The sequence below is a fragment of the Klenkia brasiliensis genome (assembly GCF_900100695.1).
Lineage (GTDB): Bacteria > Actinomycetota > Actinomycetes > Mycobacteriales > Geodermatophilaceae > Klenkia > Klenkia brasiliensis.
Map to the genome: position 1 here is coordinate 1 of NZ_FNCF01000007.1, position 53,441 is coordinate 53,441.

Here is a 53,441-nt window from a genome sequence, read left to right on the forward strand (position 1 = left end):
CTGCGGGAGATGAACTCCCGCTTGGCCCCGCGGACCACCCGGGAGGAGCCGGCCAGGCGGGTGCCGATGGCCAGGTCGGAGTGGCCGCTGATCAGGGGGGCGACCAGGGGCAGCAGGGCGTTGAGGTCGGTGGACAGGTCGACGTCCATGTAGACCAGGACGGCGGCGTCGCTGGCGGCCCAGGCGCGGTTGAGGGCGCGGCCGCGGCCGGGTTCGGTCTCGATGCGGACGACGACGCCGGGCAGCTCGGTGGCCAGCCGGGCGGCGATGGCGGGGGTGGCGTCGGTGGAGGCGTTCTCGGCGATGGTGATGCGGGAGCTGAAGGGCAGCGTGGCCAGGTGGGCGTGCAGGCGGCGGACGCACTGCTCGAGGTCGGCCTCCTCGTCGTGCACGGGGACGACGACGTCGAGCACCGGGGCAGCGGTGCGGGGGTCACCGGAGGGCGCCATCAGCGGGGGCATGGGCGCACAGTCGGCCGGGACCCTGACGGTGGGCACAGAGGTACCTGCACGCCTGCTGTGGGAATCGGGGACGGCGGTGCGTGCCTTGGGAACGGTCATGAGAGCTGTCGGAGTGACCGAGTTCGGCGGGCCCGAGGCCCTGCACCTGCTCGACGTGCCCGAGGTGCACGCCGGCCCGGGGGAGGTGCGGCTGCGGGTCACCGCCGCCGCGGTGAACCCGACCGACACCTTCGCCCGCAACGGCACCTACGCCCAGCGCGAGGGGGCGCCGCAGGAGATGCCGTGGATCCCCGGCATGGACGTCGCCGGCGTGGTGGACGAGGTCGGCGAGGGCACCGACACCCCGCTCTCGGTGGGCGACCGGGTGATGGCGGTCGTCGTCCCGGTGGGTGCGCACGGCGGGTACCGGGAGCAGGTCGTGCTGCCCGCCGGCTCCGTCGTCCCGGTGCCGGCCGGTGCGGACGACGCCGCGGCTGCGTCCCTGCCGATGAACGGGCTCACCGCCCGGCTGGCCCTGGACCGGATGGGCCTGACGCCCGGCCAGGTCATCGCGGTGACCGGCGCGGCGGGTGCCTTCGGCGGGTACGTGGTGCAGCTGGCCAAGGTCGACGGGCTGGTCGTGGTGGCCGACGCCGCCGAGGCCGACCGCGAGCTGGTCCGCTCGCTGGGCGCCGACGTGGTGCTCGACCGCGGTGCCGGGTTCGCCGACGCCGTGCTGGACCGGTACCCGGGCGGGGTCGACGGCCTGGCCGACGGGTCCCTGCAGGGGGCCGAGGTCGCCCGCGCGGTGCGCGACGGCGGCGTGGTGTCGACCGTGCGCGGGTACCGCGGGGAGGACGACGCGCTGGCCCGCGGCGTCCGCTTCGAGCCGGTGATGGTGCGCCAGTACGCGGAGAACACCGCGGCGCTGGACGAGCTGCGCCGGCTGGCCGAGACCGGGCAGGTCACCCTCCGGGTCGCCGACGTGGTGCCTGCGGCCGAGGCTGCCGCGGTGCACGCCCGGCTGGAGGCCGGCGGCGTGCGCGGGCGGCTGGTGCTGCAGTTCTGAGGTGACCCGCGCGGTGGGCGGTCAGGCCTCCACGACCTGGTCGCGCAGGCCCTCGACCGCCCGCCGCAGCTCCCTCAGGTAGCCCTCGCCGACCCCGACGGCGGCCATCGCCGACAGCAGGTGCGCGCAGACCCGGTCGTAGGCCACGTCGTCGATGCCCAGGCCGGCGTGCGCGGTGCGCAGGTCGAACCGGCTGGTGCCGCCGTCCAGCGCGCTCCCGAGGAACTCGGCCTGGTGGCGGCGCAGCCGGGCCATGTCGACGCCCTCGAACCAGGTGGCCAGGCTCGGGTCGGCGAGGACGAGGTCGTAGAAGCGGTCGACGGCGGTGGCGAGCAGGGTCCTGTCGCCGGCGGTCCCGGTCACGCACACCTCCACGGTCGGGTGGGTCGCGCGCAGGATATCGGTCGAGGCCGTTCCGTGGTCTGACCCACCGTGGTCGCCCGCTTCCGGACCGTGCAGGCCCGGTTCACCCGATCGGGTACGGGTGCGCGCCGTTGTCCACAGGCCGCGCCGGCGGGGTTCTCCCGCCGCCGTCGCGCTCGTAGTTTGCGCTGGTCGGAGACCAGGTCGAACGGGGGAACGCGTGTCCGTGCTGCCCGCTGCGGCGACCGCGCTGGACCTCGTCGACGCCGAGGTCCGCGAGCTGGTCCGCCGGCGCGGTCTGGACCCCGCGGTCGACCCGGCCCCGGTGCGGGCGCTGGCCCGCGAGGTGGTGGCCGACTACGCCGAGCGGTCGGCGTCCTCGTCGCTGCCCCCGCTGGCCGACCCCGAGGGCGTGCTGCGCGACGTGCTGGACCGGGTGGCCGGGTTCGGGCCGCTGCAGCGGTGGCTTGACGACCCCGAGGTCGAGGAGATCTGGGTCAACGAGCCCGGCCGGGTCTTCGTCGCCCGCCGCGGCCGCAGCGAGCTGACCACCACCGTGCTGGGGCCGGGCCAGCTGGCCGACCTGGTGGAACGGATGCTGCGCACCTCGGGTCGACGTGTCGACATGTCGACCCCGTTCGTCGACGCCACGCTGCCCGACGGCTCGCGGCTGCACGTCGTCATCCCCGACATCACCCGCCGGCACATGGCGGTCAACATCCGCAAGTTCGTGCTGCAGGCGCACAGCCTCGACGAGCTGGTCGCGCTGGGCACCCTCCCCCCGCAGGTCGCCCGGTTCCTGGAGGGCGCGGTCGCCGCAGGGCTCAACATCCTGGTCAGCGGTGGCACCCAGGCGGGCAAGACCACGCTGCTGAACTGCCTGTGCGCGGCGATCCCGGCGCGGGAGCGGGTCATCACCGCCGAGGAGGTCTTCGAGCTGCGGGTCCCGCTGCCCGACGTGGTGTCCATGCAGACCCGCCAGGCCAACCTCGAGGGCGCCGGGGAGATCCCGCTGCGCCGGCTGGTCAAGGAGGCGCTGCGCATGCGGCCCTCCCGTCTGGTCGTCGGCGAGGTCCGGCAGGAGGAGTGCCTGGACCTGCTGATCGCCCTCAACAGCGGGCTGCCGGGCATGTGCACCCTGCACGCCAACAGCGCCCGCGAGGCCGTGGTCAAGATGTGCACGCTGCCGCTGCTCGCCGGGGAGAACATCGGGCACGCCTTCGTCGTCCCCACCGTGGCCAGCAGCGTCGACCTGGTCGTGCACGTCGGCACCGACCCCTCCGGCCAGCGCCGGGTGCGCGAGGTCGTGGCGCTCCCCGGCCGGGCCGAGGGGGCGGTCATCGAGACCGCCGACGTGTTCACCACCCGGGAGGGCCGGCTCGTCCGCGCCGAGGGCTACCCCCCGCACCCCGAGCGGTTCGCCGCCGCCGGCTTCGACCTGCCGGCGCTGCTGGGGGAGCGGCGGTGACCGTCCCCGGTGCCCTGCTGGGCCTGGCGCTGGGTGTCGGGCTGCTGCTGGTCTGGCGCAGCGGCCCCCGCGCACCGCAGCGACGGACCGGCCCGCGGCGCCCCGGCCGCCGGCGGCAGCTGCTGGCCGCCGCCGGCCTCACCGGCATCAACCCCGCCCAGCTCACCGCGCTGCAGGTGGGCCTCGGAGTGCTCACCGCCGTCACCGTGCTGGTCACGACCAGCACGGTGACCATCTCCCTGGCCTTCGGGGTCTTCGGCGCGGCCACCCCGCACCTGCTGGTGCGCCGGCTGGCCGGCAAGCGCCGGGCCGACCTGCGCGCGGTGTGGCCGGAGGTGGTCGACAACCTGGCCTCCGCCGTGCGGGCCGGGCTGTCGCTGCCCGAGTCCCTGGCGGCGCTGGCCACCCGTGGGCCCGACGTGCTGCGTCCGCCCTTCGCCCGGTTCGCCGCCGAGCACCGCGCCACCGGTCGCTTCGCCGACGCCCTCGACCGGCTCAAGGACGACCTGGCCGACCCGGTCGGCGACCGCATCGTGGAGACCCTCCGGGTGGCCCGCGAGGTCGGCGGCAGCGACCTGGGCCGGGTGCTGCGCACGCTGGCCACCTTCCTGCGCGAGGACGCCCGCGCCCGCGCCGAGCTGGAGACCCGGCAGGGCTGGATCGTGCAGGCCGCCCGGCTGGCCGTCGCCGCGCCCTGGGTGGTGCTGCTCCTGCTGGCCACCCAGCGGCAGACGCTCGAGGCCTACGACAGCCCGGTGGGCACGGCGATCCTGCTCGGCGGCGGCGCGGTGTGCCTGGGCGCCTACCGGCTCATGCTGCGCATCGGCCGGCTGCCCGAGGACCTGCGGGTGCTCGCGTGAGCCCGGGTGTGGTCGGGGTCCTGCTGGGCCTGGCCGCCTCGACCGGGCTGGTGCTCGTGCTGCGCTACGCCCCGCCGTCCCGGCCGGTGCGGCTGGTCGACCGGCTCGCGCCCTACGTCGCCGACACCCCGGCGCCCTCCCGCCTGCTCGGCACCGCCACCGAGCCCGGTCTGCTGACGGCCGCCCGCCGGGTGTTCGGGCCGGCGCTGACCGACGGCGCCCGCTTCGTGGACCGGCTGGCCGGTGGGCGGGTCGCCGTCCGGCGCCGGCTGGACGCCCTCGGCGCCGAGACCACCGTCGAGGACTTCCGCGTCGAGCAGGTCGTGTGGGGCGGGCTCGGGCTGCTCGCCGGCGGGCTGGCCACCGTCGTGGTGTCCGCGTTGTCCGGCGGGCTGGTCCTGCTCAGCGCCGTCCTGGTCTGCCTGGGCGGCCTGCTGACCGGCGTCCTCGGCCGCGACTGGTGGCTGACTCAGCAGGTGCGCCGCCGCGAGGAGCTGCTGCTGGCCGAGTTCCCGGTCGTCGCCGAGCTGCTGGCCCTGGCCGTCACGGCCGGCGAGGGCCCGGTGGCGGCCCTCGCCCGGGTCACCCGGCTGTCGGGCGGGGAGCTGGCCCGCGAGCTCGGCGGGGCCCTCGGCCGCGCCCGCGCCGGGGTGCCGCTGGTGGCCGCGCTGCAGGAGGTCGCCGACCGCACCTCGGTCGACGCGCTGGCCCGCTTCGTCGACGGCGTCGTGGTCGCCATCGAGCGCGGCACGCCGCTCGCGGAGGTGCTGCGCGCCCAGGCCGCCGACGTCCGGGAGGCCGGCAAGCGCCGGCTGCTGGAGTCCGGCGGCGCCAAGGAGATCCAGATGATGGTGCCGGTCGTGTTCCTCGTGCTGCCGGTGACCGTGCTGTTCGCCACGGTGCCGAACCGGGCAGTAGGGGCGGTTCCGGTCCGGTAGCGTCCGGCCTCCACGATGAACACGGGGGACGCATGAGCGAGGGCATGGCCGACCGCTTCCGGGCGCGGCAGGACGAAGCGCAGCAGGGACTGCCCAGCGGTCCGCCGGCGGGCCCGCAGGCGGCCGACGGCGCACCCGTCGACCACGCCGCCGAGCAGACGCAGCTGCTGCGGGACATCGCCAGCAACGTCGCCACGCTGCGCAGCATCGCGGTGTTCTTCACGGTGCTGTGGGGCATCGGCGCGCTCATCGTGCTGATCTCGGTGTTCGCCCGCTGACCCACGCAACGACGAACGACGCCCCCGCCCGGCTGTAGCCGAGCGGGGGCGTTGTCGTGCTGGGACTAGCGGTCGACCGCGATGGTGACGTGCGGCGGCAGCGGGTCCGCGGCGGTGTGCGTGCCGGCCTCCTGGGACAGCACGCCGTACAGGTACAGCTCGCGAGCGCCCTCGTGCAGGGGACCCTGGAACGAATGCGTCCACACGCTCTGACCGCGGCCGGCACCGGAGCCGCCGGCGCCCCTCGTGTCGTACTGGTTGCCGAGATCGTCCCGCAGGAATAACACCGCATAGTCGGGGCCGGGCATCGTCGACGGCTGCAGGGCAACGACGCTGATCCGGTCGTCGTAGCCCACGACCGCGATGATCAGCATCTGCCCGACGCCAGCTATGTCGACGGCGTCCACTGGGGCTGCGATGCGTCGAGCCGACGTGGTGGTCCGCAGCCACCGCTCGACTTCATCGCCCAGGCCGGGCTGGGGGTCGTCCATTGGGCGACGGTAGCGCCCGAGACGGGCCTGTGGGGCCCGCCCACGGATCAGCCGCCGGCCTGGGGATGGGGTGCGGCCGTCAGCTGTCGGCCGCGTGGTTGCCGGGCAGGTCGGTCACCAGCGGTACGCCGTCGGCGGACAGCGGCGCCTCGAGCGGGGTGACCGCCTCCCGGGCGCGCAGCGCGGCCAGGATCGGGGCTGCGACGGCCACGAACGTGGCCACGGCGGTCGTCAGGCCGCCGGCGGCGACGACCCAGGACTGCACCTGGTCGGCGGTGACCCAGCCGACCAGGGTCAGGATCGCGCCGATCGCGGCCACCAGGCCCGAGACGGCGGCTGCGGCCTGGGCGGCGCGCAGCACCGGCTGGGGCCGGTCGGCGGGGACGGCGGGGGTGCTCTCGGTCATCGGGTCTCCTCTCGTGCGCCGGGCCGGGTCAGCTCGGCGATCAGTGCGTCTTTCGCGGCCTCGCGGGCCTGCCCGGCGGCCTCGCGGGCCTGCCCGGCGGCTTCCCGGGCGTGGGATGCGGCCAGGTCGCTGCGCGCCTGCGCGACGTCGGCGCGCAGGCCCTCCACCTCGGTGCTGAGCTCGCTGATCCGGTGCTCCAGCGGGGCCACCAGCGCCATCGCGGCGGCCGTGATGACCTGGGTCGCGTCGGCGGTGGCCTTGTCCGACTCGGCCTTGAGCTTGCGGCGGGCGGCGACGGCCTGGATCGCGGCGACGATGACCGCGCCGATGCCGCCGCCGATCAGCAGTTCGGAGAGGCCGCTCACCGGCCCACCTCCCGCATGGCTCGCAGGGTCGAGCGGACGAACCGCCAGATCTGGGACGCGCGCACCCAGCAGGCCACGCCGAACCCAGCGATGATCGCCGCGGGCAGCTGCCGGCCGGGGGTGTCCAGGCCGTCCCATACCCCGATGCCGTAGATGACGGTCCCGGCGCCGACGGCGACCAGGCCGACCATCTCGACCAGCAGGCCGGTGTCGTGCCGCAGCCGGGCCGCGGCGGGCACCCAGCGGTCCAGCTGGCGCCACCAGGTCCACCACGCCCCGGTCAGGGCCACCCAGCAGCCGCCGACCAGCAGCCACGCCCAGACGCGGACCATGACCGGTCCCAGTAGCGCCTCGGTCGAGCCGGGGGTGGGCGCGCCCACCAGCAGCGGCGCGCCGACCACGAGCCCGAAGCCGAGCACCAGCAGCTCGAACGGGTGCCGGCCGTTCTCGATCCGGTGCGCTATCAGCGGGTCCACGTCAGCTGACCGGCCCCGTGGCGGGGTTGCCGTCGCGGGCCCGGCGGTCGCGGACGTCCTCGATCGCCTCGGCCAGCTTGGCGTAGTCGATCTGCACCACGACCTTGCCGGGGTCGACGGTGGCCGCGGTGCGCTCGGCGGCGGTCTTGATCAGCGCGTAGGTCGCGCCGTCGGGGTGGTCGTCCTGCACGGACCCGGTGAGCTTGACGACCTCCTTGCGGACCGACATCACCTGGCCCACGAAGTCGTCGGTGGGGCTGCCGTGGTGGGTCCGGTAGTCATGCGGGGTGCGGAAGTCGCGGACGAACTGCAGCAGTTCGCGCTGCTCGGCGTCGGACAGGGCCATCAGGAACTCCTCCACGGGGGTGATCGCGGCCGCCTGCCGACGGAAGGCGGCCATGTCGACGGTTCGGCCCGGCGCGTAGCCGGGGTCCCACTTGCCGGTGACCGACGTCTCCTGGTGGGCGCGGACGATCTCGACCGACCCGCGGCCGAGCAGGTTCCCCAGCGCGCGGGTCAGGGCGAGGGCCACCAGCAGCTGGCCGGCGAGCATCGGCGCCGACCCGGCGTAGTCGATCTCGTGGCCCCAGGTCTGCGGGTTGAACAGCTTGAGGGCCGGCACCGGCCCAGACGCGCGGGACGCCCCGGCGTGGTTGGCCGGGTGTGCGGCGTTCACGTGCAGCCGCGGCACCTCGACGGTGCACGCCGGGCCGGCGGTGTTGCACAGCGGGCCGTCCAGGCCGGGCCGGCCGTCCCGGAGCACGGTCTGGGTGGGGAACGGCCGCGCCAGAGACGACGGCGACGCGGTGTGGTGCATGGTGCCGAAGCTGTAGTTCGCGGTGGTGCCGTTGCCCCGCTTCTCCCACCCGGGCTCCCAGGTGACCACCAGGCCGGGCAGCAGCCGGCGGCACTCGGCGACCAGCTCGAGGGTGAACTGGACCGCGTCACGCCTGCCCACGGAGCACCTCCAGGTCGGCCTCGGCCGCCGCGATCTGCTCGGCGAACAGGTCGTGGTCGACCCCGGCCCACGGGTCGAAGTCGTCCCGCAGGTAGGGCGCGTCGGGGTCGGCGTCCAGCTCGCCGACGACCCGCAGCAGGGCGGGGTCCTCGGGGTGCCGCTGCACCCAGACCCGGACGTCGTCGGCGTTGGTCTCAGGGTCGTCGTCGGCGGCCGCCACGGCGGACAGGTGGGCCACGACGTGCTCGCGCTCTGCCTGCAGGGCGCTTTCGTCGTCGGCGGGGACATCGCGCACGTAGCGCACGGGCACCTCCGGGCAGGGGTGATGACCCGCAGCCCGGGCGGGCGCGGGGTGTCGAGGCGACGGCCTCAGCGGTGCGGCAGCGCCGCGGCGACGATCGGCTGCAGGCGCTCGGCGATGACCTGGTGGCCCTCGTCGCTGGGGTGGAGCCCGTCGGCGCCGAGCAGCGAGGGCCGGCCGGCCAACCAGCCGCTGGGGTCGACCCAGACCGCGCCGGCGGCGGCCGCGGCGGCCCGGACGGCGCGGGTCAGCGCAGCCTGGGCCGGGGTGGGGGTGCTGGTGGCCCACTGCGGGCCGACGACGACGAGGGCGGACCCGGGTGCGGCGCGCCGGATCGTCGCGTAGGTGACGGTGGCGGCCATCGCCACCGAGGCCACCGGCATCGGGGTGTCGTTGATGCCGCCGAACACAACGGTGACCGCGGCCGTCGGCTCGGGCCAGGTGGTAGCGGCGTAGGGGTAGGTCGACACCTGCCCGGCGACGTACCCGGACCCGGGGACGGCGTCGTTGGCGACGTCCATCCCCAAGGCCCGGGCCACGAGGGTGGCCCAGTTGGCCTCCCCGACGCCGTCGCGCAGGTAGCCGGCGGCGAAGCTGTCGCCGTAGACGGCCAGCAGCTGCCGGTCGGGCTCGACGGCGGCCGCGGCGGGCTCGGGGACGGCGAGCTGCAGCGGGTGCACGCCGACCAGCGGCATGAAGGCGCACATGAGCAGGGCCAGCAGGCGGCTCACGCCACGCGGTAGTCGCCGGCGACCAGCAGCTGCGACCCGTTCTCGACGCCGAACTTCCCCGACACCTGGGGCACGCCGGCCCCCGCCGCGGTGCCCATCGACATGTCGGCGTACCGCTGGTCGGCGGCGGTGGGGGTCTTGCGGACGACCAGCCGGCCGCGGCTGCCGCCGGTGGCCAGGATGTACACGTAGGCGTCGATCGTCTCGGCGCCGCCGTTCCCGTGGAAGAACTGGCCGGGCAGCCGCTGGCCGAGCCGGGTGGGGGCCGCCGGCAGCGGCAGCGTGACGTCCAGCGAGCCGCTGGGGATGTTCAGCCCGGTGCCGAAGTCCAGCTGAAGGGACTGGATGTTCATCTGCTCGCCGCGGGCCAGGTAGTCGCACCGGAACTGCCCGTTCGTGCCGGGGAGCACCTGGGTCGACCCCTGGAACAGCTGGGGGGTCATCACCGCGGCGTCGGGCATGATCCAGCGGCGCTCGTCGACGATGTTGCTGATCGACGTCGACGAGGAGCCGGCCAGGGTCCAGGAGAACAGCGGGGTGTCCCACACCCCGGCCTCGACCTGGGTCAGCGCGGGGGCGACGGGGCTGGCGGCCGGGGTGCCGATCAGGATCAGCGGGTACGCCTTGAGCGCGGCCGGGTCGCGGCGGATCACCAGCCGGTCGATCCGGGCGTTGGTGTTCGTGTTCAGGCCGTAGGCAGCCGTGCCGGGCGTCGGCTGGGTGCCCGACGCGCCGGACACCCACTGGCTCTCGGTGCGCTCGTACAGCACGCCGCGGGCGTGCACCCGTCCCTGCGCCATCTGCACGGTGATGACCGAGCCGGCGACGGCGAAGGACAGCGCGCAGGCGCCGTTGCCGAAGCCGATCGCCGGCACGCCGATGACCCCGGACGGCGACCAGGCCGGGGCCTGCCGCAGGAAACGCTCCAGGGGCCAGGGCTGGCCGTCGACGGGGGTGTAGAGGTCAGGCACGGGTTACTTCCTCCGCTCGAGCAGGGACAGTCGGGTGCCGACGCGCGCGGCGACGGCGCGGCTGGCGGGGGTGGGCTTGACGGTGGCGTCGGGGCCGCCGACGGCTGGGGTGATGGCCTCGGCGCCGTCCTCGTCGACGTCGAGGCGGATCTGGCGGACGACGTCGACGACCGTGCCGACCGGGTCGCCGAAGCCGGGCACGGCGACGTAGACCGTGACGGTGTCCCCGGGGTAGGGGCCCCAGTCGACGCCGTAGCGGACGTCGCCGGTGTCGGCGAGGGCGAAGGCCACCGACTGCATGCCCTGGCCGCCGGCGACGCCGTCGGCTGCGGACTTGAGCAGTTCGGCGGTGTCGGTGGTGTCGCGGCGGTCGATGTAGCGCCACCGCCGCAGCAGCCAGGCCAGATCCTCGGCGTCGGTGGTCGTCACCACCCGCTGCAGCCGCAGCTTCAGGTCCCCGCCGCCAGCGGTCACGGCGTCGGTCACGTCGGGCCGGCCGCGGCGGAAGGTGACCCCGGTGAGGTTGCCCAGCTCCACGGTGAAGTCGACCGACGCCGCCAGGTTGCGCGGCGCGATGACGTCCAGCCGTAGGCCGTCCACCGTGCTGGTCAGCCGGGGCGCGATGTTGGCCCCCGATCGCACCGACATCGTGGCCAGGGCGTCCAGCAGGCCGTCGTAGCGGAACGACCAGGGCTGCGCGGCCCCGATCCCAGGGTCGGGACCGAGGTACAGCCGGGGTATCCGGTAGTCGGCCTGGGCGCTGGACCCGGCCTGCTCGCGGACCAGCCGCAGCATCCCCGCCGACGGCGTCTCGGTCGCCGTCCAGTAGTCCACCGTCGACTGCGCGTCCGGCTGCCGGGTCGGGTCCGGCCAGACGATCCGGTCGGCCAGCCGCGTCTCGTCGCCCTCGACCATCAGTTTGATCAGCGCCCGCTCGCTGCCGGCGTCCCACAGCAGCTGCTGCTCCACCACCGGACCGGTCAGGAGGTCCACGCCATCCCGGCGGGCCACGACCCCGCACCCGGGGCCGGTGTCGTTCCACCGCTGCGGGGTGAAGGGGAACATGACGATGCCGGTGGACACGTCCAGGTGCTTGAGCAGCAGCGTCAGCGACGAGAACGGCAGCTCGTCGCCCAGCGCCAGCGCGGTGTCGCGCGACCACACAGACCAGTCGGCCACCTCAGATCCCCCCGAACTTGGGTCGGTAGGCGTACTGGACGTTCGCCCCGGCGCCGGCGTCGCCGAGCAGCACGGACACCCGGTTGCGGCGGCCGTCGGTGAGCGCCCAGGCGCGGGGCTCGCCGATGACGGTGCTCATCAGCCGGGTGCCGTCGCCCCGCCGGAAGGACTGGAACCCGCGGCGGGTGTCCAGCACGACGGTTCCGCCGTCGGGGATGGCCACCGAGGACTGCCACACCCGGGTGGCCCCGGGCCGGGGGTCGACCGTGACGCCGTCGGGCAGCAGCAGCTCCCGGCGCAGCAGCAGCCCGTTGCCGGGGCCGGTGACGGTCCAGACGCCGCGCACTTCGTCGTCGGCCAGCTGGACGTCGACGTCCTGCTGGCCCTGGATCGACGACGACGACAGCGCGCGGGGCATCGGCAGGGTGGGGGACAGGAATACCGAGGGCGCGGCGAGGCCGAAGCCGATCGTGACCTGGTCGCCGTACCACCAGGGGTCACCGGCCCAGACCTTGAGCAGCGCCCGCCACCAGCGCCCGGGCGCCGAGGTCCCCTTGTCCTCGTTGCCGGCCAGGCCGTCCACGATGCGGCAGGTGAGCTCGCGGCCGGTGCCGTCTGGGCGCTGCACCCGCAGCACCCCGTCGCCAGCCTTGGGCCGGGTGACGTGCACCAGGTTCTGCACCCGCGCCCTCAGCTGGTCCTCGCTGTCGGCCCGCACCAGCAGCCCCAGGGCCATGTCGGCCTCGTCGGCGGTGATGGCGTCCAGCCGGGCGCCGTCGATCCCGGCCTGCCGGGAGGTGGCCAGCCGGTAGGCCGGCGACCGCAGCCCGCGGGTGCCCTCGGCGAGCACCCGCAGGCCCACGCCCTCGTCGGTCAGGTCCAGGAACCCGCCGTCCGGGCCGGTGAAGGTGATCCGGTCGGGCATCAGCCGACCCCGGCCAGGAAGTCGTCGTCGGCCAGAGCGTTGATCGCGGCCCGGGCCATCCGACGCGGGTCGTCGGCGGTGGTGATGTTGAGGACCGTGCCGCCGCCGCCGCGGCCGCTGGACGCGCCGGTGTTGGGGATGACCGTGCCCGACCCCTGCGGCTGGAACAGCTCCGGCCGGACCTCACCCACCACGTAGGTCCCCCCGCCCCGCACCGCGCCGCCGGTGGCGCGGGTGCCGTCGATGCCGTCGAACACCGACAGCGGCACGTCCTCGGTCCGGGCGGTGATGAACCGCTGCCGGATGGTCACCGTGGCCACCTGGCCGTCGAGGTCGTCCAGGGAGTTGCGGACGGCCACGATGCGGCCCGACGCCTCGTCCCGCACGTAGGTGTAGGTGGTGACCGACGTCGGGACCCGGCCGTAGGTGTTGATCAGGCCGTCGACGGTCTGCTGGTTGAAGCCGAGGGCCACCATGTTGTCCCGGATGGAGCCGATCTGGGTGCGGAACGCCTCCTCCCCGGCCTGGGTAGATCCGGTCTGGCGGGCCGTCGCCTCGGCGAACGCTGATGCGGCCTCGATCTGGTCGATCAGCGCGGACTCGTTGTCCCGCCCGGCCTGGGTGTTGCGGTCCAGGGACAGGGCGTTGGCGTCCCCGGCCTCCCGCAGCTCGTTGACCCGGGCCACGTTGTCGGCCATCGCGTCCCGCAGTGCGATGTCGGCCTCAGCCAGCGACGTCGCCGAGCCGTTCTGCGCCTCCAGCGCCTCGGTCAGCCGGGACACCGCCTGCTCGGCGTAGTCGATGACCTCCGTCGCCTGCGCGGCCGTCTCGGCCAGCGCGCTGCCGGACTCCGCGGCGTCGCTCTGGGCGATGTCGACGTCGGTCAGCGCGCCGGCGTAGCCGGGCAGCAGCGCGGTCACGTCCTCGGCGGTGTAGCCCGCGTCCTCGGCGGCCTGCTGGAACATCCGCACGACCTCGGCGGCCTCGGCGCTCTGCCCGTTGGCGACCATCGACGACAGCGCGGAGTCCAGGCCCGCGATCTGCTCCTCAGAGTCAGAGAAGTCGATCGAGAACAACCCCGACAGGTCCCGGTAGAACGAGGACGACTCGAGGTTGCCCTGGTTGTTGATGTTGTTCAGCGCGGTCACGAACCCGTCGAGGCCGCCCATGTCGGCGAACGCGCCCTGGCTGGACCCGGTCCGGCCGAGGTTGGTCAGCGAGGTCTGCAGCCGGTCGACGTCCACCGTGATGTCGGTGCCGGTGACCTCCTGGAACCCCTCCTTCACCAGGTCGAGCAGTGCCGGCAGCGCGGCCAGGGCCACGCCGACGGTGCCGAACCGGCCGAACTCCGACAGCCGGCCGGCGAGCCGACCCACCCCGGACTCCTGGGACGCCAGCCGCCCCAGCACCGAGTTGAGCACCAGGCCGCCGGCGCCGGCGGCCGCCAGCCCGGTCGCGGTGTCGGTGACCGGGGCGGGCAGGCCCTGGAAGAACTGGATGACCCCGGCGCCGGTGTTCAGGACGTCGGTCAGCGCCGGGACGACGGTCTGCCCGAACGCCTGGCCGAAGTCGGCGGCGGCGTCCTGCAGCGCGTCCAGCGCCAGCTCGTACTCGCGGGCCTGGTCGAGGGCCTCCTGGGTGTAGATCTGCCCGGCGTTGACGCCCTCGAAGTAGCCCTGGAGCCCGGACCGGCCCTGCTCGAGCAGCGGGATGAGCTCCTGGAACCCCTTGCCGAAGGCGGCGTTCCCCAGCAGGACCCGCTGCTGGGGGTCCTCGGTGCGCGCGTAGGCGTCGGCGACGTTCAGCAGCGTCTCGGTCAGCGACACCGTGCCGTCGTCGGCGTAGGCCACGGCGACGCCGTACTGCTCGAGCTTGGACGCGTCGACCCGGGCCAGCCGGCCGAGCGCGGTCCCGGCCTTGTCGCTGCTGATCTGCAGGTCGTCGAACACCGCGACGTAGCGCGACGCCTCCTCGGCGCCGGCACCGGAGATCCGCTGGAAGTTGCGGACCTCGCCGGCCAGGTCGACGTAGGCGTTGACCGCCTCGCCGGCCTTGGCCACCAGTACCCCGAACCCGACGGTGGCGCCGACGGCGATACCGGTGCGCAGCAGGTCACCGGTGATCCCGACCCGGTCACCGAGGGCCTGCAGCCGGGACGTGCCGCGGCGGGCCCCGTCCTCCACCGCGTCGCCAGCGGCCGCCCCGGCCCGGGCGGTGCTGGCCAGCGCGGTGTCGGACTTGGCCGCCGCGGTCTGCAGCTGCGTCTGCGACTGCACGCCGGCCTGTCCGACCCGCTGGACGTCGGAGACGACCGCCTCCCCGCCCCGGGACTCCAGGACGAAGGCCAGCAGCTCAGTCAGGGCCATGTGCACCCCCTCGCCGGTCGAACGTGCCCGCCTCGGCGGCGTCGATGATCATGCGGAGGTCGCGCCAGGACTGGCGGCGGGTCACGTCCGGGGGCATCCCGAAGCGGGCGAGCATCAGGAGGACGACGTCGTCCCCTGCTCGCCCGCTTCCGGAGGGGGGTCGATCACCGGCACGCCGTCGACGTACTCGGCGGGCCGGTCGTCCTCCCGGTCGGCGTCCTGCATCACCAAGTGCTCGAGCACCTGGGCGACGGTGAGGCCGTCGGCCCACGACTGCGCCGCCTTGCGGTCGACGGTGCGGGCCTTGACCTCGACGAGCACCGCCGACGCCTGCACAGCCGACTGCAGCGGCTGCAGCCGGTGCCAGGGGACGCCGGTGGCCTCCTCGATGCGGCGGGACTCGGCCAGCGTCAGGTCGTCGGTGGACAGGTCGGTGCCGTCGACCCGGATCCGCAGGACCCGCAGTGGGGGCACCTCAGCCCTGCTTGACGATCGAGGACGCCGCCGACCAGGACGACGAGACGGTGACCGCCGTGCCGACGCCGCCGGCGATGGTCAGGTCCGGGAGGATCTGGCCGTACCAGTACACGGTCGGGGTGTTGACGTTCGGGTACAGGTAGAACCGGCGCGGCAGCCCGTCCACCGCGGCCTTGTAGGTGGAGTCGGCCGCGTCGTCGAAGAACCCCTCGAACGTGCCGGTGGCGTCCGGGGTGTCGGCCACGTACTGCTTGGTCGTGTCCCCCAGCGCGGTCACGTCCTGCTTGGACGACGTCTGGTTGATCGACCACTTCGCCTGGGCCACCATCGGCTCGGCCTGCCCGGTGGTGGTCTGGGCCAGGTAGATGCGGCCCATGCGGCCGGCGACACGTGCCACGTCAGTTCTCCTTCTGGATCTCGCGCAGCAGCCGGTCGGCGCTGCGGTGGAACGTCCGGTCGGCGACCACAGCCCGGGCTTGGGCCGCGGCGTCCTGCCGGAGGTCTGGGTGGGCCATCGACCAGGCGATGACGTCGGCCAGCTCGGCCGGGGTGGTGAAGGTCGGCAGCATCGGCAGCAGCTCGTCGCCCTCGGGGCGAGGCTCGCGGGCGAAGAACACACCCGCCGCGGCCAGCTCCACCTCGCGGGGGCCCATCGCCCACCCGGCCACCAGGTCGGGCCGGGTGGCCTCTCGCCGGTAGGCGTTCAGCGACATGCCCGCCGAGGCGTACAGCGCCGCGGTCAACTGGGGCGGGCAGCACTCGTCGAGGTCGTGCACGACGCGCTCCCGCAGCGGCGAGCCCTCCGCCAGCCCGGCCCACTGGCCGGCCAGGGTCAGCGTCACCCCGGACCAGTCGACGGCCTCCAGCAGTGCGATCCGGTCGGGGAACCCGGTGCCGACGAACGTGACGTCAGCGGCGAGCTCGGGGACCGGCGTCCCGGGCCGGTGGACGGCGGGCCGGTAGGCGTGCGGCTGGAAGTAGCTCGGCGCGACCGCCTGGAACGCCCCCAGGTGGGTCGGGTCGTTGACCACGTTGAGGTCGGCGTGGCCGGCCCGGGCCAGCTGCCGGTCGTCCTCGTAGGGCGACTCGGTGTGCAGCAGCACCACCCGCACCCCGCCGGCGCGCAGGGCGTCCAGCACGTCGACCGGGACGTAGGCGCCGTGCACGACCAGCGCGACGTCGGGTCGGGTCCGCCACGCCTTGGCCAGCAGACCCTCGGCGGCCAGCCGCACCGCGCCCTCGGCGTCGGCTACCGGCTGGCCGTCGATGCGGGCGGCGTCGTAGAAGGTCAGCCGGCGGGCCAGGTCGTAGGTGACGACCTGCGCACCGCACGCCAGCAGACCCTCGCCCCAGCCGCGGTAGACGTCGGACACCGAGAACTCGGGGCCGGGGTGCACCAGCAGCACCCTCACCGGCGCTGCACCCGGCAGTAGATGTCGCCGTGCACCTCGTCGTGGATGATCTCGGGGTCGTACCAGCCGTGCGCCAGGGCGTCGGCCAGCGCCGCCCGGGTGACGTTCTGGTAGTGCTCCCCGGGCTGCAGCGGGCCACCGTCGTGGTGGGAGTGCGGCGCCCGGGGCTCGGCGGCCGCGGTCACCAGCAGCGTGCCGCCCTGCCGCAGCCACCCGGCAGCGGCCTCGAGCACGCCCGGCACGTCGTCGGTGTGCTCGAGCACCTCGGCGCACACGACCAGGTCCACCTTGTCGTCGGGCGCCCAGTCGCGGCAGTCCGCGACGACGTCGACGCCGGGGCCGGGGTGCAGGTCGATCACCGTGTAGTCGGCGGCCGGCCACAGCCCGCGCGGGGTGCCGTTGATGTTGCGGCCCCCCAGGTCGATCACGGTGTCGACGTCGGTCAGGGTGGCGGCCTGCTCGGTCAGCCAGCCCATCGCCTCTGCGTGCATCAGGAACCCAGTCCTCTCGGTGTGCTCACCGTCGCCTGCGCGACGAACAGGTTGAGCCGGTCGTCCCACCCGAACTGCCATGCCGGGTCCAGCCAGCGCGACGGCAGCTCGTCGGAGATCGCGGCCACGACGTCCTCCTGCCGGGCCTGGCCGGTGGCCGGGTCCGAGTAGGGGGCGTAGATGATCAGCCGGTAGGTCAGGGCGTCCGGCCGCATGTCCGAAGCGGTGACGGTCACCGTGACCTGGCCCGCCGGCACCGACGTCGGCTCGTAGTCCATGACGACGACCTTCTGGCCGGGCACATGCGCGGCCGCGATCGCCTTGACGTCGGCCACCAGGGCCGCCTTGCCGGCGGTCAGCGCGTTGCTCACCGCAGCACCGCCCGGATCCCGTCGGCGACCTCGTCGAGGATGATCCGGCCGACCTCGGTCCGGGCCCGCAGCTGCCCGCGCTCGAACGGGTGCTTTCCGGTGGTGCCCGGGTGGATGACGAACCGCCGGAACCCGATGCCCGGGACCGACACGCCCTTGGCCTTCCCCGCCCGGCCGCGCCGCTTCTTCTCGGTGGCCGTCAGCCGGCCGCCGCGCAGCCGGTAGGACACCCGCGAGGACGTCGCGTCGCGCGGCTCGTAGTGCGCCGAGGTGTCGCGCTCGACCAGGTGCAGCGGGCCCTGCGCGGAGATCTTCGCGGCCGACCCGGCCAGCATCCGGAACCCGGCACCGACCCGCTTCGGCTTGCCGTTCATCTTCAGCCGCCCGGACGGCACGGCGCCGTTGATCTCCTCGCGGATGATCGTGGTCGCCCGCAGCGCACCCGCCCGGACACCGCGGGTCTGGCCCTCGCGGACGGCCGGGCCGAGCTGGGCGGCCTTGGCGGCGAACTGCGCTGCGGTGCTCATGCGAACCCGCCGCGGTCCAGCAGGAACGGCGCCCAGATCGTGCGGACGGCGTTGGGCAGGTCGTCGAAGTCGGTCACCGCACCCACGTCGCTGTCGCCGTAGGTGTCGGTGCCGTAGGACTCCAGTGACCACCGGTGCCGCACCAGCAGCCGCACGCCCTCCTCGATCGACGCCGGCACGGCCGAGTAGCCAGAGGTGTAGACCACCACCACGTCGCCGCTGGGGACCGTGGCCGGCAGACCCGTCACCAGCCCGAAGCGCCGGCCGATCCGCAGCCCCGAGACGACCGCGCCGTTGATGGTCGCCACGGCCGTCACCGGCGGCTGCCGCAGGACGAGCTCCCCGCGCTGGTTGCAGGCCGTCTCGGTGACCGTTGAGGCGGTCAGCGGCCCGACGGCGTCGGCCGCCTGCTCGTACGCCGCGTTGATCAGCTGCTGCAGGCGAGCGTCGCGGGAGTTGTCGTTGGCGTCCAGGCCGACCAGCACCCGGGCGTCGGCCACGGACAGCGCCACCGGATCACCGCCTCCCGGTCAGACCGCGACGGGGACGCCGGCGGGGACCTCGTCGGCCTCCACCGGGGCCCCGTCGGCCGGCTCGTCGGAGGCGTCGGCCGGGGCCTCGACGGTGCGTTGGGGGGCCGGCTGCGCCTTGGTTGTCCGCTTGCCGGGGCGGCTGCGGCCGGGCGGGGTCGGGGTGGTGCCCTCGCGCTCGGCGGTGCCGTTGACCTCGCCGGCGTCGATGGCCTCGGCACGGGCCCACATCGCCAGCCGCAGGTACCCGCGGTCGGGGACGACGGTGGCCTCGGCCTGCCGCTCGAAGTCCTCGGCGAGCTCGATCCACGTCCAGCCGCGCTGGGTGCGCACCGTGCGGTAGTTGGCCTGCACGTCGTCGTCGATCAGGTTGCGGTCACGTCCGGTGTCGGACACGGGTACCTCCAGCTGCTGGGTGGGGAAGGGTTGGGTCCGCAGCGCGCCCGGGACTCGCGCTGCGGGTGGTGCACCGGCTCTGCTCGACCCGAGCCCTGCGGGCGACCCACCTGCCGGTTGGGCAGGCTGGGCGGCGGGGCAGGACACGGGCCCCGGGTGCCGGCCTTGCGGGGCGGCACGGTGGCCGCCGGACCTCGAGGGGTCAGTCCTTCGGGACGACCGGGCCGGTGTTCGGGGTCAGGCCGTCCACCGCGGCCGGGCCGGCGTTGGCGTCGGCGGCCTCGACGGCCTTGACCGCCTCGGCGACGACGGCCTGGTCCCCGATCAGGGCCTGCTGCGGGTCCCGGCGCGCGGACTCCACGGCGCGGGCCTGGGCCAGCGCCAGCCCGGACGGGCCGGTGGTCTCGTCGGGGTCGACGGTCTTGGCCCACTCGGACAGGTGGTCCCAGCCGCCGACCGGGTCGTCGTCGTGCCGGGCCGTGAAGTCGTCGGCGAGCTTGCGCATCGCCTGCTTGGGGGTGATGTCGGCGGCCTTGGCCGCGTCGCGGGCGATCTGCAGGTAGTTGTCCTGCGTGGCCTGCGGGATGAAGAACGTCGGGTCGACCTTCTCCACCTTGGTGGTGCTGGTCGGGCTGTCGGTGGTGGCCATGTCGTCCTCCTGGACGTCGGATGCCGGGGTGGTGCAGGGGGAGGTGGTGGTGCTGAGCGGGGGGCCTCGGGTCCCTTCCCCGGACCGTCGGCCCCCCGCTCAGGCTCAGAAGGTGGGCGTGACCAGGCCGTTGCCGGCGGTGGTGTCCAGGCCGCCGAACTTGGCGAAGGCCTGGGGGTAGCGCCCGGCGGTGAACGCCGCGTAGCCGTAGACGGCCAGCTTCACCGTGAGGTTCTGGCCCAGGGTCTGGTCGAACCGCAGCTGGCGGGGCATGCCGTCGCCGTCCTCCCACAGCAGGGCGTGGGCGGTGTCGGCGACCAGCACCTGGTCCTCGGAGTTCGTGCCGACCGTGGTCGGCACGTTGGCGTCCGTGGTGGTCGGCAGGCCCTGCAGCGCGCCCACGTAGATCGTGGTGCGGATGTCGTCGGCCGAGCCGTCGCCGCCGTAGGCGCCGGGGTTCTGGTTGACCCCCAGCGCGTTGAACGGCCCGGCGACGCCGGGCACGACCAGCGGGCGGCCGGTCGAGTCCGCCTGCGCGGTCAGCCAGCCCCAGCGGCGAGGGTTCATCGCGATCAGGCGCGGGGCGATGCCCGAGCCCGAGGCCGCGACGCCGGCGATCGCGCCGGCCAGCTTGGAGTTGAAGCTGGCCGCGGTGACCGGGTTGCCGAACGCCGAGCCCTGGCCGATGCCGGCGGTCTGCAGCATGCCGAGCATCTGGCCCGAGGCGCCGGACCCGTTGAGAACCTGCCGGTCGAGCTCGGCGTGGTAGGCCCCGGCGAGGTCGAGGTACACGATCTCGTCGATGCCGGGGGCACCGCGCTCCAGCGACTGGCGGGAGATGTCCTGCTGGCCGCCGATGGTGACGATCGGGACGTTGAGGTTCGCCCACACCTCGTCGGTGTTCTGCAGGGCGGTGTTCTCCGTGGCCTGCGACGCTGCGGCCGCACCGGTGGTGCCGCGGGGCACGATCACCGTCATGCCCTGCGCGGGCAGCGGCAGGTGGGTCATCGCGTTGGCGACCGGCCGGCCGGAGCGGATGACCCGTGCGGCGAGCTCGACCAGGTACTGCGGGATCACCAGGCCGGCGAACCCGCCGGTGGCCACCGCGCGGGTCTGCTGCGCCTCCCGCTCGGTCAGCACCTCCTGGCCGTGGCGCTCGAGGCGCTCGCGGGCGCCGGCGTCGCCGTACTGCATCCGGAACGCGTCGACGAAGAACGATGCCTCCCCGCGGGCGTCCTTCTCCCGCGAGTAGGTGCGCTCCTCGCGCAGCACCTCGGCGCCGCCCTGCGGCCGCTCGGTGCCCCGCTGGTTGGCCGGCACCAGGCTGCGGCGCATGTCCGCAGCCCGCTCCTCGCGGCGGACCTCGTCGAGCGCCTCGCGCTCCTGGGCCTGCAGCTGGTCCAGCTCGGCGTCGATGCCGACGATCGCGGCGCGGGCGTCGCGCAGCTGGGTGGCCTGCTCGGCGTTCGGGTCGCCCCCGTTGAGGGCGGCGCGGACGGTGTTCACGGTGGCCTCGTGGGTGCCACGCTTGTCCAGGGCGGCCTTGATGGCGGCCCGGATCTGCTCCAGGTTCACAGCGATCTCCTCGATCAGTCGTGAGGGGGTCGCCCGCGGCATCAGGAGATCGGCCAGGCCAGGCCCCGGGTGGGGCGCAGCGCAGCGCGGTCGCGCAACGTGCAGGGCAAGGACCGGGCCGCCACGGTGGCGGTCCGGGGTCTGGGGGCGGCTGGGGTCAGCCGGAGAACCGCGCGGCCAGCGGGTGCTGGCGGGCGGTGGCGTCGATCGCGTCGAGCTCGGCGGCGGTCATCGGCACGCCGGCGGCCGCGGTGAGCGCGGACCGGCGTGCGGTCAGGGCGGCCTCGGCGCGGGCAAGGTCGTCGGGGCCGAGGCTGTCGAGGCCGGCCAGGATCTCGGCCGAGCGCAGCGACCCGAACGTGTTCGGGTTCGCGCCGTAGTTGACCACCGAGACGTCGCCGCGCTCCAGGTCGAGCTCGGTGATCCGGTAGGACATGTAGTCCGGGGACCACTGGCCGCGGGTGATTCGGAAGGCGAACGACATCTCGTCGAGGTCGCCGCGGCGCAGGCCCGAGGCCATGTCCCGCACCTGGCTGTTGCCCTGGTCCAGGTCGGCGTCGACGTGCAGGCCGGTGTCGTCGGCGGCCAGCCGCAGCGTGCCCGACTTGGTGCGGGCCAGGGTCATGCCCTTGTGGTTGAGCAGGAACACGACGTCGGGGTCCCGGGACAGCGTGGCGTCGAACGCCTCGCGGGCGATCTCCTCGGTGTAGGGCCCGAACATGTCCCACATCTCGTACGCCGTCTCGGTGATCGAGGCGTAGCCGTCGAACCCCAGCACGGCGGCGTCGTCGGCGCCCGGCTCGCGCACGTTCACCCCGTGCAGCGCCGCGCGCACCCGGGCCGGGGACCCGGCGGCCGAGGTCGACCGGCGGTCGCGGGGGCGGTCGACGGTCTGGGCGGTGCCGGCGGCGCGGGCCTGCGCCGCGGCGGCCGAGGACGGCAGGGTGTCGGGGTCCATCACTTCTCCTTCTGGTCGGCCGGCTCGCTGGCCGCGGTGGGGGAGGACGGCTTGAGGCCGAGCTGGTCGAGCAGGTCGAGCTGGGCCTGCGTCATTGGGGGGCGGTCCATCAGCTGCCGGACCTCGTCCAGCCCCAGGAACTTGTTCTTCAGCCCGAGCTCGAACGCCTTGTACTGCGTCATCAGGTCGGTGCGCAGCAGCGCGGCGGTGTTGAGCTTCACGAACTGGCCGCGCACGGTGAGCCGGGACAGCGCCCGCTCCCGGCGGCCGACGACGGTGCCGAACCGGTAGGCCAGGAAGTCCTGGGACTTCTGCTCGACGTTGGCGTAGGTGACCGAGGACCCCGACGACGACCCGCCGATCATCTCGGCCGGCAGGTCGAACATCCGGGCCACCTGCTCGACGCCGAACTGCATCAGCTCGAGGAACTGCGACTCCCCGGGCGCGACCGACAGCGGCTGGTACTTCCAGTTCTTCCCCAGCACCAGCGGCTCGCGGCCGCGCAGCACGTCCATGAACCGGCGCTTGGCGACGCGGGCCTGGTCGCCGACCAGCTCGTCCTCGGAGGTGAGCAGCGCCGAGGGGTGCGCGCCGTCGCGGAAGAAGTCCGAGCCGAACTGCTGGGCGGCCAGCTGGATGCCCAGGGCCTGCGCGGCGACCGCGATCGGCGAGGCGCCGACGGGGGAGCCGGGGGTCTCGTTGCACCGCTCGTGCCAGATCTCGCGGGCCTCGACCCGCTTGCCACGCACCCAGTAGCGGGTCTCGCCGTCCCGGTCGGTGACCACGACGTCGTCGGGGTGCAGCAGCTCGATCTGGGCGGGAAGGAAGGTGCGGGGGTCCCAGTCGACGATCCGGCCGTAGGCGTTGCCGCGCAGGTCGAGGGACACCTGGGAGGCGTGCAGCCAGGACCCGACGTCCTGGCCGGCCGCCGGGGTGGCCAGCACCGGCGGGGTGGCCACCTGCTCGGTGGTGCCGTCGGGCCGGCGGCGGTAGACGTCGACCGGGCAGGACGCCAGCAGGTTGGCCCGCAGCCGCACCGCCGCCCACACCGCGGGGATGGCCAGCGACCCGCCCCAGCCGACGGGCACCGCCGAGGACGCCGTGCCGAACCGGTCGCGGTACATCGCCTCGGCGGTGTCGGAGCCCCAACCCTGCACCGCCCGCTCGGTCAGCCGGGGACCGGAGAACAGGCCCATCAGCCGACCTCGCCCAGCGGGCCGACGGCCGGCGGCCGGTTGCGCTGCGCGGCGGTCGCGCGGTGGTCGACCACCAGCAGGAACGGCACGGTGGCCAGCAGGCCGAACGGCCAGCCGACCAGCGCGGTCACGGCCACGACGGTGGCCACCAGGGCCAGCAGACCGGGCAGGGCGGCGAGCAGCACGCGCAGCAGCACGGGGGACCCCCTCACTGGATCTGGGACAGCGGGTCGGACTTCTTGCCCAGCGCCCACACCGCCAGCACGACGGCCGACAGGGGGGAGATGTCCACGTGCCCGTCGCGGACCAGCCGGCGGGTCGTGCGCCCTTGCTTCCAGCGGGACTCGGCGACCGAGACGTTCAGCGCGGCCTCGCCGAGGTGGGCGATCGTGCCGGCGTCGACGTGGTCGGAGAACGACGCCTCGGCCTGCCCCTGCTGCTCCTCGGACGGGTGCTCGGCGTCGGTGAGGATGTTCCGGGACGCGGTGTCGGTGGCGAACCGGCCCGGCAGCAGGCGGCCGAGCAGCGCGGCCCGCTCGCCGACCCAGGCCTGCCCTCGGCGGTAGTCCGGCCGGGCGCGGTTTTTCTCGTCCTTGTAGCTGGTCAGGGTGACGCAGATCCGGCCGTCGGCCAGCCGCCAGGCGGCGCCGATCGCCGTCCACGACCGGTCAGGTGCGGTGGCCACGCCGTAGCCGATGGCGCCCCGGCGGGTGGGCTTGCCCTGCAGGCGCAGGGTCTCCCACCGCTCGCTGTTGATCGCCGAGCCCGACCCGGCGGCCGGGTCCTCCCACCAGGACAGGAACTCGCGGGCGAACTCCAGCGGGGCGGCGGCCAGCTTGGACCGCTGCTTGCGCATCGACTCCACGGGTACGCGGCCCGACCGCAGGCCCGGGTTCGCCCGCAGCCACAGCGCCTCGTCGTTGAGCGCGCACCCGGGGTCGTCGAGCTCGTGCAGGCAGGCGTCGCCGTCGGCGCACGGGGTGACCGGTGCGCCGTGCTCGATGTAGGCCAGGTCGCGGTCGCCGCCGGCGCGGCCGCGCTTGCGCAGGCCGCGCAGCGCGCCGGACTGCAGCAGGCCGGCCGAGGCGGCGTAGCGGATCTGGGCGTCGGGGATCGTGACCAGCGTCGGCACCAGCGCGCCGAGGTCGCCGGGCTGGACGTACATGGCCTCGTCGAGGGTCAGCCGCGGGGTGGTGAACCCACGGCCCGAGGACCCCGACCGGGCGTGGAACTCGATCGCCCGTTCCCCGTCGTCGACCAGCACGGCCTCCTCGCCGTGGGAGTCGCGGAAGGTGGCTCGGGCCGCGTAGTCGGGGTGGGCCTTGATCCGCCGCTTCATGTCCAGGAAGGACTTCCGGGCGGTCTTGAACTCGTGGGCGGTCCAGACGTGCAGGGGGTGCTCCAGGACGAACACGTCGGTGATCGCCATGACGATGAGGTTCGCGGACTTCCCGGTGGTCTGGCGGGGGCCGACGACGCAGTACTCGCCGCAGACCGGGATGGCCCGGTCGTCCTCGGCGGCCATCGCGTCCAGGCCCCACCGCTGGTCGGGGTCGAGGTTGGGGAACCCCATGTCGATGGCCACCTGGTTGGCCAGGTCGCCGTTCGTGTGCTCCCACTCGGGGGCGGTCCGGTACAGCGGACCCTCGGTCCGCGCGGTCACCCGCGGCCGGCCTGCCGCTGCGCGCGTCGCTCGGCGATCTCGTCGCGGTACCCGGCCGGGGCCGACTTCGCGGTGCCGACGCCAGCCAGCGCCAGCTGCATGGCCTCGCGGTAGGCCCGGTGCAGCCCGGCGTAGGCCGAGCCGGTGTCGACGAACGCCCGCTCGATCCGGCCGGCCAGGTCCAGCGCGGCCTGCCCGCGCCAGTCGTCCAGGCGCTCGGCGTCCTGCAGGGTCTTGCGGCAGAGCTCGACCATCCGGGACGCCTGCTCGGCAGTCGCCGGGGTGGACACCGCCTCGGTCGGCACGCTCGGCGCGGTGTCCTTCGCCCGGTTCGCGCGCGACCTGCAGGTGTTCCCGCAGAACCGCTTCCGGGGGGAGGCGTCCTGCGGGAGCTCCGTGCCGCACGACGCGCAGTGACGGGCAGGCACCGTTCACCTCCACCGTTGCAACGTTGCAACGCTCGTGCGGGGAGAGGAAACGGACAGTGGCGGGTCCTGCGCTGCATGATCATCTAAAGAACGAAGGGCCGTTGACCTGCACGTTCGTCCATGACAAGCGCGTCGTCGCCGAGGTCAGCCCCAGTCGAGCCGGGTGGCCTCGGCCTCGGTCTGCTTGGCCCTCGCGTAGCGCGCCGCCTCGCTGAGGTTGCACGCTGCGTGACCCAGGCCGAGTACCTGGCCGGTCTCCCGGTCGTGGCAGAGGTGCAGCTTGCTGCCCATCGCCACCGTGATCCGGCGACTGCTGGCCCGGCAGATCCGCTCGGCGCAGCGACCGACGCCGCCCGCCTCGCGCAGCGCCTGCATGTGCTGGGCCCTGGTCTGGGCGTGGGCCCGGCCGTACTTCTCCGACCGAGGCCGGGTGGTCGACCAGCTCACAGCCGGACGACCAGCCCCCCGGTGGTGGAGGTGCCGCCGGTGGTGCCCGTCGTCCCGGTCTGGGTGGACTGCGCGTTGATGTTGGCGACCGCGTGTGCGGTGCACATCGACGTGCCCGACACCCAGGTGGTGGCGTGCTCGAACACGCCGGACACCAGGTGCGGGGCGCACCAACCGGCCGGGTCCATCGGCTGCGGCAGGGGCTGGGTCATGGTCACCGCCTCGGGCTACTTCCTCCGGGCATGGCTGACCGCCACGGGTCGGAAGGTACACGGCGGGGACCCGAGCACGCCAGCACCTGGGCGCCCGGGTCCCCGGCTGTCAGACGAAGTGGGCCGAGCCCCGCGCCCGCTTCGGCTCCTGCTTGGTCGGCTGCACGTTGAAGGCCAGCTTCACCCGGTGCGCGGGGTAGACGTTGGCCGAGCCCTCTCCGTCCTCCTCCTTCACCTCGACGTACACCCACCCGTCGGCGAAGCACACCTCGACGTCCTGGTAGCTGCCGGGGCCGCCGCTGGCGCCGGGGGAGTCGATGATCAGGCGGCCGACCTTGACGATGGGACCGGGGGCGATCTCGTTGAGCTTCATCCTCGGCACGGTACCGAGTCGCGTTCGTGCCGGATCAGCGGTGCTGGCCGCACGCCCGGCAGACGACGTCGACCAGCTGGCCGTCGCGGAAGGTGGCCAGCAGGGCGGGGTCCCGGTAGGTGCCGTCGTCCTCCTGGCGCACCACCACGCCGATGCCGCAGTGCGGGCAGGTGGTGTCGCGGACGGGCAGCCGGACGGTCGCGTGCTCGTGCACCTCGAGCGCCAGCGCGGTCTCGGCCTGGGCCACCCACCGGTAGTAGACGTCGGCCCACTCGTGCACGACGTGCTGCGGGGTGGTGCCCGTGGCCAGGTGCGCGGCCAGCGCGCGGAGGTTGGCCGGAGTGTCAAGGGTGCGCCGGCCGTACCCGTCGTCGTCCTCGCGCCTGGGCTGGATGCCCGAGTGCACCAGGGCCCGGGAGACCTGCTTGGCGATGTCGTCCATCAGCGAGGCCATGCCGACGTCGATCGGGGCGCGGGACCCGGCCGACGACCGACCGCCACCGCCGCCGGTGTCGTCGGAGGCCAGGGCCTCCCGCATCTGCGACCAGAGGCAGGGGACCTCGACGTACTCCACGCCGATCACCCGCCGGTCCTCCAGCGACCGCTCGACGCGCTGCTTGGTATCGCGGGTCAGTCGGTCCACCGAGGACCACAGGCTGCGGGTGTCGATGTAGGGGTCTGGGCCGGCGGGGTGCGTGGTGGTCACCGCTGGTCGCCTCCTGGGCGTGAGCGTCTGCGGCCCCGGCGGGAGCGGGGGGCCGTGGGTGGGGTGGTGGTGCTGTCCGTGCGGGGTGGGTCCGGGGCGAGCCGGGAGGGTGGTCCAGCCACCCGACCCGCACCCGACCCGGACCCGACCCGACCCGGCCCTGCACCCCCGGACCGATCGGTGACCGATCGGTCGGCCGTCGGTCGGTCGGGGGCGTCGTGCTGTGTTGCTCCCGCCGGCGGCGCTACACCGGGCTGGGTGCCCGGGTGCGGGGTGCTGGTCGGGGACGGCGGCGCGACACCCGGCTGGTTGCCGGGGTGCGCTCTGCCGTCGGGCCCGTCGGGGGTCGCGACACCGGCCGTGGCCGGGTGCTGGTCGTCCGACGGGGTGGTGGGACCGTTCGCGACACCGGCCGTCGCCGGGTGCGTCGGGTCCGAGCCCGCGCGCGGGGCGCGGGACGTTGTGGGGGCGGTGTGGTCGGCGCGGGCGACGACGCGCGACCCGGGGGGCAGGGGGTGGCCCTGCTCGACCAGCCAGGTGGCGGTCGACTGCACGTAGATCCGCTCGGTCGGGGGCGGCAGCAGCCGGAACAGCTCGGCGAGCTGGCCGCGGGTCTCGGTGTCCTGCCACGCCTTGCCGCGGGCGCCGTTGCAGACCTTGCAGGCCACCACCAGGTCGTCGGGCGTGCGAGCTGCGTCCCCGGGGCGCAGGTGGTCGAGCTCGCGGCCGCGCGGGGAGCGGTTGTCGTTGGGCTGGACGACGCGGCCGCACCAGCGGCAGGCGTCGCCGTCGCGCAGCAGGACGGCGGCCTTGAGACGCGGGTCTCCGGTGTCCTGGCGGCGCTTCTTCTCCCAGTCGATCTCGGTGCGCAACCGGATGTGGATCAGCTCTGGGCGGTCGTCCACGATCTTGTAGGTGCGGTGCCGACCGGTGCCGGCGGTGTGCACGAGCAGCCCGGCCCGGTGCAGCCGACGGATCAGGTCGGGCGCCTCGGTGCCGCCGGCCAGGTGCATGAACCCGGGCGCGACGTCGTAGGTGCCCTCGGCGGCGCACAGGGTGGCCAGGTCGAGGAACACGCCCCACGCGGCCCGCGCGACCAGTGGGTTGGCCGGGTCGTGGAGCGCCAGGCGCAGTGGGTGGATCGTGGAGGTGTCGCCGATCCGGAGCCAGGCCACGGGGGGCACCTCCTCTCGTCATGGGGTAGTGCGGATCAGCGGGGTTGGGCGGGGGTCGCCGCGGGCGACGCGGCCTGTGTGGGCGTCCACCCAGATGTGGCCGGCGCGCGAGTCGGGAAGGTTGACCCGGCGCAGTAGCTGGCCGGTGACGCCCGGGGGCGGGGGCGGCGTCGGCGGGGGTGGGCGGAACAGCGAGGTGAACCGCTCCCGCTGCTCGCGGTCCCGCTGGCGCCGGACGCCGTCCCGCAGATCGCGGTTCATCGTGTCCAGCCACGACTCGGTCACGGCGCACCTACTGTCGAACGCATGTCCGAACCGCTGCCGCTGGCCCAGGTCGGCCCGTTCGATCCGCCCCGGCCAGTGTGGGTGCGGCAGCCGCCCCGCGGGCGGCAGCGCGAGGCGATGGGCGTCGAGGGGTGGCTGCACTCCTGGCAGCGGGTGCACGAGTGGGGCGAGTGGGGGTGGCGGGCCGAGGTGTCCGACTTCGACCCGACCACCACCAGGCTGGTGCCGGCCAGCAGCGTGCTGCCGCGCGAGGCGTAGGCCGCCCGGCTCACGACAGTCCAGCCAGGGCGACCAGCACCTGCGCGCGGGTGACCAGCAGCGGGGCCAGCTTGCTGTTGCCCATCGGGTCGACCAGCAGGTGCGGGTCGCACCCCACCCGGCTGGCCGACGCCCGCACCTCGGCCTCGGCCCGGGCCAGCTCCACCAGGACGGCCTCGAGCTCCTCCCGCAGCGTCACGTGAGCGGCGTCCTGGCCATCGCCTCGACGTAGGCGGCGCGGGCGGTGTCCAGCTGCTCCTGGGACTTGCGGTGCGCCTGCTTCGCGTCGTCGAACAGGAAGGCAGCGGTCCGGTTGTCCTGCTCGGCGTCCACCAGGGCCTGCAGGGCAACGACGCGCGGGTCCTGCTTGGGGAACAGGGCCGCGACCACCGGGTTGTGCTGCGCGTCGTACTCGGCCAGCGTCGGGTTCTCGGGCATCAGTGGTCCTCTCGGGTCGGTCGGACGGTCAGGGCGTTCTGGATCTGGCAGGTGGAGAAGTGCGCGGGCCGCCACACCCGGGCGTCGTGGCCACCGCGCTGGAGGGCGTCCAGCCACTGCTGCTGGACCTGCGACACCCGGCCGCTGGTGGTCTTGAGCTCGACGAACAGCAGCTCCCCGGTGGCCTCATGCACCAGCACCAGGTCGGGGAAGCCGGCGCCTAGGCCTCGGCGGGAGTCGTGGGTGTGGAACGCCAGCCAGCCGCGCCGGCGGGCGAGGTCGACGACTGCCTGCTGGAACTGCGCCTCGGTCATCAGGTCCCGAGCCGAGCGGGCCCGGGGGCTGGGGCGGGGGCCGGCCGTCACGACACCAGCCGCAGGCGCTCGCGGCGCGCGGCCCGCTGCTCGGCCACCAGCTGGGTGGCGTCGACCTGGGGGACGGTGTCGGCCACGGCGTCGTCGACCTGCTGGCCGGTGGGCACCGTCGGCGGCGGCACCCGGGCGGCCAGCCGGACCCGGGCCCGGTAGGCGTGCAGCGGCGACGTCGCCAGCTCGTCCACCTGGGCCAGCACGGCGCGGTGGGCGTCGTTGCGGGCCTGCACCTCGGGCGAGGGCGGGTACGGGTGCCGCGTGGTGCTCACGACCGCAGCCCCAGCGCCTCGGCTGCGGACTGCAGCTGGTCGAACGTGGGCCGGTGGCCGTCCGGGCTGTCGGGGTGCCAGCGCACCAGCGCGGCCCGGTAGGCGCTGCGCAGCACCGCGGGGTCGCTGCTGGCGACCACGTCGCGTCCGGACAGGTCGCGCAGCACGCGTGCGGCGTCCCGGGGCGCCGGCCCGGCGATGGCCTTGGCGAACCCGCGGTACTGCTGGCGGGCCTGCCCGATGCCGTGCCGGTCGACCGCGCGCAGCGCCTCCAGGCCGAGAGAGATCGACCGCACGTTGTGGGTCCACCGCTCGCAGACGTCGGAGGCGAACACCAGCACGTCGCCGTCGGTGGCCACCTCCATCACCACGCCCGGGTGCCGTGGGGTGGCGTTGGCCCGCAGCCGGCCGCGCAGGGTCAGGTCGGCCGGGTCGCAGACCACGCCCAGCACGACCTCGTCCCCGCCGAGCAGCGCGACCTCGGCGGCCAGGTCGCGCAGGGTGTCGTCCCAGCTGGCCCGGAAGGTGTACGGGCCGCGGCGGCGCTCGGTCGACGGGTGGGGCCAGGCGGGCAGGGGGCGCACGGTCCACTCGAAGGCGGACATCAGGTGCTCCTCGTCTCGGGCGGGTGGACGCCGCCCCGGTGGGCGCGGCGGTCGAGCAGGCGGCGCAGCCGGCGGACCTCGGCCGGCTCGGCGGCCTCGGCGCCGGGGTGCCGGACGGCGGCCATGAGCTGCTGCCGGTAGCGCAGGACCCCGATCCCGAACGCCTCCCAGATCGCGAGGCGCTGGCGGTCGTAGCCGGTGCCGGCCAGGGCGTGCCGGGCCGAGAACCGCAGCAGCGCGTGCTGGCGGCGGGTCAGCGGCCCGGCGTCGGGGACGGCGTGCACGGCGGTCACCGGGCGCCGGTCCGGTAGCTGGCTGCGCTGGACGGGCGGAACCGCTCCCGGTCCAGCGCGCCCCGAGGGGCCAGGACGGCGTCGACACCGGCGCCGCCCGGGGCGGTCATCCGCGCCGGCGACGTCGGGGTGCCCGGCAGCCACAGCCGGCCGCCGGTCATCGCCCCCGGCACCAGGGCGCCGATCATCAGGCCGAGGGTCAGCGGGACCCCCTCAGCGCGCTGGCCGTTGAAGTCGTGCGGGGCCGGCGGGTCGCCGTCGAACACGACCCGTTCGGACACCGACCCCTCCAGCACGGCCTCGGTGCGGTGGTGCTCGAGCAGCTCCCGCAGCCGGGTGGCCTCCCGCAGCACCTCGGCCTCCCGGACGGCGGCGAGCTCGGCCGGGGTCGGTCGGCCCATGCCGGCCAGGTGCATCCGGGTGACGTCGGTCAGGCAGCGGGCGCACGCCGTGCACACCCGCAGCGCCGGCGGCTCGTCGGTCACCTGCAGCGCCCGCGGACGGCGCCCGCACGCCGGCCGAGGGCCGCCGAGCAGCAGGTGCACCGTCGTCCCGGCCGCCGCGCGGGCCATCACGGCCCACGGCGCGACCCTGGCGAGCGTGGCCGCTGGCAGGAACGCCAGCACGTCGACCGCGCTCACAGCAGCACGCCCTGGATCGGCTTGGCCAGCCGGCCCACGATCAGCGGCAGATACTTCGCCTCCCGCTCGATCGTGGTGCACCGGAAGCCCTCGACCACGCACGCCTCGGCCGTCGTCCCGGATCCGGCGAACGGGTCCAGCACCAGCCCGCCGGGCGGGGTGACCAGCCGGACCAGCCACCGCATCAGGTCCAGCGGCTTGACCGTCGGGTGCGCGGTCTCCCCGTCGCGGGGCCGCTCGGAGGGCGGGGCCTTGGCCTCCCAGTGGAACGTGGGGAAGTACCGCGAGGCCCCGCCCGGGGGCAGCTCGGTTCGCTCGCCGGCGGTGCCGGTCTGCGATCCGCCGTAGCCGATGCCCGCCCGCTTCGCCGGGTGCGCCCCGGCCGGGCGGGTGCCTGTCTCGGTGTCCAGCTGCGCGGCGGTCTCGGCCTGCAGCAGCACGTTGGTCGGCCACCGGCCGAGCTCGTGCGCGGCCGCGGGCTGCAGTGCCAGTCGGCTGTCCCCCGCCGACAGGTTGAGCGCCGCCCCCCGGGCCCGCTCGTAGTCGTCGGGGTCCATGCCGGCGTGCTTGGCGTCGATCGCCGCGGCGTCCCCTGGTGACATGGGCACCCGGCAGCCGTCCACGTTGAGCGCGCCGGTGCCGTGGGTCAGCACGTTGGCGGCCACCGACCCGGCCAGCGGCTTGCGGCCGACCACGATCGGCTCGAACGCCGGCTTCAGCGCCGTACCCCAGCCCTGCCACCGCTCGGCGTCCTCGGTCTGCGCGTCGCGGGTCTGCGGCGCCCACCCGTCGGCGCCGAACCCCGAAGCATGGATGGAGTCCGACGGCCGGACCCGGCGCTGGGCGGCCTGCCGCGGCCGTTCGGCGCCTGCGGCGCGGTCGATCGCCTTGGACACGTCCAGGGACTTGGGGAAGCCCTGCCCGTACAGCCAAGCGATCGAGTCCCGGACCTCGAACCCGGCATCCTCCACCGCGGCTGCCAGCCGATGCCAGGTGCGGGACCCGCCGAACGACACGAAGTGCCCGCCTGGCTTGAGCACCCGGAAGCACTCCGAGGCCCACGCGTGGCACCACTCCTGGAACAGGGCGTTCGCCGAGCGGGAGACGTCGTACCGGCCGGCCTCCATCGCGCCCTCGGAGATCTTCTCCAGGTCGCCGTCCGGCCGTCGGCGGTGCACGTCGGGCCGGCCAGCGGCCCGCAGCGCGCCGTAGCGGCCGGGTTGGTCCCACTGGTGGCCCATGAACCCGATGCCGTACGGAGGGTCGGTCACCACCGCGTCGATCGACGCGTCCGGCAGCTCGGCGAGCAGCTCCAGGCAGTCGCCGTGCAGCACGGTCACCTGGTCGTCGGCGTAGTGCGGCGCGGTCAGCTGACCGGGCACCGACTCCACCCGCGGCAGATCCTGCTCGACGCCGGTCACCGCTGACCCCCCGCCGACCGGGCCCGGCCATCGGCCCGGATCCGGTCCGCCTGCTGCTGCGCTCGCTTCTGCAACCAGGCGGTGGCCCCGGTGGGGTCCTCGTCCGGGTCGGCGTCGGCGAGCTCGCGGGAGACGGTGACCTGACTGCCCAGGTCGGCGACCCGTACCGGCCCTTCGTCGCCCTCCCAGCGCGGGCCGACCGGCTCGATGCAGCGCACCTCGCGGGCCCGCACCCACCCCTCGACGCCATGCCGAGTGGTGAACGCCAGCATCGCCGCGCCGTCGCCGCAGCCGGCGATGAGCCGGGCGAGCCTGCTGGCCTCAGCGACCGCTGCGGCCTCGGTCATCCCGAGCGACGTCCACGTCCCGGCGCGGTGGGTCATCTTCACCCGCCACAGCGGCGCCGCGGCGGGCTGCTGGTCGGCGGTCATCGGCCGGCCACCCGGGTCAACATCTCGCCGATTCGGGCGGCCTGGTCGGCGGTCAGCACGACCTGCAGGCCGAACGGGCCGATGCCCGGGATAACGATGGTGACCATCAGGCGCACCGTCCCGTCCGGGATCGGCAGCGCGGCGAGGACGACGTGGTTGCCGTCCTGGGTCGGCTCCTCGAACACCTCGCCGCCGGCGGCGGCGTGGAACTCGCGGGCGGTCGGCCCGCTGGGGCCGGTCACCGGAACCACCTCGTGGAAAGCCGCGGCGTCGGCTGCGGGCAGCGGTGGGCGGTCTGCTCGGCGCGGACTTGAGCGGTCCACGCGTCGTCGCCGACCCCGGTGGGGCGGTGCACGACGGTCGGGCAGTGATCGCAGGACCAGCGGTCGCTGGCAACCCCGGCCATCACGACGTCACCCCAGGGCGGCGGTCGATGGCCTCGATCCACTGCACCAGCACGGCGGCGGTCTGGACCAGCTCGGTGCGCAGGGCAGCGACGTCGCCAAGCCAGGCGGCCTCGACGGCCTCGGCCATCTCCTCCAGCGCGATCAGAGCCCAGTTGGACTCGCCGACTGTGGCGTGCCCGTCCACGTCGGCCTTGATGACCTCGGGCAGGTCGATGCCGAGGTAGCGGAAGACGTGCAGGCGCTCCTCGCCGGCCAGGCCCGGGGGCAGGTCGGGGTGGTCCTGCTGGCCCCACTTCGTGTGCTGGCGCACCCGCTCGTCGGCGACGGCACCGAGCGCCCGCATCATCTTTACGTCGCGCGCGGCGGTCATCGAGCGCCGCCCAGCAGCCGCTGCAGCTCGGCGACGCCGGCGGTCAGCGTCTCGACGGTGGCGTACTGCAGGTGCACCGTCGTCTGCGGGCGCAGGTGGCCCGGCGTGGGGAACAGGCAGCCGTCGCCGTCGTGGTGTCCGTCGATCAGGACGGGGTCCACCTCGGTGTCCAGCACCTCGTAGGGGCGTCCGAACCCGTCGGCGCCGAGGATCTGGCCGGGCCGGATGACCTCGGAGAGGTCGCCGCGGTAGCGCAGCACCTCGAAGCGGTCGCCGGGGGTGCGGGAGCCGTCGCGGGTCAGCCGGGTCATGCCGGCACCCCGACGGTGAGCACGCCGTCCCAGGTGACGACCTGGCCGCGGGTGGCCACGGCCACGACGACGGCGAGCAGGACGCCGAGGGCCAGCAGGCCGACGTGGGTGCCGCGCTCGGTGCGGCGCAGCGGACGGTCGGCGGCTCCGCGGTTGCGACGCAACCGGCGGCACAGGGGCACGGCGACCAGCAGTCCGACGGCCAGCCACGCGGCCACCACGCCCACGATGACCAGCAGCACCAGGGCGATCACCGGGCACCGCCCGCAAGGGGCGCGAACGCGGTCACCAGCAGGCGGGGGATCGCGACGGTCTCGGCGGTGATGGCCCGGATCGGGACGGTCGGGTAGTCGTTCCCGGCGAACGCCGGGGGCGCCGGCTGCTCGGGGGCGCGGTGCTTGCCGGGCTGCTCGGTGGCCCCGCGGTGCACCCGGCCGAGCTTGGGCAGACCGCCGGGGTTCAGATCGGCGCTGCGGCGGCTGGAGACGACGGCGGGCAGGTCGACGGCGGGCTGCACGACGACGGGACGGCGGCGACGCCAGGGCCGGGGGAGCCGGGCGAGCATGGTGCGGACGGGCTGGGACATGTCAGACTCCTTCGTGGCGAGCCGTTCACCCGTCCTGCCAGGGATGTGGGGTGGGCGGCTCTGTCGTTGGGTGGGTCACCCGGCGCCGGTGGGGAACCGCTGGCGCCGGGGGTCTCAGGCGGCGACCGGATGACCGGTACGCCGTGCGCGGATCCGCCGCTCCAGCTCCTCGACGGACGGACCGCCGGGGCGGTGCGCCTGCTCGGCGACCTGGCGCGGAGTGAGCGCGGCCAGCCGCTGCAGCGACGCGGCGAGGTGCCGGCCGGCCGAGGCGATGGCCTCGTCCCGGGTCATGCGGACACCGGCTCTGCGGCGGTGGCGATGACAGCCGGGTAGGTGATGGCCTCGAGCGGGACGGACAACGCCTCGGCCATCCGGCGGGTGACGTCGACGGCGGGCTGCTTGCGGCCCGCCTCGATGTTGGTGAGGTATCCGGCCGAGATGGCCAGCCGTCGGGCGAAGTCGACGTGCCGGATGCCGACGGCCTCGCGGAGTGCCCGGACGCTGGCTCCGTTGACCAGTCGGCTGCTCATGGCGGCAACTGTAGGAAAGAACAGGCATGTAGGCAAGCAGGGAAAGGAAAGTGGGCGCACGTCGGCGTGTCGCTGGTCTGCTACTAGCTGCTACGCCCTGCCGTTGCTTGCTTTCTCGTTCTCCCCCGTCGGAGTCAATCGCTCTGGATCTTTCCCATCGTTTCCTTCTAGGCTGCCGATCGTGAGCCAACCGCTGCCCCAGCTGATCCGCGCCGCCCGCGAGCGCGCTCGCCTGTCGCAGGCCGAGGTGGCCGCGGCGGTGGGGGTGTCGCTGCGAACGGTCGGCAACTGGGAGCGAGGCGAGTCGATCCCGCGCAACCGGTTGGGCGCGCTGGAAGAGCTCCTAGGCGTCGTGCTGCGGGAGGGGACTTCCGGAACTGTCGGACCCACTACTGACGATGCAGCCCCCGACCTTCCGGTTGGGGCCGGCGTCGATCCCGAGCTGCTCACCCAGCTCGCCCAGGCCGACCCGGAAGCACTCGAGGCGGTGCGCGCCGTCCTGCGGGCGGCGCGCCGGGGGGACTGACCTTGCACGTGTACGACCCGTGGGCTGACCTCGCTGCGAGGCCCGACATCATCTGCCGCACCTGCCCGCTGCCCGTCGGCGAGGGCATGTGGTTCCCCGACCTGCAGTCGATCGCGCTGGACGAGCGACTGGACCGCGTCGGCCGACGGTCGGCCCTGGCCCACGAGCTCGTGCACGTCGACCACGGCGACGTGCAGGTGGCCGGGTGCGGCCCGGACGGGCCCCGGCAGGCCCGGCGGCAGGAAGCCCGCGCGGACCAGAAGGCAGCCCGGCGGCTGATCCGGGTCGCCGCGCTGGCGGCCGCGCTGGCCACTCACCCGCACGACGTCGCCGCGGCGGCCGATGATCTCGACGTCACCGTGCACCTGCTCGTCGTCCGGATCGAGCACCTGCACGCCGCCGAGCAGCGCGACCTGCGCACCCACCTGGACAGCCACGGTGACGTCGCGGCCTGATCGGGGGCTGTCCGTCGTCCCCGACGCGCCACCCCGCGCGGTGCTCTACCTGCGGCAGTCCGTAGCCCGGGACGAGTCGATCAGTCTCGAGCTGCAGGAGACCGCCTGCCGGGACTACTGCGCCCGCCGCGGCTACCGGGTGGTCGACGTCATCGCCGACCCCGGGATCAGCGGCCGCACCTGGAACCGCCCCGGCGTGCAGCGCACCATCGCGATGGTCGAGCACGGGGACGCCGACGTCGTCGTGCTCTGGCGGTGGTCCCGCCTGTCCCGCTCCCGTCGCGACTGGGCCGTGGCTGTCGACCGGGTCGACGTCGCCGGAGGCGCGATCGAGTCGGCCACCGAACCGGTCGACACCACCACCGCCGCGGGTCGGCTGCAGCGCGGGATGCTCGCCGAGCTCGCCGCGTGGGAGTCCGAGGTCAAGGGCGAGCAGTGGAAGGAGACCCACGCCCGCCGGCGGGCGCACGGCCTCCCGCACGGCGGCGGCTACCGACCCGGCTACCTCTACCAGAGCAAGACGTACCGGCCCGACCCCGACACCGCGCCGCTGGTCGCCGAGCTCTACCGGCGGTACGCAGACGGGCAGGGCCTGCGGCCGCTCGCGGTGTGGCTGACCGCCGTCGGCGTCCCGTCCCGCGCGACCGGCAGCGCCTGGACCCACCGCGGCGTCTCGTCGCTGCTGGAGACCGGGTGGGCGGCCGGGCACCTGCACGTCCACGACCCCGCCTGCCTCTGCAGGAAGCCCGCGACCTGCAGGCGGCGGGTGCACGTGCCCGGCGCGCACCAGCCGATCGTCGATGGCCAGCTGTGGGACGCGTACGTGGCCGAGCGGAGGCGGCGCGGCGGGACGCCCCAGCGGCAGCTCAACCCCAGCACCCCGCTGGCGGGGCTCGTCCGCTGCGCCGGCTGCGGGTACGGGATGCGCACGAAGAAGGGCCGGGGACCGGCCGGCTACTACGCGTGCGAGACCGCCGGGTGCCCCCAGCCGACCACGGTCGTGCGCACCCGCGCCGAGCAGGCGGCCCGCGACTGGCTGGACGGCCTGGCCCACGAAGTCGCCCGTGCCGCCGAGCTCGCCGCCAGCGCCCAGGCCACCCAGACCGCTGGCCGGGCAGCCGTGACCCGGTTGGCCCGGGCTGCCGCTCAGCTCGAGGCCGAGCTGACCCAGCTGACCCGGCAGCTCACCCGCGGGGTTATCCCGGAGTCGGTCTACGTCACCACCCGCGACGAGTTGCTGGCCGAGCAGGCCGCCGCCGCCGCCGCGCTCGCCGAGGCCCAGGCCGCCATCGCAGCCCCCGGGCCCGCCCCCGGCGTCGCCCGCGACGTCCTGCTGGCCTGGGACGAGCTGCCCGCCGCCGACCTGAACGCCGCGCTGCGGGACCTGCTGCGCGTCATCGTCAGCAGGGGACCCTGGCGGCCCTCCGTGGACGTCGTGCCCGCCTGGGAGTAGCTCGACCGTCTCCTACCCGGTTCGGAACGGTGCTGTTCGCCCTGTTCCCCGGCCTGGTCGCCATCGTGACCCTGGCCCAGTGAGGAGACCCCCATGACCGTCCTGACCGTGGTGCTCGCCGCCCTCGTCGACCGCCTGCGGGGGAGTGACGCCGAGCGCGGCGACGTGCCCGGCTGGGTGATGATCACCGTGATGACCGCGGCGCTGGTGCTGGCCATCCTCATCCCGTTCCGCGAGGCCATCGTCGCCGCGGTGCAGAACGCGCTGACCTCGGTCACCAGCGGTGGCGGCTGACCCCGACCGCCGCGACGGCGAACGGGGCAGCGCCGTCGTCGACTTCGCCCTGGTCTCGGTGCTCGTCGTCGTCCTGCTGCTGGCGGTGCTGCAGGTGGCCGTCTACGTGCACGTCCGCAACGTCGCGACCTCCAGCGCGCAGGAGGGCGCCCGCTACGCGGCCAACGCCGACGTGCCGGCCTCGGCCGGGGCCGACCGGGCGCTGGAGGTCGTCGCCGCGGCCACCAGCACCCGCACCGCGGCGGGCCTGACCTGCACCGCCGGCCAGGAGACCGACGCCTCGGGGCTCGTGCTGGTCGTCGTCCGGTGCTCCGGGGCGGTGCCCAGCCTGCTCGCCGCCCTGGGTGACCTGCTCCCGCTGGAGGTCACCGGCCGGGCCGTGGAGGAGGGGCCGTGAGGGACCCCGGGGACGGCGAGCGCGGGTCGGCGATCGTGGAGTTCGTCTTCGTCGCGCTGGTCGTGTTCCTGCCGCTGGTCTACCTGGTCGCCGGGTTCTCCGCGGTGCAGCGCGGGGTCTTCGCCGCCGACGCGGCCGCCCGCGAGGCCGGCCGGGCCATCGGCACCGCCCCCGACCCGGTCACCGGGCAGGCCCGCGCGGAGGCCGCCGCCGCCCTGGCCGTCGAGGACCAGTCGGTGGCCGCGACCGACGTCCGGGTGGCTTACCTGCCCGCCGGGGTGGAGTGCACCGCCACCAACGGCGGCTACACCCCGGCGCTGGTGCCGGGGGAGGAGTTCAGCGTCTGCGTGACGGTCACCGTGCGGGTGCCGCTGCTGCCCGACTTCGTCGACGCGAACACCGCGACGGGCCAGTTCGTCGTCGAGCGCGACCGCTACGTCGACCCCTGACCGCGGCACGCGTGGGGCTGGTGGGACGAGGACACACCGATGCAACGTGCAACCGTGCTCGTCGGCACGCACGGACGCCCAGGCGTTCCCTAGGGTGGTCACCGTGTCGTCACCCGTCGTCCCCCTCGCGGACGGCGGCCGTGCGGGCGGGCACCGGTCCCGCCGTCCCGCACCCCCCGCTCCCGCGCTGCCCGCCGCGGTGCTGGACGCCCTGCCCGCGCCCACCGTGCTGCTGGACTCCGAGGGCACGGTGCTGCTGCGCAACGCCGCGTGGGCGCAGGCCGACCTGGCCGGCACCGTGCTCCCGCTGGCGGTCGGGGACGACTACGCCGAGGCCGTGCTCTCCGCCCGGGACGACGACGACGTCCGGATGCTGCTCGACGGCCTGGGCGAGCTGACCGAGCGCGGCGGCGCCCCCGTCTCGGTGGACGTCGCCCTCGGCCCGGCCCCGGTGGGCCGCTGGGTGCACGTGCAGGCCGCCCGGCTGGACGACTCCGGCCAGCTGGTGGTCACCCACACCGACATCACCGCCAGCGTCGAGGCCGTCCGCGACAGCGCCCGCCGCGCGCTCTACGACCACCTCACCGACCTGCCCAACCGGGTGCACCTGCAGGAGCTGGTCGAGGCCGAGCTCGCCCGTGTCGACGGCCGGTCCACCGCGGTGCTGGTGCTCGACGTCGACGAGTTCAAGTCGGTCAACGACAGCCTGGGTCACGACGCCGGCGACCTGCTGATCCGGCAGGTCGCCTCCCGGCTCTCCCGCGCCGTCGGCGAGCTGGACACCGTCGGCCGGATGGGCGGGGACGAGTTCGTCGTGCTCGGCCGGGACGTCGACGCCGCCGGCGCGCACGCCCTCGCGCAGCGCTGCCGCGCGGTGTTCGCCGAGCCCTTCGCCCTCGCCGGCGCGATGGTGCCGCTGACCGCCAGCATCGGGGTTGCGGTCGCCGACGCCGGCACGCACACCGCCGCCGACCTGGTGCGCGACGCCGACCTGGCCAAGTACGCCGCCAAGGCCGCCGGCCGCAACACCGTCACCGCGTTCTCCGACGAGCTGCGGGCCAGCGCGCAGCGCCGGCTGCGGGTCACCAGCGAGCTCAGTGACGCCATCGACGCCGGCCAGATGGTGGTGCACTACCAGCCGCTGCTGCACCTGCGCACCCGCACCGTCACCGGCGTGGAGGCCCTCGTGCGGTGGGAGCACCCCGAGCGCGGGCTGCTGCCGCCGTCGGAGTTCGTGCCGGTCGCCGAGGCCAGCGGCCTGGTCGACGAGCTGACCCGCTGGGTGCTGGCCACCGTCGCCCGCGACGCCGCGGCGTGGGACGCGATGGGCCTGCCGCTGACCGCCGCGGTGAACATCAGCGCCACCCACATGGGCTCGGGCACCCTGGTCTCCGACGTCACCAGCGTGCTGGCCACCAGCGGGCTGCGCCCCGAGCGCCTGGTGCTGGAGCTGACCGAGACCAGCGTCGCCGAGGACCCCGAGCGCGCCGCCGAGCAGTTCGCCGAGCTGCGGGTGTCGGGCATCGAGGTGTCCATCGACGACTTCGGCAGCGGCTTCTCCTGCCTGGGCCAGATCGTCTCCATGCCGGCCGGCATCCTCAAGATCGACAAGTCGCTGGTGCAGGGCATCGCCGGGTCGGGCCACAAGCAGGCCAGCCAGTCCGCCGCCGCGGTCGAGACCGTGGTCAGCCTGGCCCGCGCCTGCGGCATGCGCAGCGTCGCCGAGGGCGTGGAGACCCCCGAGCAGCTGGCCACCGTCGCGGCGCTGGGCTGCACCTACGCGCAGGGCTTCGTCATCGCCCGGCCGATGCCCGCCGAGGACCTGCCGCGCTGGCTGGGCAGCCGCAGCCGCCGCCGCGCCGCCCTCACCGGCTGAGCCCGCCGCCGCCGGCGGAAAACCAGGCGCGCGCTGTCGGACCCCCTCCGTAGCGTGCGGGGCGACAGGGCAGGACGGCACGGACGACGGGGGTGGGCGGGGTGCGGCAGCACGCACCGCTGGGCTGGCGGCGGCTGGCCGGGCCCGGGTGCACCGTCGCCGCGGTCCTCGCCGTGGTGGCCGCGGTCGCCGAGACCCTCGGCACCGTCGCGGCCGGCCGCATCGCCGACGGCCCCACCGGCGCACTGCTCGCCGTCCTCGCCGTGCTGCTCGTCGGCTCCGCGCTGGCCGAGGTCGTCGGGCGCACCCTGTTCGCGACCGCGGTCGGCCGCGCCGAGGGCGTGCTGCGGGCCGACCTGCTCGACGCGGCGCTGCACCAGCCGCTGACCACGCTGGAGGGCCAGGGCGTCGGCGAGCTCATCGACCGGGTCGACGACGACACCCGCCAGCTGTCCACCCTGCTGCGCATCACCGGCTGGGCGATGGGCCGCGCGGTGCTCCGCTCGCTGCTGGCGTGGGTGGCCGCGGGCCTGGTCTGGTGGCCGGCCTGGATCGCCTTCCCGGTCGCCGCGGTGGTCGTGCTGGCCGCCGTCCGCCGGCTCACCCCGCGGCTGGCGGCGTCCAAGACCGTGGAGGAGGAGGCCTGGTCCGACGGCGCCGCGCAGCTCGAGGAGGCCGTGGCCGGCCGGGACGACGTCCGCACCTCGCTGGGCCAGCCGCACGTGCTCGCGCAGTTCGCCACCCGCTCGGCCGAGATCGTCCGGCGCAACGCGCGCACCTCGCGGATCGGCGCCCGGGTCGCGCTGCGCAGCGGCCTGGTGCTGCACGGCATGCTCGCCGCCCTCGCGCTGGCCGCCGTCGCGCTGGTCGACCGGGGCGCGCTCGACGTCGCCACCCTGGTCACCCTGTGGCTGCTGGTCACCACCTTCGTCGGCCGGCTCGACGAGGTGAACCACCACCTGCCCGAGATGCACGAGGGCATCGGCGCGCTCACCCGCATCCGCACGCTGATGTCGGCGCAGCCCGAGCCGCAGGGCGGTGCACCGCTCACCGGCGCCGGCATCGAGGTGCGCGACCTGGACTTCTCCTACCGCACCGAGGGCCACCGCGAGCCCTTCGCGCTGCAGGTCGCCCACTGGTCGGTGCCGGTGGGCACCACCTGCGCGCTGGTCGGCCGCAGCGGCGCGGGCAAGTCCACGCTGGCCAAGCTGCTCTCCCGCGCCGTCGACCCGCCGCCGGGCACGGTGCACATCGGCGGCGCGGACGTCACCACCCTGGACCTCGACCAGCTGCGGGCCGGCGTCGGCGTGGTCACCCAGCGCACCGAGCTGCTGGCCGCGACCCTCGCCGAGAACATCACCCTGTTCGCCGACGTGCCCCGCGCCGACGTCGAGCGGGCGGTCGCCGAGCTGGGCATCGACAGCTGGGTGGCCTCGCTGCCCGACGGCCTGGACACCGTGCTCGGCCCGCGCGGGGTCACCCTGTCCGCCGGGCAGGAGCAGCTGGTCGCCTTCGCCCGGCTGCTGGTCCGCGACGTGCGGGTCGTCGTCCTCGACGAGGCGACCGCCCGGATGGACCCCACCACCGAGGAGCTGGTCACCCGGGCCGCGCGCCGGCTGCTGGCCGGGCGCACCGGCGTCGTCGTCGCCCACCGGCTGGGCACCACCCGCTGGTGCGACACCGTCGCCGTCCTGGACGGCGGCCGGGTGGTGCAGCAGGGCCCGCGCGCCGAGCTGGCCGCCACCCTCGGGCCCTTCCGGGACCTGCTGGTGGCCGCGGGCAGCGCGGGTGCGGTCGACGCCCCGCCGGCCCCCGCCGCGCCGGTGCAGCACGTCGGCCTGGTCGCCCGCACCGACCGCCGCGACCCGCGCCCGGCCCCGCCGGCACCCCGGGTGCGGCTGGCCTCGACCATCGCCCGGGTGCTGGTGGCCCACCCCCGGTGGGGCGTGCTGGGCACCTTCACCTTCCTGGCCGCCTCGCTGTGCGGCACCTACGGCGTGCTCACCGGCGCGCTGTGGGGCGACCTGGTCGCTGGGCTGCAGGCCGGCGAGGACCCGACCACGGAGTCGGTGCTGCTGGCCGCCTCGCTGCTGGCCTCGTCGGTCTTCGTGGCCTGGGCGTTCCTGGTCTACCCGGTGTGGTGGACGGCGGTGACCCTGCGGCTGCGGCTGGCCGTGCTGCGCGGGCAGACCGAGCAGCGGCGGCTGGCCCGCACCCCGGCCGGGGAGGTCACCGCCCGGGCGCTGGACTCCGACCGGCTGATGAACTGGGCCGACCGCTGGGTCGACGTCGGCATCGGCGCCGCGGTCACCGCGGTCACCGTGGCGGTCACCGGCGAGCCGCTGGCCGGCGCGATCACCGGTGGCGTCATCGTCGGGTCGGTGCTGGTCGCCTTCCTCGGCGCCCCCGCCGCGGGCCGCGCCGGCCGGCTGGCCGGGGACCGCCGCGCCGCCTTCGGCCGGGCGCTGGCCTCGGCGCTGGAGGCCGTCCGCACGGTCAAGCTGGCCGCGGCCACCGGGCCGGTGCAGCGCCACCTGGAGGCCGTCGACGCCCGCCGGGTGCAGGCCACGGTCCGGGAGACCCGCATCCGCACGATGCTGGAGGGCACCGCCGTCGTCCTCGTGCAGGTCGGCATCGTCGCCGCCTGGGGGCTGTACCTGCTCGACGTCTGGGGCCTGGCGACCGCGCTGACCGTCACCACCGCCGTCTCCGGTGCGGCCTGGTACGGCATCACCGCCGGGCTGGCCGTGGTCGAGCGGCCCATCGCCGGGGCCTGGCTGCGGGAGGCCACCGCGCTGGCCGGCCGCGACGACCTGGTCGGCCTGCCGCCCGAGGTCGACCTGGTCACCGGGGCCGCGCCCCCGCCGCCGGACGCCGACCGGGTCCCGCTGCGCCACCTGGAGCTCGCCGACGTCACCGCCGTGCACGACGACGGCACGGTGGGCGTCGCCGGCGTCGACCTCGACGTCCCGGCGGGCTCCCTGACCTTGCTGGTCGGCCGGGTGGGGTCGGGCAAGTCCAGCCTGCTGGCGGCCCTGGCCGGCCTGGTCGACCACGAGGGCGCGATCCGCTGGAACGGGACCGAGGTCGGCGACCCCCAGCTGTTCCTGCGGCCCGGCCAGGTCGCGCACGTCGCCCAGGTGCCGCGGGTGCTGTCGGGCACCATCACCGACAACGTCGCCCTCGGCCACGCCCGCGAGATCGGCGGTGCGCTGGCCGACGCCCGGCTGGAGCGCGACGTCGCCGACGCCGGGGGAGTGGGCGCGCTGGTCGGCCACCGCGGGGTGCGGCTGTCCGGCGGCCAGGTGCAGCGCCTGGCCCTGGCCCGGGCGCTGGCCACCGACGCCGAGCTGGTGCTGGCCGACGACGTGTCCTCCGCCCTGGACGCCCGCACCGAGCTCGAGCTGTGGGGCGCGCTGCGCGAGCGGGGTGCCACCGTGGTCGGTGCGAGCTCCAAGCGGGCCGCGCTGGCGCTGGCCGACCGGGTCGTCGTGCTCGACGGCGGGCGGGTGGCGGCGTCGGGTCCGTGGGCCGAGCTGTCCCGGGAGTGGGGCCACCTCGCCGGCTGAGGCGGGGCGCACCCGGTCGCGACTACTCTCGACCCTCGTGGCTGCCGACTTCTCCTCCCGCCTGGACGACCTCAACGGCACCCTGGCCTCCATCGAGGCCGTGATGAAGCTCGACGACCTGCGCGACGAGATCCGCGACCTCGAGCAGCAGGCCGGTGCCCCCGACCTGTGGGACGACGTCGAGGCCGCGCAGAAGATCACCTCCCGGCTGTCCTACCTGCAGGGCGACCTGCGCCGGGTCGAGGAGCTGCGCAGCCGCATCGACGACGCCGCCGTGCTGTGGGAGATGGCCGCCGAGGAGGACGACGAGGCCACCCGCGCCGAGGCCGAGCGCGAGGTCGAGAGCCTGCAGAAGTCCATCGAGGAGCTCGAGGTCCGCACCCTGCTGAGCGGGGAGTACGACAGCCGCGAAGCACTGGTCACCATCCGCTCCGAGGCCGGTGGCGTCGACGCCGCGGACTTCGCCGAGATGCTGCTGCGCATGTACCTGCGCTGGGCCGAGCGCAAGGGCTACCCGACCGAGGTCTACGACACCTCCTACGCCGAGGAGGCCGGCATCAAGTCGGCCACCTTCGCCGTGAAGCAGCCCTACGCCTACGGCACGCTGTCGGTCGAGCAGGGCACCCACCGGCTGGTGCGCATCTCGCCCTTCGACAACCAGGGACGCCGGCAGACCTCCTTCGCCGGCGTCGAGGTGCTCCCGGTCGTCGAGCAGACCGACCACGTCGACATCCCCGAGAACGAGATCCGGGTCGACGTCTTCCGCTCCTCGGGCCCCGGTGGCCAGTCGGTCAACACCACCGACTCCGCCGTCCGGCTGACCCACATCCCCACCGGCATCGTGGTGTCCTGCCAGAACGAGAAGTCCCAGATCCAGAACCGCGCCGCGGCGCTGCGCGTGCTGCAGGCCCGGCTGCTGGTGGTCCGGCAGGCCGAGCAGAAGGCCGAGCTCGACGCGCTCAAGGGCGAGGGCAGCAGCTGGGGCAACCAGATGCGCTCCTACGTGCTGCACCCGTACCAGATGGTCAAGGACCTGCGCACCGAGACCGAGAGCGGCAACCCCTCCACCGTCCTCGACGGCGAGATCGACGCCTTCATCGAGGCCGGGATCCGGTGGCGCAAGGAGCAGGAGAGCGCAACCGACGAGGTGTGAGACTCGGCGAGCCGACCAGGATGACCAGGTTCGGCGGGTACGGTCATCTCCCGTGATCGAACTGCAACACGTCACCAAGGTCTACCCGACGTCGCCCCGGCCGGCCCTGGACGACGTCTCCATGGAGATCGACAAGGGCGAGTTCGTCTTCCTCATCGGGTCCTCCGGTTCGGGCAAGTCCACCTTCCTGCGGCTGCTGCTGAAGGAGGACAACCCGACCAAGGGCACCATCAAGGTCAACGACAAGACCTTGAACACCATGAGCAAGTGGCAGGTGCCCAAGCTGCGCCGCACGATGGGCTGCGTCTTCCAGGACTTCCGGCTGCTGCGCAACCGCACGGTGGCCGAGAACGTGGCCTTCGCCCTCGAGGTGATCAACAAGCCCCAGCGGACCATCCGCCGGGTCGTCCCCGAGGTGCTGGAGATGGTGGGCCTGGAGGGCAAGGCCGAGCGGCTGCCCAACGAGCTCTCCGGTGGTGAGCAGCAGCGCGTGGCCATCGCCCGCGCGTTCGTCAACCGCCCCCTGGTGCTGCTGGCCGACGAGCCCACCGGCAACCTGGACCCCGAGACCAGCCAGGGCATCATGCTGCTGCTGGAGCGGATCAACCGCACCGGCACCACCGTGGTGATGGCCACGCACGACTACCACATCGTGGACTCGATGCGCCGCCGCGTGATCGAGCTCAACGACGGCCAGGTGTCCCGCGACCAGTCCCGCGGCGTCTACGGCGTCGGCCGCTGAGCCCGGCACCCACACGAATCCTCGAAGGAACCCATGCGCGTCAACTTCGTCCTCTCCGAGGTGGCCACCGGGCTGCGTCGCAACCTGACCATGACGGTCGCCATGATCCTGACGACCGGCATCTCGCTGGCGCTCATGGGCACCGGCCTGGTCATCGCCAACATGATCAGCGACATGCGGGCGATCTACTACGACAAGGTCCAGGTCTCGATCTACCTGACCGACGACGTGACCGACCAGCAGCGCGACGCGATCGCGGCGCAGCTGGACGCCTCGCCCGAGGTCAAGAGCTACCTCTACGAGTCCAAGCAGGAGGCCTACCAGCGGTTCACCGAGCAGTTCTCCCAGCAGCCCGCGCTGGTCGAGAACACCGACCCGAACGCGCTGCCGGAGAGCTTCCGGGTCGAGCTGGTCAACCCCGAGCGGTACTCGGTGATCGCCGCGGAGTTCCCCAACGGCCAGAACGGCGTGGACCAGGTGCGCGACGAGGGCGACTTCCTGGACCGCCTGTTCAGCCTGCTCAACGGGGCCCGCAACGCCACGATCGCGGTGGCCGTCGTGCAGGCCCTGGCCGCGTTGCTGCTGATCTCCAACACGATCCAGCTCGCGGCCTTCAACCGGCGCAACGAGACCAACATCATGCGGCTGGTCGGCGCCTCGCGCTGGTACACCCAGCTGCCCTTCATCCTCGAGGCGGCACTGGCCGGGTTCCTGGGCGCGGTGCTGGCCACGGTGGGCCTGGTGCTGACCAAGGTGCTGTTCATCGACCGCACCCTGGCCGGGCCGATCCGCGCCGGGATCATCCCGCCGGTCGACTGGGGCGTCATCGCCACCATCAGCCCGATCATCGCCGCGGCCGGCGTCGGCCTCGCCGCGATCGCGGCCTACGTGACCCTGCGGCTCTACGTCCGGCTCTAGGACGGTTCCGGGTGGCGGGGGCCCACTAACCTGGGCCCCATGCCACGCGAACAGGGGCGCAAGTTCATCGCCCAGAACAAGAAGGCGCGGCACGACTACTCGATCCTCGACACCTACGAGGTCGGCCTGGTGCTGACCGGCACGGAGGTCAAGAGCCTGCGCCAGGGTCGTGCCTCGCTGGTCGACGGCTTCGCCATGGTCGAGGACGGCGAGGTGTGGCTGCACCACGTGCACATCCCGGAGTACACCGAGGGCACCTGGACCAACCACACGCCCCGGCGCAAGCGGAAGATCCTCATGCACCGCGCCGAGATCGAGAAGCTGATCGGCAAGACCAAGGAGGGCGGGCTCACCCTGGTCCCGCTCGACCTGTACTTCAAGGACGGCCGGGCCAAGGCCACCCTCGCGCTCGCCAGGGGCAAGAAGACCTACGACAAGCGCCAGGACCTCGCCGAGCGCGACAGCCGCCGCGAGATGGAACGCGCCTTCGGCCGCTACGTGAAGGGCCGCCGCTGATGGCCGACCGGATGCGGGGCATCGCCTACGACGGGTTCGGCGGCGTGGAGGTCCTGCGGCTGCGCGAGGACCTGCCGGTCCCGCCGGTCGGGCCCGACACCGTGCTGGTGCGGGTGCACGCCGCCGGGGTCAACCCGGTCGACATGGCGATCCGCGCCGGCGGGCTCGCCGGGGCCTTCCCGCACCACTTCCCGGTCGTGCCCGGCTGGGACGTCTCCGGCGTGGTGGAGAAGGTCGGCCCCGCGGTCACCTCGGTCGCCCCCGGTGACGAGGTGTTCGGCTACGTCCGCCGGGACGACGTCGGCCTGGGCACCTGCGCCGAGTACGTCGCCGCGCCGCAGCGGTGCGTGGCGCACAAGCCGCAGTCGCTGTCCTTCGCCGAGGCCGGGGCGCTGCCGCTGGCCGGGCTGACCGCCTACCAGGCGCTGACCGAGGCGCTCGACGTCGGCGAGGGCGACCGGGTGCTGGTGCACCGGGCGTCGGGCGGGGTGGGCTTCAACGCCGTGCAGATCGCCGTCGCGCTGGGCGCGCACGTCATCGGCACGTCGAGCGCGAAGAACCACGGCTTCCTGCGGGACGCCGGGTGCGCGGAGGTGTTCGACTACGCCGACGGCCCGCTCTCGCAGCAGCTGTCCGAGCCGGTGGACGCCGTCCTGGACCTGGTCGGCGGGGCCACGCTGGCCGACGCGCCCGACCAGGTGCGCGACCCCTCCCGCATCGCCTCGGTCGTCGACCCCGCGGTCAACGACCTCGGCGGGCAGTACGTGTTCGTGCGGCCCGACCCGCACGACCTCGAGGAGCTGGCCCGGTTGGCCGACGACGGCCAGCTGCGCGTCCCGGTGGCCAAGGCGTTCCCGCTGGAGCGCACCGCCGAGGCCCAGGAGCTGGTCGCCGCCGGCCACGTCCGCGGCAAGGTCGTCGTCACCCTGCGATGACGGCGCCCCGATGACGGTGCAGCCGCCGGTCGACGACGCCGACGTCCCGAGGTACGTGACCGAGCTCGGCCTGCCCGGGCTGGCCGACGTGCACGTGCACTTCATGCCCGAGCGGGTGCAGGCCGCGGTGTGGGCCTACTTCGACCAGGCGCAGACGCACTACGGGGCGCCGTGGCCGATCACCTACCGGGGGTCGGTCGAGCAGCGGCTGGCGTGCCTGGACGGCCTCGGCGTCCGGGCGTTCTCCGCGCTGAACTACCCGCACCGCCCGGGCATGGCCGCCGGGCTCAACGACTGGTCGCGGGGGTTCGCCGCCGCCCACCCGCAGGTCATCCCGTCGGCCACGTTCTTCCCCGAGCCGGAGGCCGCGCACTACGTGGCCGAGGCGCTGGACGGCGGGGCCCGGGTGTTCAAGGTGCACGTGCAGGTGGGCTCCTTCGACCCGCGCGACCGGTTGCTCGAGCCGGTGTGGGCGCGGCTGGAGGAGTCCGGCACCCCGGTGGTCATCCACTGCGGGTCCGGTCCGCTGGCCGGCGAGCACACCGGGCCGGCGCCGATGCAGGGTCTGCTGCAGCGCCACCCCGGCCTGCAGCTGGTCATCGCCCACCTCGGCATGCCGGAGTACGCGGAGTTCCTGACCCTGGCCGAGACGTACGCCGGCGTCCGGCTGGACACCACCATGTTCGCCACCGACTTCACCGAGCGGCTCATGCCCTTCGACCGGGCGCTGCTGCCGCGGCTGGCCGCGCTCGGGGACAAGGTGCTGCTGGGCAGCGACTTCCCCTCCGTCCCCTACCCCTACGCCCACCAGCTGGAGGCGCTGCACCGGCTCGGGCTGGGGGAGGACTGGCTGCGCGCGGTGCTCTGGCGCAACGCAGCGGCACTGTTCGGGCTCTGAGTAGGGTCGCCGAGGTGCCCTTCCCCGCCGGACTGACCGACCGCCCGCTGACCCGCGAGGACCTCCCCGCGGTCGCGCAGCTGTACGCCGCCGCCGAGCGGGTCGACGACACCGGGCACCACTGGGACGCCGCCGACCTGGAGGAGTACTGGTTCGCCCCCTTCGTCGAGCCCGACCGCGACACCAGGGTGGTCCTCGACGGCACCGACGTCGTCGCCGTCGGGACGACGATCGCCCCGCCCACCTTCCGCGACGCCTACGGCGTGCACCTGGACGGCAGCGTGCACCCCGACCGCCGCGGCCAGGGGATCGGGCGGGCGCTGCTGGCCTGGCAACTGGACCGCGGCCGCCAGGTGCACGCCGAGCGCCAGCCCGCCGCACCCGCCCGGCTGACCGTGCTGGGGCTGGCCTCGGTCGTCTGCCAGGAGGGCCTGCTGCGCCGGGCCGGCTTCGAGCCGGTGCGCTGGTTCCGGTCGATGAGCCGCCCGCTGACCGACCTGCCCGCCCGCCGCGCGGTCGACGGCGTCGACCTGCAGCCCTTCGACTGGTCCCGCGACGACGAGGTGCGCCTCGCGCACAACGCCGCCTTCACCGACCACTACGGCTCCAGCGAGCGCGACCGCACGTCGTGGGAGTCGATGTTCACCGGCCAGCGTGCCTTCCGCCCCGACCTGTCCGTGCTCGCGGTCGAGGACGGCGCGGTGCTCGGCTACGTGCTGGCCTACGTGCACGAGGCCGACACCGCGGCGACCGGGAAGGTCGACGCCTACTACGGCCAGATCGGGGTGGTGCCCGCCGCGCGCGGACGGGGGCTGGCCAAGGCGGTCATCGCCGCGGCCCTGCACGCCGCCGCCGGGGCCGGGTGCGACACCGCCTCGCTGCAGGTCGACAGCGACAACACCAGCGACGCCCAGGGCCTGTACGCGGCGATGGGCTTCGAGGTGGAGCGCACCGAGGTCTCGTGGTCGGTGCAGGTGCCCCCGCTGCGCTGATCGACCAGTAGGGTCCGGGCATGGGCACTGTGGACCAGCTCACACCGGCGGCGGTGGACACCCGGACCGCCGCCCGGGCGCACCGCTCCGTGGAGCCGCTGCACTCGCACCACTACTTCTCCCCGGAGCACGAGGAGCACCTGGCCGCCACGGGTCTGCGCCCGGGCCGGATGGCCTACTTCGCCGGCCGCGCCGCCCCGATGGGCGCGGTCGGCCCGGGCGCCGTCGTCGCCACCTTCTACAACTTCTCCCCGGCGCTGGTGGCCCGGCACATGCCGCGCTGCTGGACCCTGGCCGGTCCCGAGGCGGTGGTCGCCGCCCGCTGGACCAGCGCGACCGCCTCGCTCACCCGGCTGCTCGGCGACACCCCGACCGAGCAGGTCGTGGAGCTCGGCGACCTGCTCGCCGAGGCCTGCACGGCGCTGGCCCCCGAGGGCCGCCCGCTCTACGCCGGCCACGCCGACCTGCCCTGGCCCACCGACCCGGTCGGCCGGCTGTGGCACGCGGCCACGCTGCTGCGCGAGCACCGCGGCGACGGGCACCTCATGGCCCTGCAGCTGCACGGCCTGGGTGGCCTGGACGCCCTGGTCACCCACACCGCGACCGGCCGCGGCTTCACCGTCGAGGCGGCCCAGCGCACCCGCGGCTGGTCCCCCGAGGAGTGGACGGCGGCGCAGGCGCGGCTCACCGAACGGGGCCTGCTCGACGAGCACGGCCTGACCGAGGACGGCGCGGCGCTGCGCCGGGCCGTGGAGGAGGCGACGGACATGCTGAGCGTGCAGCCCTTCGAGCACCTGGGTGCCGACGGCACCGGACGGGTGGTGGAGCTGGCCAGGGGCATGGCCGCCACCCTGCTGGCGGCCGGCGCCTACCCGGCCGGCGTCCTGGCCGGGGGCTCGCGGTGAGCGCGGCCCGGCACGAGTCCACCGGACCGGCCCGGCTGCCCTTCCCCGAGATCGACGCCGACGCCGAGCCCGTGGCGCAGCGGATGGCCGCCCGCCGCGGCGGCGAGCTGTCGTCGCTGGACAAGCTGCTGCTGCACAGCCCGCCGGTCGCCGACGGCTGGAACGAGCTGCTGGGCGCGCTGCGGCACAAGTCCTCGCTGGCCGCCGACCTGCGCGAGCTGGCCATCCTGCGGGTCGCGGTGCTCAACAACGCGGCCTTCGAGTGGGTGGCGCACAAGGAGGCCGCCCGCCGCGCCGGGGTCACCGACGCGCAGATCGACGCGCTCTACGACATGGACCCCAACCAGCACTTCGACTACCGGCAGAACCTCGTGCTGGAGCTCGCCGACACCTCCACCTTCGGTGTGGAGATCCCCGACCTGCTCTTCCAGCAGGTGCGCGCGGAGTTCAGCGAACGCGAGATCGTCGAGCTGATGGTGACCATCGGCGGCTACGCCATGGTCAGCCGGTTCCTCGTCGCGCTGCAGGTGCCACCGCCCGAGGGCGAGGTCGCCTCCGTCGACGGCTCCGCCGGCTAGGGCGCGACCAGCAGCACCCGGGCGTCGTCCCGGGCGGTGACCTGCCAGCCGGCCGCCACCGCCTGGGCGACCAGCGGGCGGTCCGGCCGCAGCAGCAGGCAGCCGACGCCGCGCTCGGCCAGCGCGGCCAGCGCGCCGTCGTGCCCGCGCATCAGGGTCTCGGTCCACCGGAGGGTGGCGGTGCCGTAGACGTCGTTGCGGCCGTCGGCGGACACCAGCACGCCGTCCCCGCCGCGCAGCAGCGTGAGCAGGCCGCCCTCGTCGTACTCGTTGAGCACCCGGCACCCGTCCGGCACCGCGGCGACGGTCGCCGCGGTCGGGAACAGCGAGCCGGGCCGGCCGAAGTCCGGCAGGTCGGTGACCGCGACGGTCAGCACGGCGACGCCGACCGCCACCGGCAGCGCGAGGGCCAGCCGGGAGGCCAACCACGGCAGCCGGGCCGGGCGCAGCAGCGGCACCACCGCGGCGACCGCGGGGACGGCGACGAGCAGGGCCATCGGGGAGAACCGGGCGGCACCCAGACCGCCGACGACCAGCGCGGCGGTCGCCCCCACCCAGTAGGGCAGCCACGCCGGCACCGCGCCGGCCCGGGCGCCGCGGCGCCACGCCGCGACCAGCACGAGCAGGAACACCAGGGCGACGACCCACGTGAGCACCAGGTAGCTCTTCGCCCGCCACAGGGGCGCCCACTCGTCGATGATCTCCACCGACGCACCGGCGGTGTGGCCGGCGGCGGACAGGATGCCGGTGCCCAGCGGGCTGAGCAGGCAGCCCAGGCCCACGGCGGCCACGACGGCGGCGGCCCGGGCCAACGCGGCGGCTGCCGCGGGCCACGCGGAGCGGTCCCGCAGCAGCGCGCGGCCGGGCCCGGCCAGCAGGGCCAGGCCGGCGCCGGCGCCCACCGCGGCCAGCCCGCTGAGCGCGGCCAGGTGCAGGTTCACCCACAGCGCGGTGAGGGCGACGAGCGCCAGCGCACCGGCGGCGACGCGGGTCGGGCGGCGGGCGGCGAGCACCCGGCCGGCGAGCCCGACCACCAGCACGACCAGGGCGTAGCTGACCGTCTGCGGGCGGGCCGAGAGCCAGACCACCAGGGGGACGGCGGCGACCGTGGACGCCACGGTCAGCACGGGGGCGGAGGCGCCCAGCCCGCGGCCGACCAGCGCGACGGCCAGGCCGACCGCGGAGACGGTGAGCACCGTCCACCAGCCCAGGCCGGCCCAGCCGCCCAGCGCCCACGCCCGTTCCACGAGGACGTCGTAGAGCCAGGAGTTGGGGTGCCAGGGCGTCCCGGCGGCGGTCCAGCTGTCGTCCTCGACCAGCGAGGTGGTGCCGCGCTGCAGGATCTCCGCGCCGGTGGCGACCTGCCAGTAGGTGTCGCCCTCGGCGAACCGGGTC

The 53,441-nt window shown here is 74.7% G+C and carries 73 protein-coding genes (1 of these 73 running past the window's edge); 23 read left to right on the forward strand and 50 right to left on the reverse strand.

What is annotated here, in order from left to right:
• Positions 1 to 461, reverse strand: a 461-nt coding sequence (locus BLT39_RS18665) for a glycosyltransferase (RefSeq protein ID WP_131801515.1), incomplete at its 3' end; no start/stop codon positions are given.
• Positions 462 to 573: 112 nt separating this feature from the next.
• On the opposite strand from BLT39_RS18665, the gene BLT39_RS18670 reads away from it, so the two are divergent.
• A complete protein-coding gene (locus tag BLT39_RS18670; protein WP_242658546.1) occupies positions 574 to 1,509 on the forward strand; it encodes an NADP-dependent oxidoreductase in 936 nt (311 codons plus the stop codon).
• A 21-nt stretch (positions 1,510 to 1,530) separates the two neighbouring features.
• On the opposite strand, the gene BLT39_RS18675 is transcribed toward BLT39_RS18670, so the two are convergent.
• Positions 1,531 to 1,872, reverse strand: coding sequence for a group I truncated hemoglobin (locus BLT39_RS18675; protein ID WP_165640328.1), 342 nt, complete (start codon positions 1,870 to 1,872; stop codon positions 1,531 to 1,533).
• A 220-nt stretch (positions 1,873 to 2,092) separates the two neighbouring features.
• Here BLT39_RS18675 and BLT39_RS18680 point away from each other — a divergent pair, with 220 nt between their 5' ends.
• Genes BLT39_RS18680 through BLT39_RS18695 form a run of 4 tightly spaced genes read left to right on the forward strand, consistent with a single transcriptional unit; the run spans position 2,093 to position 5,416 of the window.
• Positions 2,093 to 3,340 (forward strand): TadA family conjugal transfer-associated ATPase, encoded by a 1,248-nt coding sequence (locus BLT39_RS18680; protein WP_091067485.1) that lies wholly within the window; start codon positions 2,093 to 2,095, stop codon positions 3,338 to 3,340.
• The gene (locus BLT39_RS18685) at positions 3,337 to 4,200 is read left to right on the forward strand and encodes a type II secretion system F family protein (RefSeq protein WP_091067490.1); all 864 of its coding nucleotides are present in this window, start codon (positions 3,337 to 3,339) and stop codon (positions 4,198 to 4,200) included. Before BLT39_RS18680 ends, BLT39_RS18685 begins: the two co-directional genes overlap by 4 nt.
• Positions 4,197 to 5,138 carry a type II secretion system F family protein gene (locus BLT39_RS18690; RefSeq protein ID WP_091067494.1) on the forward strand — a complete coding sequence of 314 codons (942 nt, stop codon included), beginning with the start codon at positions 4,197 to 4,199 and terminating at the stop codon, positions 5,136 to 5,138. Before BLT39_RS18685 ends, BLT39_RS18690 begins: the two co-directional genes overlap by 4 nt.
• 32 nt (positions 5,139 to 5,170) lie before the next feature.
• Positions 5,171 to 5,416: a hypothetical protein gene (locus tag BLT39_RS18695; protein ID WP_091067499.1), complete on the forward strand. Its 246-nt coding sequence runs from the start codon at positions 5,171 to 5,173 to the stop codon at positions 5,414 to 5,416.
• 65 nt (positions 5,417 to 5,481) lie between these two features.
• Here BLT39_RS18695 and BLT39_RS18700 read toward each other — a convergent pair whose 3' ends face one another.
• The 31 genes from BLT39_RS18700 to BLT39_RS18850 form a co-directional block, all read right to left on the reverse strand.
• Positions 5,482 to 5,907 (reverse strand): hypothetical protein, encoded by a 426-nt coding sequence (locus tag BLT39_RS18700; protein ID WP_131801516.1) that lies wholly within the window; start codon positions 5,905 to 5,907, stop codon positions 5,482 to 5,484.
• Between the two features lie 79 nt (positions 5,908 to 5,986).
• Complete coding sequence (locus BLT39_RS18705) at positions 5,987 to 6,313, reverse strand: hypothetical protein (RefSeq protein ID WP_091067505.1); 327 nt, start codon at positions 6,311 to 6,313, stop codon at positions 5,987 to 5,989.
• Positions 6,310 to 6,678, reverse strand: coding sequence for a hypothetical protein (locus tag BLT39_RS18710; RefSeq protein ID WP_091067509.1), 369 nt, complete (start codon positions 6,676 to 6,678; stop codon positions 6,310 to 6,312). Before BLT39_RS18710 ends, BLT39_RS18705 begins: the two co-directional genes overlap by 4 nt.
• Positions 6,675 to 7,154, reverse strand: coding sequence for a hypothetical protein (locus BLT39_RS18715; RefSeq protein WP_091067512.1), 480 nt, complete (start codon positions 7,152 to 7,154; stop codon positions 6,675 to 6,677). Before BLT39_RS18715 ends, BLT39_RS18710 begins: the two co-directional genes overlap by 4 nt.
• Position 7,155: 1 nt before the next feature.
• Positions 7,156 to 8,112 carry a hypothetical protein gene (locus BLT39_RS18720; protein WP_091067515.1) on the reverse strand — a complete coding sequence of 319 codons (957 nt, stop codon included), beginning with the start codon at positions 8,110 to 8,112 and terminating at the stop codon, positions 7,156 to 7,158.
• On the reverse strand, positions 8,099 to 8,416 hold the full coding sequence (locus tag BLT39_RS18725) for a hypothetical protein (protein ID WP_091067518.1): 318 nt from the start codon (positions 8,414 to 8,416) through the stop codon (positions 8,099 to 8,101). The genes BLT39_RS18720 and BLT39_RS18725 overlap by 14 nt, the downstream gene beginning before the upstream one ends.
• Before the next feature lie 65 nt (positions 8,417 to 8,481).
• Positions 8,482 to 9,144, reverse strand: coding sequence for an SGNH/GDSL hydrolase family protein (locus BLT39_RS18730; RefSeq protein ID WP_091067522.1), 663 nt, complete (start codon positions 9,142 to 9,144; stop codon positions 8,482 to 8,484).
• Entirely contained in the window at positions 9,141 to 10,115 is a 975-nt protein-coding gene (locus tag BLT39_RS18735) for a hypothetical protein (RefSeq protein WP_091067526.1), read from the reverse strand. Before BLT39_RS18735 ends, BLT39_RS18730 begins: the two co-directional genes overlap by 4 nt.
• Positions 10,116 to 10,118: 3 nt before the next feature.
• Positions 10,119 to 11,294 (reverse strand): Gp37-like protein, encoded by a 1,176-nt coding sequence (locus BLT39_RS18740; RefSeq protein WP_091067530.1) that lies wholly within the window; start codon positions 11,292 to 11,294, stop codon positions 10,119 to 10,121.
• A gap of 1 nt (position 11,295) precedes the next feature.
• Positions 11,296 to 12,219, reverse strand: a complete 924-nt coding sequence (locus tag BLT39_RS18745; RefSeq protein WP_091067533.1) for a hypothetical protein — start codon at positions 12,217 to 12,219, stop codon at positions 11,296 to 11,298.
• Positions 12,219 to 14,585, reverse strand: a complete 2,367-nt coding sequence (locus tag BLT39_RS18750; protein ID WP_091067536.1) for a phage tail tape measure protein — start codon at positions 14,583 to 14,585, stop codon at positions 12,219 to 12,221. Before BLT39_RS18750 ends, BLT39_RS18745 begins: the two co-directional genes overlap by 1 nt.
• Before the next feature lie 114 nt (positions 14,586 to 14,699).
• A complete protein-coding gene (locus BLT39_RS18755; protein ID WP_091067538.1) occupies positions 14,700 to 15,059 on the reverse strand; it encodes a hypothetical protein in 360 nt (119 codons plus the stop codon).
• Between the two features lies 1 nt (position 15,060).
• A complete protein-coding gene (locus tag BLT39_RS18760; RefSeq protein WP_091067544.1) occupies positions 15,061 to 15,459 on the reverse strand; it encodes a hypothetical protein in 399 nt (132 codons plus the stop codon).
• Position 15,460: 1 nt separating this feature from the next.
• Positions 15,461 to 16,474: a glycosyltransferase family protein gene (locus tag BLT39_RS18765; RefSeq protein ID WP_091067547.1), complete on the reverse strand. Its 1,014-nt coding sequence runs from the start codon at positions 16,472 to 16,474 to the stop codon at positions 15,461 to 15,463.
• Complete coding sequence (locus BLT39_RS18770; protein ID WP_165640329.1) at positions 16,471 to 16,965, reverse strand: class I SAM-dependent methyltransferase; 495 nt, start codon at positions 16,963 to 16,965, stop codon at positions 16,471 to 16,473. Before BLT39_RS18770 ends, BLT39_RS18765 begins: the two co-directional genes overlap by 4 nt.
• Entirely contained in the window at positions 16,965 to 17,336 is a 372-nt protein-coding gene (locus tag BLT39_RS18775) for a hypothetical protein (RefSeq protein ID WP_091067553.1), read from the reverse strand. Before BLT39_RS18775 ends, BLT39_RS18770 begins: the two co-directional genes overlap by 1 nt.
• On the reverse strand, positions 17,333 to 17,863 hold the full coding sequence (locus tag BLT39_RS18780) for a hypothetical protein (RefSeq protein ID WP_091067555.1): 531 nt from the start codon (positions 17,861 to 17,863) through the stop codon (positions 17,333 to 17,335). Before BLT39_RS18780 ends, BLT39_RS18775 begins: the two co-directional genes overlap by 4 nt.
• A complete protein-coding gene (locus BLT39_RS18785) occupies positions 17,860 to 18,375 on the reverse strand; it encodes a hypothetical protein (RefSeq protein WP_091067559.1) in 516 nt (171 codons plus the stop codon). Before BLT39_RS18785 ends, BLT39_RS18780 begins: the two co-directional genes overlap by 4 nt.
• Before the next feature lie 18 nt (positions 18,376 to 18,393).
• The gene (locus BLT39_RS18790; RefSeq protein WP_091067562.1) at positions 18,394 to 18,789 is read right to left on the reverse strand and encodes a hypothetical protein; all 396 of its coding nucleotides are present in this window, start codon (positions 18,787 to 18,789) and stop codon (positions 18,394 to 18,396) included.
• A gap of 202 nt (positions 18,790 to 18,991) precedes the next feature.
• On the reverse strand, positions 18,992 to 19,438 hold the full coding sequence (locus BLT39_RS18795; protein ID WP_091067566.1) for a hypothetical protein: 447 nt from the start codon (positions 19,436 to 19,438) through the stop codon (positions 18,992 to 18,994).
• A 105-nt stretch (positions 19,439 to 19,543) separates the two neighbouring features.
• A complete protein-coding gene (locus BLT39_RS18800) occupies positions 19,544 to 21,013 on the reverse strand; it encodes a phage major capsid protein (protein WP_165640330.1) in 1,470 nt (489 codons plus the stop codon).
• 157 nt (positions 21,014 to 21,170) lie between these two features.
• Positions 21,171 to 21,971, reverse strand: a complete 801-nt coding sequence (locus BLT39_RS18805; RefSeq protein ID WP_207508151.1) for an HK97 family phage prohead protease — start codon at positions 21,969 to 21,971, stop codon at positions 21,171 to 21,173.
• Positions 21,971 to 23,167 carry a phage portal protein gene (locus BLT39_RS18810; RefSeq protein ID WP_091067574.1) on the reverse strand — a complete coding sequence of 399 codons (1,197 nt, stop codon included), beginning with the start codon at positions 23,165 to 23,167 and terminating at the stop codon, positions 21,971 to 21,973. The genes BLT39_RS18805 and BLT39_RS18810 overlap by 1 nt, the downstream gene beginning before the upstream one ends.
• Entirely contained in the window at positions 23,167 to 23,364 is a 198-nt protein-coding gene (locus BLT39_RS18815) for a hypothetical protein (RefSeq protein WP_091067577.1), read from the reverse strand. The genes BLT39_RS18810 and BLT39_RS18815 overlap by 1 nt, the downstream gene beginning before the upstream one ends.
• Before the next feature lie 11 nt (positions 23,365 to 23,375).
• Positions 23,376 to 24,830, reverse strand: a complete 1,455-nt coding sequence (locus BLT39_RS18820; RefSeq protein WP_091067581.1) for a hypothetical protein — start codon at positions 24,828 to 24,830, stop codon at positions 23,376 to 23,378.
• The gene (locus BLT39_RS18825) at positions 24,827 to 25,135 is read right to left on the reverse strand and encodes a hypothetical protein (protein ID WP_131801517.1); all 309 of its coding nucleotides are present in this window, start codon (positions 25,133 to 25,135) and stop codon (positions 24,827 to 24,829) included. The genes BLT39_RS18820 and BLT39_RS18825 overlap by 4 nt, the downstream gene beginning before the upstream one ends.
• A gap of 267 nt (positions 25,136 to 25,402) precedes the next feature.
• On the reverse strand, positions 25,403 to 25,705 hold the full coding sequence (locus tag BLT39_RS18830; protein ID WP_091067587.1) for a hypothetical protein: 303 nt from the start codon (positions 25,703 to 25,705) through the stop codon (positions 25,403 to 25,405).
• Entirely contained in the window at positions 25,702 to 25,917 is a 216-nt protein-coding gene (locus BLT39_RS18835) for a hypothetical protein (RefSeq protein ID WP_131801518.1), read from the reverse strand. The genes BLT39_RS18830 and BLT39_RS18835 overlap by 4 nt, the downstream gene beginning before the upstream one ends.
• A gap of 109 nt (positions 25,918 to 26,026) precedes the next feature.
• A complete protein-coding gene (locus tag BLT39_RS18840; protein WP_091067593.1) occupies positions 26,027 to 26,290 on the reverse strand; it encodes a hypothetical protein in 264 nt (87 codons plus the stop codon).
• Between the two features lie 34 nt (positions 26,291 to 26,324).
• Positions 26,325 to 26,996, reverse strand: coding sequence for a DUF7341 domain-containing protein (locus BLT39_RS18845; protein ID WP_091067596.1), 672 nt, complete (start codon positions 26,994 to 26,996; stop codon positions 26,325 to 26,327).
• On the reverse strand, positions 26,993 to 28,171 hold the full coding sequence (locus tag BLT39_RS18850; protein ID WP_091067599.1) for an HNH endonuclease: 1,179 nt from the start codon (positions 28,169 to 28,171) through the stop codon (positions 26,993 to 26,995). The genes BLT39_RS18845 and BLT39_RS18850 overlap by 4 nt, the downstream gene beginning before the upstream one ends.
• Positions 28,172 to 28,477: 306 nt before the next feature.
• Here BLT39_RS18850 and BLT39_RS18860 point away from each other — a divergent pair, with 306 nt between their 5' ends.
• Positions 28,478 to 28,714 carry a hypothetical protein gene (locus BLT39_RS18860; protein ID WP_091067605.1) on the forward strand — a complete coding sequence of 79 codons (237 nt, stop codon included), beginning with the start codon at positions 28,478 to 28,480 and terminating at the stop codon, positions 28,712 to 28,714.
• Positions 28,715 to 28,724: 10 nt separating this feature from the next.
• Here the strand turns inward: BLT39_RS18860 and BLT39_RS18865 are convergent, their stop codons facing one another.
• From BLT39_RS18865 to BLT39_RS18935, 16 genes are all read right to left on the reverse strand, one after another.
• On the reverse strand, positions 28,725 to 28,913 hold the full coding sequence (locus BLT39_RS18865) for a hypothetical protein (RefSeq protein WP_091067609.1): 189 nt from the start codon (positions 28,911 to 28,913) through the stop codon (positions 28,725 to 28,727).
• Complete coding sequence (locus BLT39_RS18870; protein ID WP_091067613.1) at positions 28,910 to 29,152, reverse strand: hypothetical protein; 243 nt, start codon at positions 29,150 to 29,152, stop codon at positions 28,910 to 28,912. Before BLT39_RS18870 ends, BLT39_RS18865 begins: the two co-directional genes overlap by 4 nt.
• Positions 29,152 to 29,466: a VRR-NUC domain-containing protein gene (locus BLT39_RS18875; protein ID WP_091067616.1), complete on the reverse strand. Its 315-nt coding sequence runs from the start codon at positions 29,464 to 29,466 to the stop codon at positions 29,152 to 29,154. The genes BLT39_RS18870 and BLT39_RS18875 overlap by 1 nt, the downstream gene beginning before the upstream one ends.
• 47 nt (positions 29,467 to 29,513) lie before the next feature.
• Entirely contained in the window at positions 29,514 to 29,792 is a 279-nt protein-coding gene (locus BLT39_RS18880; RefSeq protein ID WP_091067619.1) for a hypothetical protein, read from the reverse strand.
• The gene (locus tag BLT39_RS18885; protein WP_091067623.1) at positions 29,789 to 30,397 is read right to left on the reverse strand and encodes a hypothetical protein; all 609 of its coding nucleotides are present in this window, start codon (positions 30,395 to 30,397) and stop codon (positions 29,789 to 29,791) included. The genes BLT39_RS18880 and BLT39_RS18885 overlap by 4 nt, the downstream gene beginning before the upstream one ends.
• Entirely contained in the window at positions 30,397 to 30,690 is a 294-nt protein-coding gene (locus BLT39_RS18890; protein ID WP_165640331.1) for a DUF3263 domain-containing protein, read from the reverse strand. Before BLT39_RS18890 ends, BLT39_RS18885 begins: the two co-directional genes overlap by 1 nt.
• Positions 30,687 to 31,331 carry a hypothetical protein gene (locus BLT39_RS22585; protein WP_165640332.1) on the reverse strand — a complete coding sequence of 215 codons (645 nt, stop codon included), beginning with the start codon at positions 31,329 to 31,331 and terminating at the stop codon, positions 30,687 to 30,689. The genes BLT39_RS18890 and BLT39_RS22585 overlap by 4 nt, the downstream gene beginning before the upstream one ends.
• Positions 31,328 to 32,752 (reverse strand): DNA-methyltransferase, encoded by a 1,425-nt coding sequence (locus tag BLT39_RS18895; protein ID WP_207508153.1) that lies wholly within the window; start codon positions 32,750 to 32,752, stop codon positions 31,328 to 31,330. The genes BLT39_RS22585 and BLT39_RS18895 overlap by 4 nt, the downstream gene beginning before the upstream one ends.
• Positions 32,749 to 33,183: a hypothetical protein gene (locus BLT39_RS18900; protein ID WP_091067629.1), complete on the reverse strand. Its 435-nt coding sequence runs from the start codon at positions 33,181 to 33,183 to the stop codon at positions 32,749 to 32,751. The genes BLT39_RS18895 and BLT39_RS18900 overlap by 4 nt, the downstream gene beginning before the upstream one ends.
• Positions 33,180 to 33,425 carry a hypothetical protein gene (locus BLT39_RS18905; protein WP_091067633.1) on the reverse strand — a complete coding sequence of 82 codons (246 nt, stop codon included), beginning with the start codon at positions 33,423 to 33,425 and terminating at the stop codon, positions 33,180 to 33,182. The genes BLT39_RS18900 and BLT39_RS18905 overlap by 4 nt, the downstream gene beginning before the upstream one ends.
• A gap of 163 nt (positions 33,426 to 33,588) precedes the next feature.
• Positions 33,589 to 33,960, reverse strand: coding sequence for a hypothetical protein (locus BLT39_RS18910; RefSeq protein ID WP_091067637.1), 372 nt, complete (start codon positions 33,958 to 33,960; stop codon positions 33,589 to 33,591).
• A complete protein-coding gene (locus BLT39_RS18915) occupies positions 33,957 to 34,271 on the reverse strand; it encodes a hypothetical protein (RefSeq protein WP_091067642.1) in 315 nt (104 codons plus the stop codon). Before BLT39_RS18915 ends, BLT39_RS18910 begins: the two co-directional genes overlap by 4 nt.
• Complete coding sequence (locus tag BLT39_RS18920) at positions 34,268 to 34,525, reverse strand: hypothetical protein (protein WP_091067644.1); 258 nt, start codon at positions 34,523 to 34,525, stop codon at positions 34,268 to 34,270. The genes BLT39_RS18915 and BLT39_RS18920 overlap by 4 nt, the downstream gene beginning before the upstream one ends.
• A complete protein-coding gene (locus BLT39_RS18925; RefSeq protein WP_091067646.1) occupies positions 34,522 to 34,857 on the reverse strand; it encodes a hypothetical protein in 336 nt (111 codons plus the stop codon). The genes BLT39_RS18920 and BLT39_RS18925 overlap by 4 nt, the downstream gene beginning before the upstream one ends.
• 114 nt (positions 34,858 to 34,971) lie before the next feature.
• On the reverse strand, positions 34,972 to 35,151 hold the full coding sequence (locus BLT39_RS18930; protein WP_091067650.1) for a hypothetical protein: 180 nt from the start codon (positions 35,149 to 35,151) through the stop codon (positions 34,972 to 34,974).
• Positions 35,148 to 35,390, reverse strand: a complete 243-nt coding sequence (locus BLT39_RS18935) for a helix-turn-helix domain-containing protein (RefSeq protein ID WP_091067654.1) — start codon at positions 35,388 to 35,390, stop codon at positions 35,148 to 35,150. Before BLT39_RS18935 ends, BLT39_RS18930 begins: the two co-directional genes overlap by 4 nt.
• A gap of 181 nt (positions 35,391 to 35,571) precedes the next feature.
• Between BLT39_RS18935 and BLT39_RS22590 the strand changes: the two genes are divergently transcribed.
• From BLT39_RS22590 to BLT39_RS19020, 17 genes are all read left to right on the forward strand, one after another.
• Complete coding sequence (locus BLT39_RS22590) at positions 35,572 to 35,916, forward strand: helix-turn-helix domain-containing protein (RefSeq protein WP_165640333.1); 345 nt, start codon at positions 35,572 to 35,574, stop codon at positions 35,914 to 35,916.
• Positions 35,917 to 35,924: 8 nt separating this feature from the next.
• A complete protein-coding gene (locus BLT39_RS18945; protein ID WP_091067660.1) occupies positions 35,925 to 36,371 on the forward strand; it encodes an ImmA/IrrE family metallo-endopeptidase in 447 nt (148 codons plus the stop codon).
• The gene (locus tag BLT39_RS18950) at positions 36,355 to 37,824 is read left to right on the forward strand and encodes a recombinase family protein (RefSeq protein WP_165640334.1); all 1,470 of its coding nucleotides are present in this window, start codon (positions 36,355 to 36,357) and stop codon (positions 37,822 to 37,824) included. Before BLT39_RS18945 ends, BLT39_RS18950 begins: the two co-directional genes overlap by 17 nt.
• 93 nt (positions 37,825 to 37,917) lie before the next feature.
• Positions 37,918 to 38,118, forward strand: a complete 201-nt coding sequence (locus tag BLT39_RS18955; RefSeq protein WP_091067667.1) for a hypothetical protein — start codon at positions 37,918 to 37,920, stop codon at positions 38,116 to 38,118.
• Positions 38,108 to 38,515 carry a TadE/TadG family type IV pilus assembly protein gene (locus BLT39_RS18960; protein WP_091067670.1) on the forward strand — a complete coding sequence of 136 codons (408 nt, stop codon included), beginning with the start codon at positions 38,108 to 38,110 and terminating at the stop codon, positions 38,513 to 38,515. The genes BLT39_RS18955 and BLT39_RS18960 overlap by 11 nt, the downstream gene beginning before the upstream one ends.
• Positions 38,512 to 38,964, forward strand: coding sequence for a hypothetical protein (locus tag BLT39_RS18965; RefSeq protein WP_242658547.1), 453 nt, complete (start codon positions 38,512 to 38,514; stop codon positions 38,962 to 38,964). The genes BLT39_RS18960 and BLT39_RS18965 overlap by 4 nt, the downstream gene beginning before the upstream one ends.
• Positions 38,965 to 39,067: 103 nt before the next feature.
• Positions 39,068 to 40,840, forward strand: a complete 1,773-nt coding sequence (locus tag BLT39_RS18970) for a putative bifunctional diguanylate cyclase/phosphodiesterase (RefSeq protein WP_131801520.1) — start codon at positions 39,068 to 39,070, stop codon at positions 40,838 to 40,840.
• Between the two features lie 101 nt (positions 40,841 to 40,941).
• Positions 40,942 to 44,409, forward strand: a complete 3,468-nt coding sequence (locus BLT39_RS18975) for an ATP-binding cassette domain-containing protein (protein WP_207508167.1) — start codon at positions 40,942 to 40,944, stop codon at positions 44,407 to 44,409.
• Positions 44,410 to 44,446: 37 nt separating this feature from the next.
• Positions 44,447 to 45,562, forward strand: a complete 1,116-nt coding sequence (gene prfB / locus BLT39_RS18980) for a peptide chain release factor 2 (protein WP_091067681.1) — start codon at positions 44,447 to 44,449, stop codon at positions 45,560 to 45,562.
• Positions 45,563 to 45,614: 52 nt separating this feature from the next.
• Complete coding sequence (ftsE, locus tag BLT39_RS18985; RefSeq protein WP_091067689.1) at positions 45,615 to 46,304, forward strand: cell division ATP-binding protein FtsE; 690 nt, start codon at positions 45,615 to 45,617, stop codon at positions 46,302 to 46,304.
• Positions 46,305 to 46,337: 33 nt separating this feature from the next.
• The gene (ftsX, locus tag BLT39_RS18990) at positions 46,338 to 47,222 is read left to right on the forward strand and encodes a permease-like cell division protein FtsX (RefSeq protein ID WP_091067693.1); all 885 of its coding nucleotides are present in this window, start codon (positions 46,338 to 46,340) and stop codon (positions 47,220 to 47,222) included.
• A 39-nt stretch (positions 47,223 to 47,261) separates the two neighbouring features.
• Positions 47,262 to 47,738, forward strand: a complete 477-nt coding sequence (gene smpB / locus BLT39_RS18995) for an SsrA-binding protein SmpB (protein ID WP_091067697.1) — start codon at positions 47,262 to 47,264, stop codon at positions 47,736 to 47,738.
• Positions 47,738 to 48,673 carry an NADP-dependent oxidoreductase gene (locus tag BLT39_RS19000; RefSeq protein ID WP_242658548.1) on the forward strand — a complete coding sequence of 312 codons (936 nt, stop codon included), beginning with the start codon at positions 47,738 to 47,740 and terminating at the stop codon, positions 48,671 to 48,673. The genes smpB and BLT39_RS19000 overlap by 1 nt, the downstream gene beginning before the upstream one ends.
• 10 nt (positions 48,674 to 48,683) lie before the next feature.
• Positions 48,684 to 49,571, forward strand: coding sequence for an amidohydrolase family protein (locus BLT39_RS19005; RefSeq protein ID WP_091067700.1), 888 nt, complete (start codon positions 48,684 to 48,686; stop codon positions 49,569 to 49,571).
• 14 nt (positions 49,572 to 49,585) lie between these two features.
• Positions 49,586 to 50,563 carry a GNAT family N-acetyltransferase gene (locus BLT39_RS23145; protein WP_091067703.1) on the forward strand — a complete coding sequence of 326 codons (978 nt, stop codon included), beginning with the start codon at positions 49,586 to 49,588 and terminating at the stop codon, positions 50,561 to 50,563.
• Positions 50,564 to 50,583: 20 nt separating this feature from the next.
• Positions 50,584 to 51,468, forward strand: a complete 885-nt coding sequence (locus BLT39_RS19015; RefSeq protein WP_091067705.1) for an SCO6745 family protein — start codon at positions 50,584 to 50,586, stop codon at positions 51,466 to 51,468.
• Positions 51,465 to 52,046: a carboxymuconolactone decarboxylase family protein gene (locus tag BLT39_RS19020; protein ID WP_242658549.1), complete on the forward strand. Its 582-nt coding sequence runs from the start codon at positions 51,465 to 51,467 to the stop codon at positions 52,044 to 52,046. The genes BLT39_RS19015 and BLT39_RS19020 overlap by 4 nt, the downstream gene beginning before the upstream one ends.
• On the opposite strand, the gene BLT39_RS19025 is transcribed toward BLT39_RS19020, so the two are convergent.
• Positions 52,043 to 53,441, reverse strand: the 3' portion of a protein-coding gene (locus BLT39_RS19025; protein ID WP_091067707.1) for a hypothetical protein. Its footprint extends 134 nt past the window's final position; only the last 1,399 of its 1,533 coding nucleotides appear in the window; its start codon lies beyond the right edge, outside the window; the stop codon is at positions 52,043 to 52,045. The genes BLT39_RS19020 and BLT39_RS19025 overlap by 4 nt on opposite strands.

What these genes read in the sequence shown, in the direction of transcription:
- BLT39_RS18695 (WP_091067499.1), top strand. Translation starts at nt 5,171, where the DNA reads ATGAGCGAGGGCATGGCCGACCGCTTCCGGGCGCGGCAGGACGAAGCG.
- BLT39_RS18700 (WP_131801516.1), bottom strand. Translation starts at nt 5,907, where the DNA reads ATGGACGACCCCCAGCCCGGCCTGGGCGATGAAGTCGAGCGGTGGCTG.
- BLT39_RS18705 (WP_091067505.1), bottom strand. Translation starts at nt 6,313, where the DNA reads ATGACCGAGAGCACCCCCGCCGTCCCCGCCGACCGGCCCCAGCCGGTG.
- BLT39_RS18745 (WP_091067533.1), bottom strand. Translation starts at nt 12,219, where the DNA reads ATGCCCGACCGGATCACCTTCACCGGCCCGGACGGCGGGTTCCTGGAC.
- BLT39_RS18750 (WP_091067536.1), bottom strand. Translation starts at nt 14,585, where the DNA reads ATGGCCCTGACTGAGCTGCTGGCCTTCGTCCTGGAGTCCCGGGGCGGG.
- BLT39_RS18770 (WP_165640329.1), bottom strand. Translation starts at nt 16,965, where the DNA reads ATGCACGCAGAGGCGATGGGCTGGCTGACCGAGCAGGCCGCCACCCTG.
- BLT39_RS18780 (WP_091067555.1), bottom strand. Translation starts at nt 17,863, where the DNA reads ATGAGCACCGCAGCGCAGTTCGCCGCCAAGGCCGCCCAGCTCGGCCCG.
- BLT39_RS18795 (WP_091067566.1), bottom strand. Translation starts at nt 19,438, where the DNA reads ATGGCCACCACCGACAGCCCGACCAGCACCACCAAGGTGGAGAAGGTC.
- BLT39_RS18805 (WP_207508151.1), bottom strand. Translation starts at nt 21,971, where the DNA reads ATGGACCCCGACACCCTGCCGTCCTCGGCCGCCGCGGCGCAGGCCCGC.
- BLT39_RS18810 (WP_091067574.1), bottom strand. Translation starts at nt 23,167, where the DNA reads ATGGGCCTGTTCTCCGGTCCCCGGCTGACCGAGCGGGCGGTGCAGGGT.
- BLT39_RS18835 (WP_131801518.1), bottom strand. Translation starts at nt 25,917, where the DNA reads ATGACCCAGCCCCTGCCGCAGCCGATGGACCCGGCCGGTTGGTGCGCC.
- BLT39_RS18840 (WP_091067593.1), bottom strand. Translation starts at nt 26,290, where the DNA reads ATGAAGCTCAACGAGATCGCCCCCGGTCCCATCGTCAAGGTCGGCCGC.
- BLT39_RS18860 (WP_091067605.1), top strand. Translation starts at nt 28,478, where the DNA reads ATGTCCGAACCGCTGCCGCTGGCCCAGGTCGGCCCGTTCGATCCGCCC.
- BLT39_RS18870 (WP_091067613.1), bottom strand. Translation starts at nt 29,152, where the DNA reads ATGCCCGAGAACCCGACGCTGGCCGAGTACGACGCGCAGCACAACCCG.
- BLT39_RS18875 (WP_091067616.1), bottom strand. Translation starts at nt 29,466, where the DNA reads ATGACCGAGGCGCAGTTCCAGCAGGCAGTCGTCGACCTCGCCCGCCGG.
- BLT39_RS18885 (WP_091067623.1), bottom strand. Translation starts at nt 30,397, where the DNA reads ATGTCCGCCTTCGAGTGGACCGTGCGCCCCCTGCCCGCCTGGCCCCAC.
- BLT39_RS18900 (WP_091067629.1), bottom strand. Translation starts at nt 33,183, where the DNA reads ATGACCGCCGACCAGCAGCCCGCCGCGGCGCCGCTGTGGCGGGTGAAG.
- BLT39_RS18910 (WP_091067637.1), bottom strand. Translation starts at nt 33,960, where the DNA reads ATGACCGCCGCGCGCGACGTAAAGATGATGCGGGCGCTCGGTGCCGTC.
- BLT39_RS18915 (WP_091067642.1), bottom strand. Translation starts at nt 34,271, where the DNA reads ATGACCCGGCTGACCCGCGACGGCTCCCGCACCCCCGGCGACCGCTTC.
- BLT39_RS18925 (WP_091067646.1), bottom strand. Translation starts at nt 34,857, where the DNA reads ATGTCCCAGCCCGTCCGCACCATGCTCGCCCGGCTCCCCCGGCCCTGG.
- BLT39_RS18930 (WP_091067650.1), bottom strand. Translation starts at nt 35,151, where the DNA reads ATGACCCGGGACGAGGCCATCGCCTCGGCCGGCCGGCACCTCGCCGCG.
- BLT39_RS18935 (WP_091067654.1), bottom strand. Translation starts at nt 35,390, where the DNA reads ATGAGCAGCCGACTGGTCAACGGAGCCAGCGTCCGGGCACTCCGCGAG.
- BLT39_RS18955 (WP_091067667.1), top strand. Translation starts at nt 37,918, where the DNA reads ATGACCGTCCTGACCGTGGTGCTCGCCGCCCTCGTCGACCGCCTGCGG.
- ftsX (WP_091067693.1), top strand. Translation starts at nt 46,338, where the DNA reads ATGCGCGTCAACTTCGTCCTCTCCGAGGTGGCCACCGGGCTGCGTCGC.
- smpB (WP_091067697.1), top strand. Translation starts at nt 47,262, where the DNA reads ATGCCACGCGAACAGGGGCGCAAGTTCATCGCCCAGAACAAGAAGGCG.
- BLT39_RS19000 (WP_242658548.1), top strand. Translation starts at nt 47,738, where the DNA reads ATGGCCGACCGGATGCGGGGCATCGCCTACGACGGGTTCGGCGGCGTG.
- BLT39_RS19005 (WP_091067700.1), top strand. Translation starts at nt 48,684, where the DNA reads ATGACGGTGCAGCCGCCGGTCGACGACGCCGACGTCCCGAGGTACGTG.
- BLT39_RS19015 (WP_091067705.1), top strand. Translation starts at nt 50,584, where the DNA reads ATGGGCACTGTGGACCAGCTCACACCGGCGGCGGTGGACACCCGGACC.